A 57,671-nucleotide genomic window follows, 5' to 3' on the forward strand; every position below is an offset into this window, starting at 1 on the left:
ACACACCTTTTTCTTGAAACTCTCAGGCGTGACACTGTTCAGTTTCCAAGGTCCAATAATGTTTAAAAATTTTGTCCATTTGCTTGGGATTTTATTATATAATATGATTTACCCTGTTGTCAACTTTTTTATTATGTTTTTTAATGATTTTGGACAACAATAGCTATTTTAATTTAACATAAAAATTGATTAGTTTCAAACCAATATAAGTAGAATAAATACTAATTAAGCTATTCCATACACATTTTTTCTAATACTTAATCAGTTATATTTAATTATGCTCTGTTATTCATCTTATTGCTATATTATTTAAAGTCCAGAATAGTTTGTGGAACAGTTCCTACTATAATAGTTTCAGCTATCGGAACATTAGTATTAACTTCCACCTGAGAGCTAAAAAAAGGTTGAACCACTTTCACTTTTGCCGTTATTGAGAGTATTATTTTATGTCTTGTTTGATTTATTCCCGCTTCTTCAAAGGCTTCCGTAGTATCCACTTCTGCAGTGCCTACTGGTTGTAACATTATATTAATATTAGGTCCTATATTTGCCAGAATTTTACTTCCGGTAACCAGCCCTAAGGGTATTTTTATAGTCTCCATCGAAATTTGCTTTAATTTTTTTACTGCTTCTAACGATGTTTCCGTTTCTATCCTATTAATTTCTACTGTATTAATCTGAATTAGTGTAATCTGCCCGTTTACATCTTTATGTATTGTAATAAGGTCTTTATATTGAATGTTTTTTGCAATTTTTTCTTTTATAGCATTATTAATCGCCTCTGTGGCAATCATCCTTGCTCTTGCTTCAGCAATTGTCTGAACAGTAGGGGCTATTTGATGTTCAATAAAACTTAATACAATTAATACAGCAATAAATATAAAAAAAAGGATAATATATAAACTAAAATAACCCCTTTTCACCCTGAACAATCTGTACTTACCCCACATAAAAAACCCCTCCATAATTAAAATATGCTGGAGGGGTTCTTAAAAGTTTTAATTTTTTATTGAAATTTTGGCAAATTTCCTTTTTCCTACCTGAACTATTACAGGTTCTTTTAGATCAATATCAACAGGATTTTCTATACGTTCACCGTTTACTTTAACGGCTCCCTGCAAAATTAATCTCTGACCTTCGCTGTTAGATGAGGCAAGACCTGTTATGGATAAAAGTTTAGGCAACCATATCTTTTTTTCTGGATTCAAATTATCTTCAGGGATGAAATATTCAACCATTTCATCCGGCATATCTTTTTTCTGAAATACTTTTATAAAATTTTCTTCAGCTTTTTTTGCTTCTTCCAGGCCATGATACATTTTTACTATTTCCTTAGCCAGAGCCATTTTTACATCTCTTGGGTGCAGCAAACCATCTTTTAAACCTTTTTCTATTTTCTTTATTTCATCCTTTGGGATGGTAGTAGCTAAGTTGTAATATTCGATTAATATCTCGTCCGGAATCGACATCACCTTTCCGTACATTTCTTTGGGAGGTTCATTTATACCTATGTAATTTCCAAGGCTTTTGCTCATTTTCTTTGTGCCGTCTATACCTATTAATATTGGCATTAGCATGGCAATTTGAGGTTCTTGACCATACTCTTTTTGCAATGTCCTACCCATTAAAATATTAAATTTCTGCTCGGTAGCACCCAGTTCTACATCGGCTTTTAATGCTACTGAATCATAACCCTGCATCAATGGGTAAAAAAATTCATGAATAGAAATTGGCTTTCCTTCTTTAAAACGCTGCTGGAAATCTTCTCTTTCCAGCATTCGTGCTACGGTGTACTTGGAAGAAAGTACAATAACATCTTCAAAATTCAATTTGGCAAGCCATTCACTATTGAACCTGATGGTAGTCTTTTCAGGATCCAGGATTTTAAAAACCTGTTCTTTATAAGTTTTTGCATTTTCCATTACTTCTTCTCTTGTTAATTGTTTTCTTGTTTCGGATTTTCCAGTGGGATCCCCAATCATCCCGGTAAAATCCCCAATAATCAAAATAACTTCATGCCCTAAATCCTGAAATTCTTTCAGTTTTTTTAACACTACCGCATGTCCAAGATGAATATCCGGCGCAGTGGGATCAAGTCCCAATTTTGCTTTCAGAGGTGTTTTGCTCTCATAGGATTTTTTCAATTTACTTAATAATTCATCTGGCGAAATAATTTCAGCAGTATCTCTTTTTAGAATTTCAAATTGTTCCTCTGGTCTCATTCTATTCCCTCTCCATTTTATGTTTTTTAACGATTATAACATAGTCAAAACATTATTTCAAACCCATGTTTTTTGATTTATTTTATTTTTGACAACTGTGGTATAATAAAAATTATAGAGAGGGGGATTGTATGGGAAAAAAGAAAAGAAGAAACTTATTTAGAGGGCTTGCATTAATAATTTTATTTTTTTTCCTGGTGGCTTCCGGAGTTGCCTTAGGAGTAGCATATTCATATATAAACACAGCTCCACCCTTTGACCCTAAAAAGTTAAAGCCCAGCGAAACTTCTTTTGTACTGGACGAAAAGGGCAATGTGGTTTCGGAACTTCATGGAGAACAAAACAGGATACCCGTTTCCTTAGAAGAAATCCCGGATAATTTGAAAAACGCCTTTATTGCGATAGAAGATCAATATTTTTATTCTCATAAAGGGATAAACATTCGTTCAATAATAGGTTCTTTAATCACGGACCTTATAAAAGGAGGATATCATAGAGGTGCAAGCACCATTACCCAGCAGCTGGTTAAAAATGCTTTTCTTACGCAGGAAAAATCGTTAAAAAGAAAAATTCAAGAGGCATGGCTGGCAATACAATTAGAAAGGCATTACACAAAAAATCAAATTCTTGAATTTTACTTGAATCAGATTTATTTCGGGCATTCTGCCTATGGGGTAGAGGCAGCTTCTCAGCTATTTTTCGGAAAACATGTAAAGGATCTTACTTTAGCCGAGTGTGCCATGCTGGCCGGAGTACCCAAAGGCCCTCAGTATTTTTCACCCTATCTTAATTTTAAAAACGCCAAGGAACGTCAGGAGTTAATTCTCGATAAAATGGCAGAATTGGGTTACATTACGAAAGAAGAAGCAAAAAAAGCGAAGGAAGAGAAAATTAATTTAGCTGGTTTAAATACACCAAAGGCTAATTACAAAGCCCCATATTTTACAGATTACGTTGTGCAGGAAACTGCCGAAAAACTGCAAAAATCCTTAGGAATTTCCCAGGAGGAAGCTTATGATAGAATTTATAACGGTGGTTTAAAAATTTATACAACTATTGACGTTAATATTCAGGAAGCTGCAGAAAAAGCATTATCAAATCCTGCAAATTACCCATATACAAAAAACGATAAAAACGGAATACCCCAGCCTCAAGGCGCTATTGTGGTTCTTGACGTAAAAACCGGAGCAATTAAAGCACTGGTAGGAGGAAGAGAACATTATCAAAAATTAGGTCTTAATCGAGCTTATCAATCTTATAGACAACCCGGATCCGCTTTTAAACCCATAGTGGTTTACACAGCAGCTATAGATTCAGGATTTACAGCCGCCAGCGTCATAGACGATTCTCCCGTTTTTTATCCCAGCGGCAGTGGGACCTGGTCTCCTCAAAACTTTTCCGGTGATTACAGAGGATTGACACCTCTCTGGAAGGCAATTGCAAGGTCGGTAAACGTGGCCGCCGTAAAAGTGCTTGATTCCATCGGAGTTGATAGAGGAATTGAATATGCTAAAAAGTTAGGAATAAAAGACTTAGTTTTAAAAGGCAGCAAAAATGATAGACAACTTGCCATAGCTCTCGGCGGCCTTACAAAAGGAGTTACTCCTTTAGAACTCGCTTCCGCATATCAAACCTTAGCAAATCAGGGAGTTCACATAGAACCTATTGCCGTATTAAAAATTGTAGACAGAAACGGAAGAACATTATATGAAGAAAAACCACAAAAATGGGTTGCGGTTAGTCCTCAGACAGCTTTTATTATGACGAATTTATTAAAAGGACCTATTTATGACCCCGAGGGTACTGCAAGAAGGTTATCAAGTTTTCCTTACCCGGTCAGGGGTAAAACAGGTACAACTTCCGATAATAAAGACGTATGGTTTGTAGGATATACTCCTTATTATGTAGCTTCTGTCTGGATCGGGCATGATGAACCGGTTCCCATGAAAGGTGTATCCAGTGGAAATCAACCCGCTAATATCTGGATGCAGGTAATGAAAGAAGCTCATAAAAATCTACCTTATAAAGACTTTGATAGACCTGATAATATAGTTGGGCCAATCCCAGTATGCATGGATTCGGGAAAACTTCCTACAGAACTATGTTATAAAGATCCAAGGGGTCCAAGGGTAGTAGAACAATACTTCATTAAAGGAACAGAGCCAACGGAATTTTGTGATGTTCATGTAGAACTGGATGTGGATATTACAAACGGACTGCTCGCCACTCCCTATTGTCCCCCTGAGCTGGTTCAAAAGAGGGTATTTATTAAACGTCCGCCATTTATCCCTTCAAAAGAAGGAAAAATTCCATTAGATGTAAAATATCAAGCTCCGGAGCAGTACTGCCCCGTTCACTCGGCTCAAAACCCTGTATTCCAAACTCCTGTAGAAGGAGAGCTTGATGGAAATCCTTTACAAAACCAGCAAAATCATTTCAATAATAATGGAAACAACAATACGAATGATAATTTATAATTTACAGTAATAATCTAAATGTAAAAAAAACCCTTAAAAGTTTAGCCTTTCGTGGGGCGAATAACTTTTAAGGGGTTTTATTTTTATTTTATTATTGTTTTATTTTTTCCTTAAAAACTCTTCCGAAGAAATCACTTGAATCCCATTTTCTAAAAACAGCGCTGCGGTTACCCCCGTTCCAGCTTTGATTTTATTCTTAAAAGAACCATCGTAAATTTTCCCACAGCCGCAGGAAGGGCTTTTAGACTTTAATATTGCTTTTGTTATACCATAAATCTTTGCCAATTTTAAGGCTTCATAAGCACCTTTAATGTAATTTTCCGTAACATCTACCCCATCTTTGGTAATTACCCTTGCAATCCCCTTCAAAACATCAAATCCATCCCCTCCGCTAATCTCTGCAGGGCTTCTGGGAGTTGGTAGCCCTCCGGCCTGCTCGGGACAAAAAGGGATTATAATTTCTTCTTTTAATATGTCGAGAAAATTCTTATCGTAATTGTTCTCACCATTGTATTTACTGTTTAAACCAATTAGGCAGGAACTTATAATAATCAATTAAACTCCACCACCGTTACTCCAATTCCACCTTCATTATAATTTCCGGGTCTAAATGTCTTCACATCTTTTCTCTTCTTCAATAAATCCTGAATACCTTTTCTTAAAATGCCCGTACCCTTACCGTGAATTATCATTATACTTGGAAGTCCAGCAACTCTTGCATCGTCTAAATACTTTTCAACTTTTAAAATTGCCTCATCAAGAGTCAGTCCCCTTAAATCAATTTTACTTTCGATATTTTTTGCTTTTTCAATGCTAATAGTTGAGTAACTGATTGAATCTTTTACTCCCGTTGAAGCCTCTTCTATTTTGCTCAAAGTATTTAAAGGTAAATTTATCTTCATAATTCCAATGGAAACCAATGCTTCTTTTTCTTTTTCATTAATTTCGACTATAAAACCTTCTTGATTTAAACCTTCTACAAAAACCCTATCTCCCGGTTTAAAATTCTCATCCTTTAAAAGCTTTTTGGATTTTTTTATCAGAGGTTTCTCATCCTTTAACTCTCCCAGGTTTTCCCTTAACCTTTTCCTTGCCAGTTCTATTATACGATCTTTGTTTTGCCTCTCATCCAAATCTTCTACCTTTTTCAATTCTTCGATAATATCCTCTGCTTCCTCTTTTGCCTTTTCTAAAATTCTTTTTGCTTTTTCTCTGGCTTTTTCAATAATAATTTCTTCCTTTTCAGCAAGCTTTTTTTTGGCCTCTTCCAGATATGTTATTTTTTTATAATAATTTTCTTTTAATTCATTTAACCTTTTTATTTCTTCGTTTAATTTTTTTCTCTCTCCTTCCAGACTTTTTAAAAGCCCTTCCAATTCCAAATTTTCCTTTTTAAGAAATTCCTTAGCCTTCTCAAGAAGTTCATGTTTTAACCCTAATCGTTTTGCAATTTCAAAGGCATTACTTTTACCCGGTATTCCTATGGTCAATTTATATGTTGGACTTAAGGTTTCTACATCAAACTCAACACTTGCATTTTCCATACCATCCCTGGAAAATGCAAAGGTTTTTAATTCACTGTAATGGGTTGTGGCAATTGTCCTTATACCCCGTTCATAAAAATAGTTTAATATTGCCATGGCAAGAGCAGCACCTTCGGCGGGATCCGTACCCGCTCCCAGTTCATCAAGTAAGACAAGGCTTTTTTCGTCAGCGTTTTCAATTATTTCCACAATATTTTTCATATGAGAAGAAAAAGTGCTTAAAGATTGCTCTATGCTCTGTTCGTCTCCGATATCCGCAAAAACTTCGTTAAAAACTGCTACTTCGGTTCCTTCTTCCGCTGGAAGATGGAGTCCCGATTGAGCCATGATAGCAAAAAGTCCTACCGTTTTGAGGGTAACCGTTTTCCCACCGGTATTTGGACCGGTAATCACCAGAACATGGAATTTATCTCCAAGATACAAATCTATTGGAACCACTTCACCCTTTAAGATAAGGAGGGGATGTCTGCCCCGTTTAATATTTAGATAACCTTTTTCATTAAACATCGGTTCAATGCCGTTAATTTCTATACTGTAATTAGCTTTTGCTAAAATAAAATCCAGCTCCAATATTACTTCATAACTATTTTTTATAGAATCATAATTATCCGCTATCTTTTTGGTTAGTTCTTTTAATATCCTTTCCTCTTCTTTTTTTTCTTCAATTTCTATTCTCCGAAGTTCATTATTTAATTCTAGCACCGATAAAGGCTCTATATACAAAGTTGCACCGCTTGACGATTGATCATGAATAATACCGGGAACACTTGTCCTAAATTCCTGCTTTACCGGTATTACGTAGCGTCCCTGCCTAATGGTTACTATTGGTTCCTGCAGGAATTTTTGGAAAGAAGGTGATGAAATTATTGATTCCAGCTTTTCTCTAATACGCGAAAAGAGGACCTTTTTTTCTTTTCTTAAAGAAGCCAGTGCCGGGCTCGCATTATCGGCTATTTCTTCCTCATTGAGAATCGCTTTAAATATTTTTTCCTCTAATGAATAAAAATTATGAAGGGAAGCCACCAAATTTTGTAATATTTCATATCCTTCTATTTTCCACTCTTCCCAATTTTTTTTAATTACTCTTGAAGTCTTCATAATTTGAGCTACATCAAGGAGTTCTCTATTATTTAACACCGCACCAAATTTTGCTCTCTTTAATGAAGAGGATATATCCGGAATATACTCGAAAGGCAGTCTGAACCCCCTTTTCAACAATGCTACTCCTTCTGATGTTTCTTTTTGTAATCTTCTAATTAAGGGGAGATCTTTAAGGGGCTCTAATTTATCAATCCTTTCCCGGGTAATATCCGATACAGCGTATTCTTTTAAGATATTTTTGACCTTATCAAATTCCAGCTTTGCTAAAACCTTATTATTCAATAAAATCACCCTTTTTACTATTTTACTCCTCTAAAATAATGTCCAAAGGTATAGTATTTTGCTATATCTTCTTCAGGGATTTTTTCTTTTTCTCGAATACTTAAATAATAAGCTTTTGCTATTTTCTCGATTTCCTCGGGTTTTCTTCCAACCAAATATAATTGCCCGAACATTATATTAGCCATTGTCAAAGTTTCGATGTGATTTATCATACAGATTTCATAGCAGTTATAAATATGGCTCCTATTTTTTTCATCGACAAACACCTTGAATTCTTTTCCGAGCCTATCCTTAAGATAGGCTATATTTAAATCTTTCCCCGAATTGGATTTTATAATATTATGTTCACTCACGATCAAAGGTAAATACCCATGAACAATACTTTCTAACTCCAAATCTGATTTTAATTTTTCTATTGCTCTCAGAGAAAGTTCGGGAGAAAGGACCACTCTTTTTAAGCCCAATTCTTTTAATACTTCTATGCTTACACTATTAAAAATATTTAATGAAAAATCAGCAATACAATTTACATTCCTCTCAATAAAATAATTTAATAACCCGTTATTTCCAGCAACCACGCCGTCTATTTTTGTGAGCAAACTTTCATCTAAACGCTCAGATATCTCGCGAATATCTGCCTGTTTCGTTATTTGCGGTAAAGCCAAATAAAATTTCTTTCCTTCTTTTTTTGTAATATTTAGCGCACTTTTTAGTTGACATAAGGTTTGCTTAAGATTTTGTCCTCCAAAATAAATTTCATCTATATATGAAATACCTTTTTTTAGTCCTTCCAGATTATCAACTCTTAAAGTAATCTTCATGAGTTCCTTATTTTTTTGTTCATTGCCCTTATTTTTCTCCTGAAAATAAAATAAAAACGCCTTATAATCACCATTGACCCTTTTATTTTTATATTTTTCTATTCTTTGTTCATAAAGTTTTCTTATAGCTTCCTGTCTTAGATCGTTTAATGCACTAAAAGGTAGAAGGATATTTTCATCCATATCTACTTCAAACTCTTTTAAGCAAAAAACAGTATTTCCGAGCCTTGTCAATTTTTCTTTAATTTCCTCTAAGGAAGTTGGACGTTTTTGAGCTTTTTTTACAATATAATCCGACTCTAAATAGATATTATTTTTATCCTCATCTTCAATACAAATCTTTAATCTGTCATTAAGCTTTGCATAAAGTTTAATCTTTACCGGGATTTTTTTACTCAAAGCAGGTTCTTCATAGGACCTTTTTGCTTCTTCCAGTAATTCCACATCTGATGTTTTATAAACGGCAGTGCCTTCTTTTACCTTCCCTTTCGTTTTAATTTTCACTATTTCTCCGGGCTTAGCTTTAAATCTTTTATTATTTTTTACATAAAACTCGGTGACCACATATCCAAATCCCTCATCATCCCTTATATCTATTCCATCTCCCACCCGAAGCTCCTCTTGCAATAATATTTTTGTCATACTGTTTTCAGGCTCAAAGCCTACTACCTTCCCCAGCAGTATACCTTTGTTCCTCGGACAATCTACGCTCATTAAATCTTTCCCCGGATTCCCAAAATAATAGCCGGTAGTAAAACTCCGGTTAAAAATCTGTAAGAGCTTTTTATATTCTTCTTCGGATATAAAAAATTTCCCTGGATTTTGTAAAAATCTATCAATAGCCTTTCTGTATATAGAAGTTACTACTGCCACATATTCTGGTCGTTTTAATCTTCCTTCTATTTTAAAAGAATCTATCCCGGCTTCTATTAAAAGAGGTATCCTTTGGATAAGATTGAGGTCCCTTGTACTCATAAGATGTAATTTGGAAGAAATTATGTTTCCCCACCGGTCCAATAAGTAATACGGTAATCTACAGGGTTGAGCACACTGTCCTCTATTTCCGCTCCTTGCTCCTATAAAACTGCTCATCAGACATTGTCCCGAATAACAAAAACAGAGGGCGCCATGAACAAAAGTTTCTATTTTTAAAGAGGTATTTTCCTTTATAAACTTTATCTCTTTTAAAGATAGCTCCCGTGCAAGAACTACCCTGTCAAAATTCATTTTTTCGAGAAACTTCACTCCGTGTAAGCTGTGTACGGTCATCTGGGTACTGGCATGGACCTCCAAATCGGGAAAATATTTTTTAATAAAATAGCCAAGTCCTATATCCTGAACAATAATTCCATCGACCCCTATACTGTTTAAAAAATTTATAAAATCACCGGCTTCGTAAAACTCGTCATCGTATATTAAGATATTGACTGTAACATAAATTTTCACACCCTTAAGATGGGCATATTCGACAGCTTCTTTTAATTCTTCTCTTGAAAAATTCGATGCCGAACGGCGGGCATTAAATTCTTTTCCTCCCAAATAAACCGCATCGGCACCATTTTCTACCGCAGCTTTTAATGCATCAAAATTTCCTGCAGGGGCCAATAATTCAGGTTTTTTCATGTTTTTTTCAACTCCGTCAATAATTCTTTTAAACTTCTGGTATTCAAAACATCTTTTTTTTCAAGCCATGCCCTTCTTGCCACATAAACACCATTTATTATATCCTGTAGTGCCCCTTTTTCATGGGCATCGGTGTTTATAACCAGCTTTACTCCCTTTTCTTTTGCCCTTTTAGCGTAAACATCCACCAGGTCCAAACGGTCAGGAGTGGAGTTTATTTCCAGAGCGGTATTTGTTTCAAATGCCTTTTCAATTATTTTGTCAAGGTCTAATTCATACTTTTCTCTTTTGCCCAGCAACCTGCCTGTGGGATGTCCTATAATTTTTACATAAGGATTTTCCATAGCCATTATTATTCTTCTCGTTAACTTATCCTTATCCTGTTTAAATCCTGTATGAATAGAAGCCACAACGATATCCAGTTCCTTTAATATTTCATCTTCAAAATCAAGTATTTCATCCGACAAAATATCTACTTCTATTCCTGTAAGGATTACAAAATTTTTGTATTTAGCATTCAAATTTTTTATATGATATATCTGTCTTTTTAGCCTTTCTTCGTCCAATCCATTGGCAATTTTGAGAGATTTTGAATGATCTGTAATCGCGATGTATTCATAGCCAAGCTCCATTGCTTTTTGAGCCAATTCTTCAATGCTGTCAATTCCATCACTCCAATCGGAGTGCATATGAAGGTCACCTTTTATATCTTCAAGGTTAAGTGATTCGGGCAGCTCATTTTTTAAAGCTTTTTCCACCTCGCCTCTGCCTTCTCTAAGTTCCGGAATAATATAGGGAATTCCTAATTTCTGGTAAATATCTATTTCGGAATCCGGATAGTATTTTTCTCCATTTATTAAAATATAATTTTCCGAAATTTTTAAACCCTTTAATTTATTAAGCTCTTCCAACTGTAAGAGGTGTTTTTCATTACCAGTATATACAAAAAGGGATGTAAAAAAGGATTTTTCTTCAACAAATATAAACTCTAAGGTAATTCCTAAGTCAAGAAAAAGCTCTATCCTGTTTTCGTATATTTCTTTAATATTTTTTATACGAGGAAATTTTAAAAGGACAGAAATGACTTCCTTTTTATCTTCTTCATTGCAGGAAATAACCGCCACAATTTTTTCAATCATCTCTACCCTTCTGCGCATTTCACCGGCAAATTCAATTTTCACCTTTAAATTGGAAGATTTTATAAAATCCCGGATTTCTTCTGCAAGGTAAAGCGCCGTGGACAATAATATTTTTCCTTGATTTCCTTTAAGCATTAAAATACCTTTGATTATCGCCTGTTCGGTTTTTACTCCGAAGCCTTTCAGACTTCTTAATTTCTTTTCTTTCGCAGCTCTTTCCAGCTCTTCAAGAGTATCAATTTTAAGTTCATCGTAAATTGTTTTTATTTTTTTTGCTCCCAGCCCGGGTATCTTGAGCATTTCCAGTAAACCTTCGGGGATTTCCCGTTTAAGTTTTTCATAATATTCACAGGTACCCTTTGTTAATATTTCATTAATTTTTGCTTCAATAGCAGGACCAATCCCTTCGATTTCTTTGAGCGAATAGCCTCTCTCAACTAAATCTTTTATCTCTACGCTAAGGCTTGTTATAGATTCAGCTGCCTTTTTGTAAGCCTTTATTTTAAAAGTGTTTTCTCCTTTTATTTCCAGCATTTCGGAAATTCTCATAAAAATACCCGCAATCTCAAAATTTTTCATAATCCTACCTCTTATCTTTTTTTTCTTCATCAAATAATTTTAAGAATTCCTCATACTCTGCTTTCAAAGTAAAATACTCGTCAGCAATTTGTATTGCAGTAAGTACCGCTAAATCTACCCTCCCCAATTCTGGATGTAGCTTGGAGATTAATCGGAATTTCTCGTCGACATAAGAAGCAACTTTTTTTATATATTCCTGAGAAGCTGAGCCTTTCAAAAAATAATCTTCTCCATTTATTTTTACCTTTACCCTGTTACTGTTTTCAGGTAATTTTCGCATTATTTTCCCTCCGCTCAGCTTTCTCTTAATTTTCCGGAGAATTTTTCTTCTACAGCCTTTATTATTTTATCCTGAATTTCGTTTATCTCTTCATCTCTTAAAGTTCTTTCATAAGAACGGAACAAAAGTGAAAAGGCTACGCTCTTTTTCCCTTCCGGAATTTTTTCTCCTCTGTATATGTCGAAAATTTCAATATTCTCGAGTAAAGGACCTGCAGTCTCTTTTATCAATTCAATCACATCGGCCACTTCTATATTTTCTTCCAGGACAAAGGCTAAATCCCTGTCTGCCGGGGGAAATTTAGGAAGTGGTGTATACCTGATTACCTCATCGGATTTTTCTACTAAAAGATCAAAATCCAATTCTGCCACATAAATCCTTTTACCCTCCAGCTCATAGTTTTCAGCTACATCCGGATGTATTTCCCCTACTACGCCCAGTAAATTATCATTTAAATAAATTTCAGCACATCTCCCAGGATGCAAAGCATAATATTCAGCCCTCTTAAACTTTACTTGTTTTATCCTCAAAGCGGCCAAAAGGGTTTCTATAACTCTCTTTATTTCGTAAAAATCTATATTGCTACCAAACATGCCAAGGGTAAGCCTCGTCTTTTCCTCGGGTAGTTCTTTCAAAGGTAAGGATTCTGTATGGTATGTTTTGCCAATCTCAAAGATCCTTACCTCTTCAGCTTTTTGGTTAATGTTAAATTTTACTACATCAATAATACCCGGTAATAAAGTCGTCCTTAAAACACTCATTTCCTCCGATAAAGGATTAATAATTGAAATCATCTTTCTATGCGGATGTCCTTCCGGGACCATTATCATGTCTAACTTTCTGGGGTTAATTATAGAATAATTGTATACTTCTGAAAAACCATTATTGATAAGTAATTCTTCTACTCTTGACTTTATCCTGTGGACCTTTTTCGTTTTTCCGACTGTAGAAATTTCAGAAGGTAAACTTGAAGGAATATTATCGTATCCATAAATTCTTGCTATTTCCTCAGCTAAATCTGCAATACAGGTAATATCCCTCCTGTAAGAAGGAGGTATAACATATAGCTCTCCATTTTCTTCCCCGACTTCAAAATTCAGTTTTTTTAGTATTTCGGCCATTTTATCCAAGGAAATATTTGTTCCCAGCAACCGGTTTATCTTTTTATGGTCCAATTTAAGACGTACTTTTTCCTGAATAACCGGGTAAACATCAATATACCCTTTTGAAATCTTTCCAATACCTAATTCTTCAATCAACTGACATGCTCTTTCAGAAGCAAGCATCGCGATTTCCGGATCAAGTCCTTTTTCAAATCTCATGGAAGCTTCTGTCCTCAGTCCTAAAGCGCGCCCTGTCCGCCTTATATTGGGGCCATAAAATACAGCCGATTCCAGCAAAACCGTTTTTGTATTTTCTTTAATCTCCGAATCTTCCCCTCCCATTATTCCAGCAATAGCAACTGGTCTTTCCTTATCTGCTATTACCAGCATTTCTTCATTTAATTCTCTTTGTTTTCCATCAAGAGTGGTAATTGTTTCTCCTTTACAGGCCCTTCTTACAATTATTTCCTTACCCTTAATTTTATCGTAATCAAAGGCATGAAGGGGCTGGCCCAGCTCAAGCATTACATAATTGGTAACATCCACAATGTTATTGATCGGTCTGACACCGCAAGCTTGAAGCCTTCTTTGCATCCATAAAGGCGATGGACCTATTTTAATATCCTCTATAACTCTCGCTATGTACCTAAAACACAAATCCTTGTCTTTTATAGAAACCTGAATTTTGTTATTTATCTCTTCCCTTCCTTCTTCTTTTAATTTAATGGAAGGATATTGCAACTTATAATCGTAAAAAGCAGCTATTTCTCTGGTTAATCCCAATATACTAAAACAATCTGCCCTGTTGGGTGTTAATTCAAATTCTATTACGCTATCTTCAAGGGGAAAATAAGCTTTAAAATCATCTCCTACCGGAGCATCTGGAGGAAGAATAAGTAAACCTTCACGCATTTCCTGAGGAAGACCGTGATCGTCTAAACCTACTTCTTCAGCCGAGCAAAGCATTCCCTCCGAAATTACTCCATTAAAATCTTTTTTTACTATTTCCTTTCCATTGGCAAGCACCGCTCCTTCTACTGCTACAACCACCTTATCTTTTTCTTTTACATTCTGAGCAGCAGTTATAATTGTCAAAATCTTTTCCTTTATATCTACACTAACTACCCGCAAATTTTCCGCATTAGGATGTTTTTTTATTTCTAAAACTTGACCTATGACAATACCTTTGATTTCTCTTCCTAAGTGTTCCACCGATGCTGCGTTAAATCCAACCATTGTAAGGTTTTTTGCTATAACCTCAGCCTCATCCGATATATTTATAAAATCTTTTGCCCAATTTATTGAAAAGAGCATTATATTACCTCCTTAGAATTGTGATAAAAACCTTAAATCATTTTCAAACAACAATCTCATATCATCTATATTGTACTTTAATAAAGCAATACGCTCTAATCCCATCCCAAAAGCAAATCCCAAAACTTTTTCCGGGTCGTATCCTCCATTTTTTATAACATTAGGATGCACCATTCCGCAACCCAGGATTTCAATCCAGCCTGTATAAGAACACAAACGGCATCCTTTACCATTACAAGAAATACAGGATATGTCCATTTCTGCACTGGGCTCCGTAAAAGGGAAAAAACTCGGCCTGAATCTGGTTTTTCTTTCTTCACCGAAAATCGCTTTAGCAAAGGCTGTTAATGTACCTTTTAAGTCAGCCATGGTTACACATTCTCCTACCACCAAACCTTCCACCTGGTGAAAAACCGGCGAATGGGTAGCATCCACCGCATCGGAACGGTATACTCTTCCCGGTACTATTACCTTAATAGGGGGTTTTGATTTTTCCATCGTCCTTATTTGTACAGGAGATGTATGGGTTCTTAAAAGAATATCTTCAGTTATGTAAAAAGTGTCCTGCAGATCCCTTGCAGGGTGATCCTTTGGAATATTTAATGCTTCAAAGTTGTAGTAATCCCATTCTACTTCGGGTCCTTCCACTACCTCATAGCCAAGACCGTAGAAAAAGTTAATTACTTCATTCAAAACGATTGAAAGGGGGTGTCGATGACCTAAAATTACCCTTGTAGGTACGGTTACATCAATTTTTTCCTTTTCAATCTTTTCCTTTTTTATATTTTCCTTGATTGTTTTAATTTTTTCTTCTATAGCAAATTCCATTTCCTCTTTAATCTTATTGACCAGTTGTCCTATTACCGGTCTTTCTCCCGGAGGTAGTTCACCCATTTTTTTCATCAGAGCGGTCAATTTACCTTTTTTCCCTAAAAATTTAACCCTTATGTTATTAATCTCTACAAGATCATCAATACTTCCTAAAAGCTCATCCAATTCAGTTTTTAATGCAATTAATTCTTCCTTCACCCTAAAAACCTCCTTTTAGTAAAAAAGCTTTCGCCCCGTAAGGGACGAAAGCAACTTACGCCTCCGTATTTCGTCATCCCGGGGAAACTTTATTTCAGCTTCCCATACTGTCCCAAGGCTAATTCTTTATATATTAGATAAGCTTTAATTGAACCCGTTATCTCAAATAACTTCCAAAAAAATTCAGCGGCGAGCATATTCCACGCCCTTTCCTGTCATTTGCAACTATTATAGCACAGAAAACGTTTATTTACAAGGAGATGAGATTTTTCTTTGTCTCACCGCTTCAAAAATTATTATGCTTGCCGCTACAGCCACATTTAATGAATCTGTGCGTGTACAGATGGGAATTTTTATAAGCTCATCGGAAATTTCTACGACCTTTTCAGAAACACCCCTCGATTCATTGCCCAAAACCAGCACAAAGGGAACCGTTAAGTCTAAATCAAAGTAATTCCTTTTAGCTTTAATATCTGCAGTAAATAATTTAATGCCCTTTTTTTTAAACTCCCAGAGGGTTTTTGTAAAATCCTCCACTTCGGAAATTTCCATGTGGAATATCGAGCCCATCGTAGAACGCACCGTTTTAGGATTATATACATCTGCACATCCATTGCTTAAAATTACAGCTTTTACTTCTGCCGCATCAGCTGTTCTCACTATGGTTCCCACATTGCCGGGATCCCTGACATCCTCTAAGGCAATAAACATAGGAGAAGGATTTAAAACATCTTCCTTTATTAAATTTAAAGGTTCAATATCTTTTTTCCTTATTAGCGCAATTACTCCCTGAGGAGACTCGGTAGAAGAAATATTTTTAAAATCTTCATCCGACAATTGATATACTTTTATCCCTTTTTTATTCATTTCCTTTAAAAAATCATTTTTTGTTCGAACAAAACTTTCCGAAACCGCAATAAACTCTATTCTATAATCGGAATGAACTGCTTCCTTTACGCATTTAACACCCTCTGCTACAAATATACCGTGCCTTTCTCTGTAACTTTTCATATTAGAAGCAGAAATTATTTTATTTTTTAAACCTTTACTTAAATTCTCGTACATAGATTTCTCCCGGAATCTTTTATATTGATTTTTCTATTTTTTCTATATCCTTATTTTTACCCACAACCACCAGAATATCCTTTTCCAGGATTGTATCATCGGCTCCAGGAGCTACAATTATATCATCACTTCTTTTTATTGCCATTACATTCAGTCCATATCTTACCCTCATATCAAGGTTCCTCAAGGTTTTGTTGTACCATTCGGGTAATGCCTCAATTTCTACAATAGAAAAATCAGGGGAAAGCTCAATGTAGTCCAAAATATTGGAAGAGACTAAATTGTGGGCCACCCGAATTCCCATATCCCTTTCGGGAAACACCACTCGGTCGGCGCCTATTTTATATAGTACTTTACCGTGAAGTTCATTATTTGCTTTGGCTACCACATATTTTAGGCCCAATTCTTTGAGTATCAATGTCACGAGTATGCTTGATTGAATATCGTTGCCTATGCTTACAATACCCACATCAAAATTCCTTATCCCCAGTGCTTTCATCGTATTTTCATCAGTAGCATCAGCTTGAACTGCATGGGTAATAGAATCGGCCATTGATTGAACAATTTCTTCGCTGCTATCAATTCCTAAAACATCGTACCCTAATTTGTATAAAGTTTTTGCTACGCTGGATCCAAAACGTCCCAGCCCTATTACTACAAATTGTTTCATAAAAATCCTCCCTACGGGATTACATTGTATTATCCTACCAGTATCCTGTCTTCAGGAAATTTATACAATGCAGGTTTTTTTGAACTTGCCAGAGCCATAGCTATGGTAAGCGGTCCAACCCTTCCAGAAAACATAAGGATTATTATCAATAATTTGCCAGCATTTGAAAGTTTAGGAGTTAAACCGAGAGAAAGTCCTACCGTTCCAAACGCCGAAGTAGCTTCATACACTATTGTGAGCAAATCTTCTCCTTTTTCAGTAATTGTCAGCAAAAATGTAATACTAAAAATCAATAAAAAGGAAATTACGACAATAACTATTGCCCTGTAAACATTTTCTATGGAGATTCTCCTATTATATATTTCTACCTCTTCTTTGTTTACAACAACGGTATAAATTAGAAGAATCACAATAAAAAAGGTTGAAGTTTTTACACCGCCACCCGTGGAACCGGGTGATGCTCCGATAAACATTAAAAAAATCGTGAAAAGCTTAGCCGGTAAAGTCATGTCCGATAAACTTATAGTGTTAAAACCTGCGGTTCTCGGTGTTACTGATTGAAAAGCTGCGGCTAAAATTTTCCCTCCTAAAGGCAGCTGTCCTAAGGTTTTCGGATTAGAATACTCCAGAAGGAAAAATATAAAAAAACCCGTTAACAAAAGGATAGCAGTCATCGTAATTACTATTTTTGAGTGAAGGCTCATCTTGTAAAAATCCCTTACAGAAAATACCTCATGGATTACGCTAAATCCCAAGCCTCCTATTACTATCAGGCTCATAACTACAATATTAATTAAGGGATCCAGCACGAAAGGTGTAAAACTCCTGAAATCTCCTATTAAATCAAAGCCAGCATTATTAAATGCCGAAACCGCATGGAAAATTCCATAGTAAATTCCTTTTAATAGACCGTATATTTTTATAAACCTGATGGATAATAAAGCCGCACCGCATAATTCAAAAAATACCGCTGTTGTTATAACGTATTTTGCCAGTTTGACAACCCCTGAAATATGCATTTGATTAAGGGCTTCCTGTATAACAAGTCTTTCCCTTAATGTAATCCTTTTACCCAGAATAAAAAATATTAAAGTAGCCATTGTCATGAAGCCGAGCCCACCGGTCTGAATTAGAATGAGAATGACTAACTGCCCAAAAAGACTATAAGTGGTATAAGTATCAACTACTACAAGACCCGTCACACATACGGCAGAAGTTGCCGTAAAAAAGGCGTTTAAAATACCCACGCTTTTCCCGCTCTTTGCCGCAAAAGGCAGAGAAAGCAAAATAGTGCCTATTAGTATAACTGCTGCAAATCCCAGTACTAAAATCTGGGCAGGTTTTAATCTTATTTTTTGTGAAAGTACTAAAATTTTCAATCGCCTCCCAAAAAGGAGAAAAAGCGACTCTAAAAGCCGCTTTTATTTAAGATTTGCTTTTGCTATTTCTACAAGCTGAGTAAATCCTTTATGATCATTTACGGCCATTTCGGCCAGCATCTTTCTATTTATTTGAATTCCAGCCTTTTTTAATCCATTTATGAATTTGCTGTAGGATAATCCATTTGTCCTGGCAGCCGCATTAATCCTGGTAATCCACAGCTTTCTGAAGTCCCTTTTTTTCAGTTTCCTACCTATATAAGAGTACATGAGGGACTTCATTACAGCCTGGTTCGCAATTCTAAATCTCTTGCTTTTAGCTCCAAAATATCCCTTAGCCAGTTTTAGTATCTTTTTATGTCTCCTTCTTGCCGTTACACCTTTTTTAACCCTTGGCATTTTAATCACCTCAATGAATTATATTTTATTTATAGGGTATTAATTTCTTTACGCGTTTATAATCGGCGCTGCTAACAAAAGCAGGCTTTCTGAGATTTCTCTTCCTTTTTTTGGACTTATGAGTAAGCAGATGGCTTTTGTAAGCTTTTGCCCTTTTAATTTTCCCCGTTTTTGTCAAGCTAAACCTCTTTGCAGCACCCCTATGAGTCTTAATTTTTGGCATCGGTTTTCACTCCTTACCCAATGTATTTTGCTTTGGTGCAAGCATCATAATCATATTCCTACCTTCAATAGTAGGAGGCTTTTCTACCTCACCTTTTTCTTTTACGCTTTCGGCAAATCTCTTTAATACCTCTTCCCCGATTTGCGAATGTGCTATTTCCCTTCCTCTAAACTTTATCGTAACCTTTACTTTATTACCATCTTCTAAAAACCTGAGGGCACTTTTTACCCTTACCATAAAGTCGTGGGTTTCTATACTGGGACTCATACGTATCTCTTTTATATTAATTACCTTTTGATTTTTCCTCGCTTCCTTTTCCTTTTTGCTCATTTCATATTTGTATTTACCGTAATCCATTATCTTGCATACAGGCGGTTTTGCATTTGCAGCTACTTTTACTAAATCTAACTGTCTTTCTTGAGCGAGGCGAAGGGCTTCTTTAATAGGCATTATCCCCAATTGTTTTCCATCTACATCTATTACCCTTACTTCTTTTGCTTTTATTTCATGGTTTACTTCTAATTCTTTTTCTTTTGTAATATCGTTCACCTCCAAAAAATTTTTTCTAAAAATTTAAGGGACAGGATAAATCCACCTGTCCCATGAAGCCTAAAGATAGAAATAAGCTTATAAAAGCATTACCCTTAGGCGTAAACCTTATCGGCAATTGCCGTAAGGTGAGAAGGTGGAATCCTTCTACTTAAAAGCCTATAATTACTCACGTAAACTAATATATCATTTGCCAATTTTAATGTCAATGATTATTGTTTATTTTTTACTTTTTCTTTTACTTCGTTAATAAAGTTTTCTATTGTGTAATTTCCAAGATCTCCTTTTTCCCTGCTCCTTACCGAAATTGTGTTGCTCATTTCTTCTTTTTCACCAACTATTATCATGTAAGGAATCTTTTGAAGCTGGGCTTCACGAATCTTGTAACCAATTTTTTCATTCCTTTCATCCAATTCCACGCGAATATCCTGTTCTTCTAAAATTTCCTTTACCTTTCTTGCGTATTCAAGATATTTTTCGCTAATAGGTAAAACCCTTACCTGCACAGGAGAAAGCCATACAGGAAATGCTCCTGCATAATGTTCGATTAAAATACCTATAAATCTCTCTATGCTGCCAAAAACTACCCGGTGAATCATTACGGGCCTGTGTTTTTCACCATCAGGACCTATATAAGTTAGGTCAAAGCGCTCCGGCATCATAAAATCAAGCTGTATTGTGCCGCATTGCCATGTTCTTCCAATGCTATCTTTTAAGTGAAAATCTATTTTAGGCCCGTAAAAAGCACCATCTCCTTCATTTATTTTGTAATTTAATCCCTTCTTTTCTAAAGCGCCTTTCAGTGCATTCGTAGCCTTCTCCCATAGTTCATCAGAACCCATTGAATTTTCTGGCCTTGTAGACAGTTCCACATGATATTCAAAGCCGAATACCTTATAAAAATAATCCACCAAGTCAATTACTCCCAAAATCTCATCTTCAATCTGCGATGGCATCATGAAAATATGAGCATCATCTTGAGTAAAACATCTTACTCTTAAAAGGCCATGAAGAACTCCGGACAATTCATGCCGGTGAACAATTCCAAGTTCAGCAAGTTTTAAAGGAAGTTCCTTATAACTGTGGACATCCGTTTTATAAAGAAGCATTCCTCCCGGACAGTTCATGGGTTTTATAGCAAAACCCTGTTCATCAATTGTAGTAAAATACATATTCTTCTTATAATGATCCCAGTGCCCAGATCTCTTCCATAATTCTTCATTTAGAATTATCGGTGTTTTTATTTCCTGATACCCACGCTTTTTATGCTCCCTTCTCCAAAAATCTATCAACAGGTTCCACAATACCATTCCTTTTGGGTGAAAGAAAGGAAAACCCGGACCTTCTTCGTGCAAGCTAAATATACCGAGTTCTTTCCCCAATTTTCTATGATCCCTTTTCTTAGCTTCTTCTATTCTGAAAATATACTCTTCCAGCTGTTTTTTATCAGGGAAGGAGGTCCCGTAAATTCTCTGCAACATTTTGTTTTTTTCATCACCCTTCCAGTAGGCACCGGCTAAGCTTGTAAGTTTAAATGCCTTAATATAGCCCGTAGAAGGGACGTGGGGTCCTGCACAAAGGTCAATGAACTCTCCCTGTCTGTAAAAACTAATTGTCGCGTCTTCAGGCAAATTTTCCAGCAATTCAATTTTATAAGGCTCATCCATTTTTTTAAGAAGCTCGATGGCATCTTCCTTGGTAACTTCAATTCTCTCAATAGGAAGGTTCTCTTCAATGATTTTTTTCATTTCTTTCTCTATTTTTTCAAAGTCTTCCGTAGAAAAACTTTCATCCCTGTCAAAATCGTAGTAAAACCCCTCATCAATGGCCGGTCCAATGGCAAGTTTGGTTTCCGGAAACAATCTTTTAACCGCCTGCGCAAGTACATGAGAAGTAGAATGCCTGTAAGCCCTTTTTCCTTCTTCGTCTTCAAAGGTTAAAATTTTTATTTCCCCATCCTGATTCAATTTAGTCCTTAGATCAACCACGACACCGTTTACTTCTGCCACTAAAGCTGTCTTTTTTTTGTCGGGAAAATACATTTTAATTAAATCAAAAACAGTAATTCCCTTTTCTATTTCTCTTTCAATCCCATCAACCTTTACCTTAATTAATTCCATCTCAGACCCTCTCCTTTGAATTTATACTAAAAAAACCTCTCATCCCCCGAATCAAGGGACGAGAGGTTATCTCCCGTGGTTCCACCCTACTTAATTACTTTTTCGCTATAAAGGGCATACCCCAATGGCTCGGAGGTGGTCTTCAGCTTGCTATTCTCAGGGCTTTCCCACCTTTTTCGCCCCTCTCTGGGAGAAATCACAAGCTTACTCGTCTCCTCATTGCCTAATTTTTAAGTTTTTAATTATATGATAATAAAAAGCAAAAAAATGTCAAGAAAAATTTACATCTTTAAAAATACCGAAACCAGCGCTTGAAGAAGGCCTATAAAAAAGCCTATTAATCCTCCTAAAATTTCTATCTGCCTTAACTCCCTCTTTGAAAGTTTAATTATCAATTCTTCTAACTTTATGATATCAAAAGAATTTATTTTTTCTTCTACAAGCTTGCCTATTTTTATTTCTTCTCTCGCTTTGTTCATTATGTCTCTTTTTAAATCTTCTATTACGGGCAGACCATAATAATCAATAGCTTCATTAAAAAAATTCGAAACCATTTTTTTTGGTATAAATAAAGGTAGTTTGTCTATAATTCGGTCATTAAGTATATTTTTTATCTTATCTAAAATTTCATATTTTAAGGAGCTACTTGTTAACAGGGCAGCAAATTCTTCAAAGGATAAAATTTCACTCTCCAAAGCAATCCCTATATTTTTAGCTATTTCAAATCGTCTTTTAGGAATAATTCCTTGAAATTTAATCCCAAAAAAATTTATTGGTTCAACAGGCCAAAAAATTAACTTTATGGCAAGTAAATTGGTAATCCAGCCTATAAACCCCCCGATAACCGGCATAGCAATTAAAAAGAAATAAAATTTCAATGCAATCACCATACCCTATTTTTTTGGTTTAACCTTACTGCAGAGAATGCAATCTTCGCAAATAGTAACCCTTTCTTCAAAAATATTTAAAACTGCATCGTAAACATCCCTTTTCGAATCCAGTATCTCTCCGTGAATCACTATCTTTTTGGGAGCCAGATTTATAAGCAAGCTTATCAAAATATCGTCCTTACTCAATGATCCATTTTTCTTTAATAAATCTTCTATCTCATTATCTTTAATATCTTTTAATTCCCCATCAAGAAGTAAAACTTCCTTTCCCTTAAAAAATAAATTAACCACTTCTTTTTTGGGTTCCAAATTTTTTACAAAAAATTTTAACAGTGCCATGAAATCTTTGTATTCCTTTTCTATTAAAAGCTCATCGACAGCTTTATCAACAGCTTCTTCAATTATATCTATATAACTTTTTAACCTGAAGTTAATAAACCCTTCTATAATAAAAATTTCATTTTCTTCAATAAATTCTTTAACCTTTTGTTTAATTTTTTCTTTTCTTTCATGATAATCCGGAATTACCAGAGCCGGTTCTTTACTTTCGGACAATATTTTTAAGGCTATGTCATAAGTTCTTGCCCTGTCTTCCGGTTTTAAATAAAAATGTATTTTATCCAGTATCTCGCAAATTACCCTGGGTTCCCAAAAATTTATTATTATTTTACTAATTGTTTCGGATAACTTATTTTTTAATAATATTTTACCTTCATCACCGTATAACTCGTAATATAATTTATAAAAACTAAGTGGTTCCTTCTCTTCTTTAATTAGGAAAATATTTATGTTATTTTTTTTCAATTCATCAATAAGGTTTCTAATTTCTTTTTCAAAAAAATATATATCATGAAATGTTCCTATGGAGAAACATTTCACGTTAACCACTCCCTTCCCTTTTTACTATTATATTTCATGGGAACAAAGCATATACGACAAAAGAAAGGGAGGGCTTCCTGAAATTAACAAATTAAAAATAAAAAAAATGGTGGGCGCTGTAAGGATTGAACTTACGACCCCTTCCGCGTCAAGGAAGTGCTCTCCCACTGAGCTAAGCGCCCACAATTTCTTATATTTGTTTGCGTTTTTTATTTTATCATATAATTGATAAATAAGTCAAGTTTTTAGGATAATCATGCCAAAAGAAACTAAGGGTTGATATTTACCAACCCTTAGTTTCTTATGATTTATTATTTAAATTCATTTTACTGGTATTCTCAGGACTTGACCCGGATATATGGTTTCCTCAGGTCCCCTGAGGTTATTAGCCTGCACAATTGCCTCTACAGTAGTATCGAATAATGCTGCAATGCGGCTCAAGGTATCACCCGGTTGAACTTCATAATAAGCTTCATGCCTTATAACAGGATTCATCATTGTAAATGGATGATGCTCGTCATAATTATCATGGCCATTTCGCGGAATAAAGAGAAATTGACCGGGATAAATTGTCAGGTCATCGCGTATCCAATTATGTCTTAAAATTTCTTTTACTGATACTCCAAACCGAGATGCTATTAAATTTAGCGAATCTCCAGGTTGCACAATATATATTATCATACGTATCCCTCCTTCGATATCATAATATTCAATAAAAGCCAAATGTTTACACGATACAATAGAAACTAAATTACTATAATAATAATTTTTAGGTCTAAAATGGGTATTTGAATATAAATTGTTATAGTAAAAAAATATTTTAAAAATAAAAAAGCACTTTACTCAGATGCCTGCAATGCTAAACATCTGATAAAGTGCCTGTAATAATTTGTAACTTTTGATTTAGAACCAAAAAAATAAAAAAGATGACTGCTCATCTTTTTTTTATCGTCGATTATTTATTTTCATTATTATTTCTTTATTAATTTTACAAGTGGTGCCGGGGACCGGAATCGAACCGGTATGGGTATTTCTACCCGCAGGATTTTAAGTCCTGTGCGTCTGCCTGTTCCGCCACCCCGGCAGATTAGATTATGGAGGCGGCACCCAGATTCGAACTGGGGAATAAAGGTTTTGCAGACCTCTGCCTTACCACTTGGCTATGCCGCCGTAAATAAAAAAATGGAGCGGAAGACGGGATTTGAACCCGCGACCCTCGCCTTGGCAAGGCGATGCTCTACCGCTGAGCCACTTCCGCATTTTGATGGTGCCTTGGGGCGGAATCGAACCACCGACACGAGGATTTTCAGTCCTCTGCTCTACCGACTGAGCTACCAAGGCTCAAAAAATATGGCGACCCAGAAGGGGCTCGAACCCTCGACCTCCAGCGTGACAGGCTGGCGTTCTAAACCTACTGAACTACTGGGCCGCGCATGGTGGGCGAAACAGGGCTCGAACCTGTGACCCCATGCTTGTAAGGCATGTGCTCTCCCAGCTGAGCTATCCGCCCGCGAGACAATTCTTAGTATACCCGATAATTTATAGAGTGTCAAAGCCAAATTTGCTTAATTTGCCGGGAAATTTGTTACTTTTTTTATATATACGCATGTTTTTTCCTTCTTTCTTGTTATTGCATTTTGTTGCTCTTATAATTTACTCCTTTTCTTCCTTCTTTAAATCTATTTTTCCGTCCTTTCTATCCATTTCTTCTTCGGCAAGATTTATCATCTTTTTAACCATATGTCCTCCAATTTTCCCCACCTCTCTTGTAGTCATATTTTCATATCCTCTCTTTTTTATATCATCATCCAAATGAAGCTCTTTTGCAACTTCCTCCTTCAAACTTTCCAGTTCATCCTTAGATTTTGGGTTAACCGGTTTTTTTCTTCCCATATAAATACCTCCAAAAAGACTTTTTTCTTATATTTTCCAAAAAAAATTATCTTTATGCATTGGCTTCTTCTAATATCTCCTTGAGAGCTTCAATAAATTTATTATTTTCTTCTCTTTTCCCCACCGAAACCCTTAAAGAAAATTTTAATGCTTCGCTGTTATAAATCCTCACCAATATTCCTCTTTTTACAAGTTCCTCAAAAACTTTTTTCGCTTCAATATTTGATTCTAACAAAATAAAATTTGTAGAAGTAGTAAATATCCTGATATTTTTTATGTTCATCAATTCCTCTATCATTCTGTCCCTTTCTTTTATTATTTCACCAATATTATTTAAAAATCTTTCCCTGTTTTTTAATATCAGTGAAGCAGCAGTCTGAGAAAAAAGGTTTACATTGAACGGAAGTTTGACCCTAAAAAGTTCTCTAATTATTTCTTTGTTTCCCAGCGCATAGCCTATTCTTAAGCCGGCTATGGAAAAAATTTTTGACATCGTTCTTATGATAATCAAATTTTCATGTTCAAAGATCATATCCCGGTAAGTTTTACCGCCAAATTCAAAATACGCCTCATCAATGCATATTATCCCATCAAAGCTTTCAATTATTTCTTTTACTGCCTCTTCATTAAAATAATCACCCGTAGGGTTGTTCGGAGAACAAATAAACATTACTTTGTTTTTGGTTCCCATCGAATCTTTTTTTAATCTATCATAATATTCATTTAAATCAATATCGAATCTATAAAATTCTTTGTCTTTTATTTTTACTAATGGAATATTAATAACCTCTGCCCCCGAAATTTTTGCAAAAACCTCATAGCTGGGAAAGGTAGGTGAAAAAATATAAACTTTACTTTCCGGTCCGGCAAAGGCAAAATTGATATCGGCTATTATTTCATCAGCCCCATTTCCTATAAATATTTGCTCTTTTTCTAAGCCGCAGTATTCAGATAATAACTTTCTTAACTCATCAGAATTCGGATCATTGTATAAATTAAAGGGTTTATTTTTTACTTCTTTAAAGATTTCATCCTTTAAATCATCCGGCACATCAAAATAAGATTCGTTGGCATTTAGTTTAATCATAAAATCAGGTCTTTCTTCAAAAAAGGGTTCTATCTCGTATATTTCTTTTCTCAGGTATCTGGTAGTCAAACTATTTCCTCCTTTTCTTGTATATTTATGCATATACTTTTGCGGTACTATATCATATTAAATTATTTTGAGTCAATACTAAAAATAAAGTTGACATTAATCTTTATAATAATAAACTTGTTTGATATAATTAACTGGAAAACTTTTAAAGAAGGGATGGGATTAATTTGAAAGAAAAAGTTCAAGAAGTATTAAATAAAATTCGTCCATCTCTGCAAGCTGACGGCGGAGATGTAGAACTTGTGGATGTGGATGAAAAAGAAGGAATAGTAAAGGTAAGATTAACGGGTAGCTGTTTTGGTTGTCCTTTTTCAACAATGACTTTAAAAAATGGAATCGAACAAATTTTGAAGGAAGAAATTCCACAGGTAAAGGAAGTGAAAGCGGTATAATTAAAGGGAGTACGGTACATTCACCGTACTCCCTATTTTAAATGACATGTATCATTTATTTTCACAATAAAAGCATTCTTTTTAATATCTCCATCATCTTCCACCACAATCTCCGTAATAGAAGCATTTCCTATTTTTATTTTAAAAAAGGCTTCGGTATTTATCCCCAGTATAGCGGATATCACAGCTTTAATTGGACCTCCGTGGGTCACCACGAGGATATTTTTATTTCCCTTGTGGGATCTTGCCATTTCCGAAAGTATATAATCCACCCTATTTATTAACTCTGAAAGGCTTTCTCCTCCAAGTGGTTGTAAACAAAACGGATTATTAAGCCATTCAGTATATTCGTCTTTTTCTTCCTTCATAAGCTCTTCATAGGTTTTACCTTCCCATTTTCCAAAACACAACTCCCTTAAAAGAGGGGTTATCACTACTTTTTTATTGTGAAAATTATTTATTATTTTTGCTGTATTTAAAGCTCTCATAAGATCACTGGAGTAAATTGCTTCAATATTTTCCTCCCGAAACACATTAGCTAATCTCCAGGCCTGTTGCTCCCCTTCTTTACTAAGAGGAATATCCAGCTGCCCCTGATAGCGGGTTTCTTTGTTCCATAAGGTCTCTCCATGTCTTATAAGAAAAATTCTCGGCATATTATTTCACCCATTCCACAATTTTATTTATATAACAGCATTAAAATCAATAAAGAAAATATTTCTCCAAACTCGTTCAAAGCTCCATAAGTATCCCCGGTCATTCCTTTTAATTCCTTCATTATGTAAAAACTAAAAATAAGACCCGAAAAAATTAATGCCGTTAAGAAGTAAAATACTTTTAATTTCAAAATTATGCCGCAAATAATAACGCATATGAATGAAGATATAAAAAATCTTATCCTACCTTTTCCGCAATTAAAAGCTTTGCCCAGGCCTTTTTCCCTTAAATACGGAAAGAAAACGATACCAAAACTAATAAGCCATCTTCCGGCAACCGGTACAATTATTAATAATAGGGGATTTTCTTTTAATATAGATAAAATCCCTGAAAATTTTAAAAGAAAATCAAGAACTATTGCAATTACTCCAAAAGCACCGACCCGGCTATCTTTCATTATTTCCAGCTTTTTTTCCCTTTCTTTTCCACTGAAAATACCGTCAGAAGTATCCGCAAGCCCATCCAAGTGGATACCACCCGTAATAACGGTTTCTGCAGTTAAAATTAATGCACAAAGGAAAGATTCTTCCAGTAATCCTTTTAATGCAAAAAAAATTGCATATAAAATGCCCCCAATAAATGCACCGATTAAAGGAAAAAAACACACCGAGCGCTGTAAATCTTTTTCGGTGATTGGCGTTTTTAAAAATTGAGGAAATCGGGTTAAAAACAAAAGAGCGGTATAAACAGGCAAAGATACCACCTCTATTTAATCTTTAAAGGAATACCCGAAACCATAAAATAGACTTCTTCTGAAGCTTCAGCAATTCTTTGATTGGCTTCACCCAGCAAGTCTCTGTAAAATCTTGCTAATGGGTATTCGGGAACAATCCCTAAACCCACTTCATTTGAGACTATTATAAACTTTGCATTTAACTTTCTCGCGTTTTTAAGCATTTCTTCTAATTCTTGTAAAAATTCTCCCCGGATTCTTTCCTGTAAAAATATATCTTCAGAAAAATCTTTTAAAATCCAGTTTGAAGTATAAAGAGCTATACAGTCTAATAATACGAATTTTAAGTCGTTAATATAATTTTCTTTTGTTATTTTTTCCAACACCTTAGAAACGTAAAGGGGTTCTTCAATGGTTATCCAGTTATAGGGTCTTCTTTTTTTATGATTCTCTATTCTTTTCTCCATTTCTTCATCTTTTGCTTCAGCGGTAGCAATATATATTACCCTGCCGTCAGTATCTCTTGCCAATTTTTCCGCAAAAGAGCTTTTCCCGCTTCTTGCCCCTCCGGTGATAAAAATTATCATCTTTTAATCCTCCCGAAGCTTATGAAAAATCTATTTTTTTATTTTTTATCAATAGATACAGAAAGAAAGGCCCACCCACCAAAGCTGTAATTATACCTACAGGCATTTCAGATGGAGCTATAATCACCCTTGAAAGAGTATCCATCACCATGAGGTAAAGTCCGCCAAATAAAGCAGAAAAAACGTATAGATTTCTATGGTCCGGGCCTATTATCAATCTTGAAATATGGGGTATAATGAGACCCACAAACCCAATTATACCACAAAAAGCAACTGCGGAAGCGGTAAGTAGAGAAGCTGAAATCAAACATAGTTTTTTTAATAATTCCACATCCACTCCGGTGAAAAAAGCGGTTTCTTCACCCAACTGCAAGACGTTCAGTCCTCTTAAAATAAAAAAACCCGCTAAAAATCCTGTTATTCCATAAGGAAGGTTAATAATCACTTCCTTCCATCCCTGATAAGAAAAGCTGCCCAGATGCCAGAAATAAATGTTTTTTAATTTTTCTCCTGAAGCATACATAAGAAACGACACGATAGCGGAAAGAAAACTGCTAACAGCAATTCCCGAAAGCAAAATCGAAAATGAAAGGGTTTTTCCACCAATTCGTGCTATAGACCATACGAGAAATACTGCAAAAAGAGCACCAAGAAAAGAAAAAAAAGGGGTCGCGTTCATTCCCAGAAAATTCATACCTTGAAAATACAAAATAGCCAACGAAGCCCCTAAGGACGCTCCCGATGACGCCCCAATCACGTAAGGATCGGTTAAAGGGTTCCTGAACATTCCCTGATAAATTACTCCTGCACAGGAAAGTTCAGCCCCCACAAGAAAAGAAAGTATTATCCTGGGAAGCCTGAAATTAAGTATTATAACTTTTTCCGCAAAAGTAAAGTTATATTCTCTTTTAGTAAATAAAGATAACAGGATAAGGGGTATCTTTTTTTCCGGTATATAAAAGGCACCCATGCTTATGGAAATTACGCTTCCCAGGAAAATTAATAATAATAGTAGAAAATATATATACTTTTTCGATATTTTACGGAACATCTTCCCCTCCGGTACTTATTTAAAAATCTCTGGATGTATTATTTTTGCAAATTGTTCCAACCCATCCACTAATCTCGGTGTTGGTCTTTGTATAATATTTTCATCCACGTAAAATACCTTGTCATTTTTAACTGCATTGATATTGCTCCAACCGGGTCTTTTAACAATATCTTCTTTTGTCTGTTCATTTGTACCGTTAGTACCGTGATGAGAAAATATTATAATATCAGGGTTCTTGGCTATTATTACTTCCTGTCCATAAACAGGATAAGGCTTATCCGAATCGCTTGCAATATTTTTCCCACCTGCTTTGGTTATAAGGTCATCCACAAAAGTCCCCGGCCCGACAGTGGTAATGGGTGAAGGCCATAATTCGTAAAATACTGTAGGTTTTTTATCTTCAGGTAAAGATGAAACTTTTTCTTTTACGGCATCTATTCTCTTTTTCAGAGAATCTACAAGTTCAATAGCATTCTTTTCTCTTCCGGTGGCTTTCCCTACGAGAATCAAGCTATCAAGCATGTCTTCGAGATTTTTCGGTTCCAGCACTATTACCGGTATTTTCAATTCTTCTAATCTTTTCACAGGCTTTTCATGCATGGTTGTGGCAAGTACAAGATCCGGATTTAGTGATATTATTTTTTCAATATTAGGATTTGAAAAATCTCCTATTTTCTCTTTACTTTTCGCTTCTTCGGGATAATCACAATAGTTTGTAACACCTACAACCTTATCGCCTAAACCCAAGGCAAATAATATTTCCGTATTGCTGGGCGATAAAGAAATTATCCTTAAGGGTTCCTTTTCGATCTTAACCTCCCTGCCAAGGCTGTCTTTTAACGTTACGGGAAAAGGCCCATTATTAGAATTTAAATTTTGTGAATTATTATTGCTGTTTTTGCTACAACCGGACAAAGCAACTACAATAATTGCTGCAACCAACAAAATTGTTAAGAGATTTTTGGTAATTATTTTGTTTTTCACGTTCTTCCTCCTATCTTATTGACATATTATTCAATTTATTATTGATTCAACCTTGAAAAATTACTTTTTTCTGTAACTAAAAAAAACCCAACCTTTCGGGAAGGAAAAGTTGGGTTTTTCTCCACTCATAAATGTACTCCCCCTTTCTTCCGAAGGTTCAGTACAAAACTTCAGGCAGGTCTCCTGGCTCCCGGTTCATCTTTCCTGCGCCTTCCCGGGGCATAACTCCCCAGTGGCAAACTGCAGTACATCACCGGTTACAGTGGCGGGACCGCTCAGGATTTTCACCTGATTCCCTTTTAAGCAATCTGCACCTGAAGCTGTATTCCTATTTATTTTATTCTAAAAACTATTATAAGTTAATTCCCTTTTTATTACAAGTTTCTTTTATTAGTAACCTGATTTCCTCAGGATTATCCATTAAAAGTACTTTTTCCGCCAGTTCTTTTGCTTCATCGTATTTAAAGGATCTTATTATCTTTTTGGCAAAAGGTATTGAAGTAGCGCTCATAGAAAATTCGTCAAGCCCCAAACCCAAAAGAAGCGGTACTGCCAGGGGTTCTCCTGCCATTTCCCCGCACATTCCCGTCCACTTTCCTTCCCTGTGCGAGGCATCAATGACATTCTTTATAAGCCTTATTATAGCAGGATTAAAGGGTTCATAAAGATAGGCAATTTTTTCGTTCATTCGGTCTACTGCCAATGTATACTGAATAAGGTCATTGGTCCCAATACTGAAAAAGTCCACTTCCTTTGCAAGAATATCCGCACACACTGCAGCAGAAGGAATTTCTACCATTATGCCTACTTCTATATTTTCATCGAAGGCTACTTTTTCCTTTTTCAGTTCTTCCATCGCTTCTTTTAATACCCGGTTAGCTTTTCTTATCTCGTCTATACCGGAAATCATTGGATACATAATCCTGATCTTGCCATGGGCGCTTGCTCGCAAAATCGCCCTTAATTGCACTTTAAATAAATCTTTTCTATCCAAACACAGCCTGATAGCTCTGAACCCTAAAAAAGGATTTAATTCTTCGGGCATTTCAAGATAGGGTAGTTTTTTATCTCCCCCTATGTCGAGGGTCCTTATTATTACCGGCTTACCCTGCATTGCCTCAGCTACTTCTTTATAAGCTTTATATTGTTCCTCTTCCGAGGGCATGTCCTCCCTATCCATATACAAAAACTCGGTTCTATACAGGCCAATACCCTCCGCTCCATTTTCCAAAGCACCTTTAACATCTTTGGGAGTACCTATATTTGCTGATAACTCTACCCTTCTTTTTTTATCTACAGTTTCGGCACTTAAAAAGAGAATTGCCTTCATTTCCTCTTTCATTTTTAAATACTCATCTTTTTTGTCCATGTAGTTTTTTAATGTGTCGCTATCGGGATTAACTATTAAGATTCCGTTTATACCATCTACAATAACCAGTTCTCCGTCCTTTACTTTTTCACTGACTTCCTGCAACCCAACTACAGCAGGAATTTCCAGCGATCTTGCCATAATGGCGGTATGAGAGGTTCTGCCACCCATGTCGGTAGCAAAGGCTAACACTTTATTTTTATCCAGCTGAGCGGTATCGGAAGGGGTTAAGTCCTTAGCCAGAACAATCACCGTATCATTTAACTCCGATAAGCTTTTTATTGGGATGCCTAAAATATTCTTAATTATCCTTTCCCCTACGTCTCTAATATCCGCTGCCCTCTCTCTCATGTATTCATCTTCCATAGAAGAAAAAATATCTATATATCCTTCAATTACCGTTTTAACTGCAAATTCAGCGCATAATTTTTCGTTTTTTATTTTCTCTTCAATCTCTGAAAATAGAACCGGGTCCTCTAAAACCATTAAATGGGCCTCGAAGATTCTGGCCTTGTCTTCTCCTAATTTTTCCAGAGCATTTTCTTTTATCCGTTGCAGTTGTTCTTTGGATAAATTTATGGATTTATTTAATTTTAGAAGTTCTGCCTCCACTTCATCCTCATTAACCCATCTCTGTTCAACTTTTACTTCAATGTTTTTATAAATAAAAGCTTTCCCAATAGCTATACCCGGTGAAGCTGCAATACCTTTATACATATTCTCCCCCCAACTATTCTTCTTTTTTTAAAATATCTTCTACCTCTTTTACAATTCGATAAGGTTTAGTAACTATTCTAATAGGCAGGGAAAGGATGAATTTTTTTAAATCCCCTTCCAGTTCTTTTGTCATCCTGTAAGGTTTCGTCAAAATCCTCTCAATAAAGTCAAAGGCGTAGTTTTCAAGAAGTTTTTCCCTTCTTATCTCAATTTCGCTGCCGCATTCCTCGCATTTTATCCTCTTCAAAATATTTCCTGCGTAATAAACTGTATGCGGGGTTTCTTTATTGCAATGTAGGCAAAAAAGTTCAGCCTCCATTTTCGAGGTCTTTCCATCCATACCCCGGACCTCCTGATGATTATTATAAATATACTATAACTTTTAATTTAAAAAGTTGCAACAATTTCCTAATTGATTTTATGTATTGGAATACCCAGTAAATCAAAAGCACTTTCCATCGTCACTTCGCTTAGGGTCGGGTGAGCATGAACAGTATTTACCAATTCTTCCGCGGTACACTCTAATTTTATAGCAAGTACAGCCTCCGATATAAGTTCGGTTACGTTTGGGCCAATCATATGAATACCCAGTATCTCATTGTATTTTGGTTCAGAAATAATCTTTACAAAACCGGAATTTTCTCCCAAAGTCAAAGCACGTCCATTTGCAATGAAAGGAAATTTGCCTACTTTTATCTCTCCGTAAATTCTTTTAGCTTCATCTTCACTCATGCCTACACTTGCAATTTCCGGATGAGAATATACACAAAAGGGAATGGCTTTATAATCCATTTTTTCGTTTTCTCCAAGAATGTTTTTTGACGCAACAATCCCCTCATGGGAAGCCACATGAGCCAGCTGGTATTTTCCAACAATATCTCCAATGGCATATACATTTTTTATGTTTGTTTGCATTCTTTCATTCACCAATATCCCTTTTTCGCTTTTCTCAATGTGGAGTTTAACTACCGAACTAAAATCCGGCTTTCTCCCGACCGAAACAAGTATTTTTTCGACCGCATATTCCCTTATTTCTTTTTCCGACTCTACCATAACCTTTAGGCCACTACTATTTTCCTCTATTTTTGTAACTTTCGAATTTACATATATGTTAATACCGGCTCTTTGCATATGTTTTTTTATTTCTTCAGAAATCTCCCTATCAAAATTAGGAATTAACCGGTCCTGCATTTCAATTACTGTAGTTTTCACTCCAAAGGAATTAAAGATAAAAGCCATTTCCAACCCTATTACTCCTCCGCCGATTATTGCAATCGAAGAGGGTAATTCTCTTAAATTTAATATTTCTTCACTTGTCAAAACTCCTTGCGAATCGATGCCCGGAATGGGAGGTTTCAATGGCTTTGAGCCACAGGCTAAAATTATACTATCCGCAGTTATTATTTGCTCCCTATCACTAAATAAAATTTTCACTTCCTTTTCGCTTTCAAGAACCGCTTCTCCCCTATAAACATTTACACCATTAGCTTTTAAAAGATTTTCTACTCCTTTTTGCAGTGTTTTTATTACCTTTTCTTTGTATTTCATTAACATTTCCCAGTTAAGGGAAGCACTTTCAACTTCAATTCCAAAATTCCTGGCTTTTCGTATTGAAGAATAAAATTCAGCGCTATGACTGAGTACTTTGGTTGGAATACAACCTTTGTTTAAACAGGTTCCTCCCAATTCTCCCTTTTCTATCAAAGCCACTTTTTTATTTTTTTTCCTTAAATAAATGGCGGCGACGTATCCACCCGGACCGCCGCCTATAATAGCTACATCGTAATGCATTGCCATTTCTCCTCCTCATTATAAAAGCATTTCCATCGGATTCTCCAGCAATTCTTTTATCCTGTTTAAAAATTTCGCACCCAGGGCTCCATCAATTATTCTGTGGTCGCAGGAAAGGGTTAATTTCATAATAGGTTTTACCTTTAGCTCATCATTTTCATCAACTACGGCAGTTTTTACAATTTTCCCTACAGCGAGAATTGCACTTTCCGGTAGATTAATTACAGCTTTAAATTCCTCAATCCCGAACATGCCCAGGTTTGAAATGGTAAATGTTCCTCCTTGATAATCATCGGGTAAAAGTTTTCCGCTCCTCGCTTTTAAAATAAGTTCCGAGCTTTCCTTTGAAATTTCACTTAAACCTTTTTTATCGGCATTTCTTATTACAGGAACCACAAGGCCTTCTTCCAATGCAACAGCCAGTCCGATATTAATATCCTCCTTAATTATAATAAATTCATCTTCGATACTGCTGTTTAACATCGGGTATTCCTTTAATGCCCTTCCAGCAGATTTTATAAGTATATCATTTAAGGAAAGTTTCACTCCCGTTAATTTTTCAATTTTAACCGAGAGTTCTTCTCTCAATTTTATGGCATTTGTCATATCAACGGATAATGTCAAATAAAAATGAGGTGCTTCTATTTTGCTCTTTTTCATCTTATCTGCAATTATTTTTCTCGGACCTGAAAGAGGGATTCTTTTTACATTTTCCATTAAAGAAAGGTCTTCTTTTATTTTTTTCAATACATCTTCTTTTGTAATCCTCTCGCCTTCCTGCTTTTTTATATCCGATAAATCTATACCCTTTTCTTCTGCAATTTTTTTCGCTACGGGAGTTGTTTTTATTTTTTCTAAATAGCTTATTACATCCCTTTCAACGATTCTTCCTTCAGGTCCTGATGGTGTAACCTCTTTGAGGTCCACTCCATTTTCTCTTGCCACCCTCTTTGCCGCCGGAGATGCCTTTATTTTTTGAATTGCATTATCGGATTCCTTCGGTGCCTCCAGTATTTCATGCGTTTCTAAGGGAATTTCCTCTGTTTTACCGGATAATGCTTCGTTTCCCTCTTGTAAAGGATTATATTCTTCTTTTTCTTTTACTATTACCGCAATGTTTTCCCCTACTGGAACTACCTGCCCCTCTGAATAAAAAACTTTTATAAGTATCCCGCTTTCAGGAGCTTCCTCTTCTAAATTGACTTTGTCGGTTTGTATTTCAAGTAGCGGTTCTCCTTTTTCTACTCTTTCTCCTTCTTTTTTTAACCAACGGACAATGGTACCTTCGGTCATGGTTGTGCCGAGCTTGGGCATTTTAACTTCAAAGGCCATTTTTTCTTCCTCCTACCTTAAAATTTGCTTTACTCCGTTTAATATATCTTCTACCTGAGGTACAGCATGTCTTTCTAAATTAGGGTTGTACGGTATGGGTATATCTTTTCCTGCAAGCCTTTTTACAGGAGCATCCAAATAATCGAAAGCTTCGCTTTCTATAATACCAGCTGCTACCTCAGCACCCCAACCGAAGCTTTTGGGATCATCTTCAACAATTAATACCCTTCCCGTCTTTTTTACGGATTTTATAATGGTTTCCATGTCTAATGGCTTAATTGTAACGGGGTCTATGATTTCAACATCAATTCCTTCCTTTTCAAGTTCTTTAGCTGCCTCCAGAGCTTTTATTACCATTATTGATCCCGCAATAATGGTAACATCCTTGCCTTTTCTTTTTATATCTGCTTTTCCTAATGGAAGCACATAATCTCCTTCAGGTACCTCGCCTTTTATTCTATAAAGTAATTTATGTTCAAAAAATACTACCGGGTTATCATCGCGAATTGCAGCTTTTATCAAACCTTTAACATCATAGGGTGTGGAAGGCATTACCACCTTTAATCCCGGAAAATGGGCAAAAACAGCTGGAAAGCTCTGAGAATGCTGTGCAGCAGCTCCCGTACCCGAACCCATAGGTGTTCTTAATACCATAGGTACCTTTGCCTTTCCTCCAAACATGTACCTAATCTTGGCACCCTGATTTACCAGCTGCTCCATCGCAAGGGTAGTAAAATCCGAAAACATAATCTCCACTACCGGCCGCATACCGCATAGAGCAGCTCCCACACCTATTCCGGTAATTGCCGTTTCAGATATAGGAGTATCTATAACCCTTTTTTCACCAAATTCCTGAATAAGTCCTTTTGTTACCCCAAAGGCTCCCCCGTATACTCCGATATCTTCTCCAATTAAAAATACCGAATCATCCCTTAGCATTTCTTCCCTTAAACCTTCTCTAAGTGCTTCGATATAAAGTTTTTCCGCCATCTTTTACACCTCTTTACCAAAAAGTTTTACGCATATACATCCAATTCTATATCGGTAACCGATGGTTCCGGGCTTTCCATTGCAAACTTTAATGCTTCTTCTATTTCTTTTTTAACTTGGTATTCTATATTTTCTATTTCTTCGGCTGAGGCTATGTTTTCGGAAATTAATTTTTCCCTGTATCTTTTTATAGGACACTTTAACTTCCAGGATTCTATTTCTTCTTTTGTTCTGTAAAGGTTTGCATCACTTTTAGAGTGTCCCATCCATCTATAGGTTTTTGCTTCAATTAGAGTAGGCCCTTCTCCCCTTCTTGCCCTTTCTACCGCTTCCTTTACAACTTCATAAACCGCTTCCACATCATTGCCGTCAACTACTACGCCGGGTATACTATAAGCAGATGCCCTATCAGCAATATTTTCGACCGCTGTTGATTTCGCTACATGGAGAGACATACCGTAAACGTTATTTTCGCAAATATATACTACGGGAAGTTTCCACAAAGATGCCATATTTAAGGATTCATGAAATACTCCCTGGTTATTAGCGCCATCCCCAAAGAAACAAAGAGTAACTTTATTATCTCCCTTTAGCTTTGAAGCAAGTGCCGCACCCGTTGCAATTGGGATTCCTCCACCCACTATACCGTTAGCACCTAAATTTCCCGACTCGATATCGGCAATATGCATTGAACCACCCCTGCCTTTACAATAACCCGTCTCTTTTCCTAACAATTCTGCAAACATAAGAGGAAGTTTTCCGCCTTTTGCAATACAATGCCCGTGACCTCTATGTGTACTTGTAATCATATCATCTTCTCTTAGAGCAGCTATAGCTCCCACCGCCGTTGCTTCTTCACCTATCGACAGATGACATGTACCCCAAATCATATTGGCCTTGAATAGCCTATCAACTTCTTGCTCAAATAACCTAACCTCATACATTTTTCTATACATCCAAAGGCGTTTTTCTTTTGTAAGCTCCATTTTATATATCACCCCAATCATTTTTTACAACTAATTTAACAACGTTAAGATATATGCAATAAACATGCCATTAAATTAATCCTTTAATTTACTTTAAATATCGGATAACTTTTCAACAATTTATTCCACATTTTATGCCTTTTATAATTTTACATATTTAAAAATAAAAGTGGCATTAGCCACCTATTTTTATATATTTTTAAGTAAAATACCCTCTCTTATTAAAACATCAGCAAGCCACATAGCTGCAAGCCCCACAACGTGTGTACATTTATCTTTATGCGCTCCCGCTTCCTCAAATTTTTCTTTTTCATCAGGCTTGCTAAAATTATAGTACCTTCCAAAAACTTTTGTCTGAACTAACGGGCACGTTTCACCACCGAATTCCTCTTCAAAACGTTCCCTAATTTGTTTTATTAAACTTCTGTATTTAAATTTTGAACCACTAATACCGTATTCCTCAAAACTGCGACCAAAAAAATATGAAATAACCATAACGCACCCGCTAAAAGCTCCGCAGGTACCTTTAGCCTCATCGGCGATACCTCCTGAAAACCCGCTGGCGCATTTAAAAACCAGATCATCAATTTCAAAAAAATCTCTTATTGCCGCAATTACCGCTTGAGCGCATCCTCTATATTTTCCTTCGTAAAAATAACCTCTTTTATAGATCTCATCTAAAATCTTTTGTTTATTAAACTCTAAACAATCCATTTTTGTGCTCCTTTTCTGATAACATTATTATTATCATAATTATTCAGGTTTTTGACCTGCATATAACACTATTTTTACTTCTTCACCATTTAAAGAACTTTCAAAAGCATTCTCCCATTCTTCTAAAGGTAAAATTTTTGTTACTAATTTTCTTGTATTGACCTTTTTTTCTGATATTAATTTTAACGCTTTTGGCCATGAGGAAGGCTTTTGACTTCTGCTTCCTATTATCTCAAGCTCTCGGTGAACTATATAATCTGTATTGAATACCGCAAAAGGATCTTCCAATAGCCCCATTTGTACAAATTGACCTTTTTTGCGCAGTATTTCTAATCCTTGGCTAATTGCTTTTTGCGCTCCAGCGCATTCAAATACTACATCTGCACCGTAACCCTTTGATAGATCCATAACAAGAGATTCCAAATCCGTTTCCTGGGAATTAACTGCAAAATCAACCCCAAGTTTTTCTGCAAGCTCCAGCCTTCTTTTATCTTTTGAAATTCCAACAACAATTACTTTAGCACCTGCAGCTTTTGCCACCTGCGCGGTTAAAAGGCCAATTGCTCCCGGTCCAAAAACTACTACTAAATCATTTTCTTTTACTCTCGACTTTTCCATTACAGCATGAACTCCGCATGCTAAAGGTTCGGTTAATGCAGCGGAAATATAATCTACATTTTCGGGAAGAATATGAATACTTTCCTGACGTGTAATTACGTATTCAGCAAAACCTCCATTTACCTGCGTTCCAATTCCTTTTCTATTAGAACACAAATTATACTCTTTATTTAAGCAATAATTGCAGGTTTCACAGGTAGCAAGGGTCGTTTCAGTCGTTACTCTATCCCCTACTTTTACCTTATCCACCCCTTCCCCTACTTCGGCCACAATCCCTGAAACTTCATGCCCTAATACTAATGGCAAATTGGTTTTATGTATACCTTTCCAAATTAACAGATCAGTTCCACATACCCCCGCAGCCATAACCTTTATCTTTACCTGCCCTTTCCCGGGAAAAGGTTCAGGTATATCCATAAGTTTAATACTTCCAGCGTTTTGTTCGCATTTTACTATTGCTTTCATCCATTAAACCTCCAGCTAAAAATTATTTCTGCCCGTATTTATATAAGAATAATTCTTTTGCTTTTATCACTTCCGATTCCGGAAGCTCAATTGGTTTTCCAATGCATCTTGCTGCAAAGTAAACCTTTGCCGCATCTTCAAGCATTACCGCTGCCACAAGAGCATGTCTTACATCAGGTCCAACAGCCACTACGCCGTGATTTGCAAGTAAGCAAGCTCTCTTATCTCCTATTACTTCTAAAATAGCAGGACCCATCTCGTCCGTCCCAACAGGAGTATACCTTGCTACAGGCACGCTACCACCAACCTCGTTGGCAAGAGTCGTTACAACGCAGGGTATCTCTTCATTTAACGCTGCAAAGCAGCTTGCAAAGGTCGAATGAGTATGAATAACACTGTTTATGTCACTTCTGTTTTTATATATATAAAGATGAAATTTAGTATCTACTGAAGGTTTCCATTTGCCTTCCACTATATTCCCGTTAAGGTCTAATACTACAATATCTTCAGGAGTCAGCCCTTCGTATTCCATTCCACTTGGGGTAATCGCTACTAAGCCTGTCTCGGGATCCCTCCCGCTTACATTACCTCCAGTTAAAGTTACCAATCGGTATTTTATTAAATTTAGTGCGGCATCCAGCACCTGTTTTCTTAAATTTTCCAATAATAGCATATAATTTATCCTCCTTTTAATTAACTAAATACCTGCCTTTGCCCCCAAAATTTTCTTAATTCAACCTGCAACATTTTATATAAATTATACACTTCTTGGTATTTTAGATGGTTTTTATAGTCCGGATAAAATACCTTAAAATCCTTGTTTTTATCTAAGTTTTTTTCAGTAATCCCTAAGGACTTCTTGACAAGCTTGACAACTCCTAATATACCGTTTTCTTCGTTGTAATTTTTTTTAACGGGTAGATTTATCATATCGGAAAACATTTGGCAAAGTATAATACTATTTGAACCTCCGCCTGCTGCAAATATTTCTTTTATTTCATAGGGCATATGACTGTAACAATCATAAAAAGCTGATGCAAGGCTTTCATAAGCTGCTCTAAATATATTAGCTTTGGTATGTTTCGCACTCAGTCCTAATATTGCCCCGCAGGCTGATGGATCTTTAAAGGGAGCTCTTTCACCGTAAAGGTACGGATGAATCACAACACCTTCACTTCCTATAGGAATACTTGCAATGATTTTTTCAATTTCATCAAAATTTATATTTGATCCTACTAAATTTTTAATCCAATCTAAAAGTGTTGTGCCGCTTTGAGATGCAATTATCCTCAAATATTTATCGGGCATAACGTAACATAAAGTACTTCCTATCTCGTTACAAAGATCCACATCTTCCTCTTCAATTAAAACCTCATTACATAACGTGGTGCCTATTATTGTACAAGCTTGTCCCTTTTCTTCAACACCTATCCCAAAAGCCACAGCAGCAACATCAATGGCTCCTGCAATAACCGGAACACCTACAGCAATACCCGTTTGTTCGCTTGCTATTTTATTAACAAACCCTATTATTTTTTGAGACAGGCCTGGCTTAGGAAAACATTTATAAAAATCTTCTATGCCTAAAATTTGAAAATATTCTTCGCAGTATTCTCTTTTCTTTATGTCAAAAGCGGCCGTAGAAGCATCCGTATAGTCAGTGGAAATCTCACCGGTTAAATTATAATTTATCCAATCCTTGCAGTGAATAATGTATTGGACTTTATCAATATTTTCCGATGAGTTTTCTAAAAACCACTTTAAGATAACGGTAGGAGCCCCTGCAAAAAGAGGAACGATATTGTTTTTAGAACAAATTTCTTTTACTTCCTCTCCCTGTTTTAAAACTATATCTTTTGCCCGGGTATCGTTCCACAGTACCGCATTGTATACGGGTTTTTTATCTTTTCCCAAAGGCCAAAAGCCATCCCCCTGTCCCGTTACCCCGATACCTATTATTTTATTTTTTACACCCTCATTTCTTTCTAATAAAGCTTTTATTACTTTAACTACCACATTCCATGTTTCATCCATGTTCATTTCAACTTCTCCGTTTTTCCCTAATAATACATTACAATTGGTAGACTCTACATCTATCATTCTTTCATAAATATCAAATAATCCTGCTTTTATCTTAGTCGTCCCAGCATCTATTCCTAATATATAATTTTTTGTCATAATTCCACCCATTTATTTAAATAGATTTTATTTGTAAGCTTTCTCTAAAGCCTGTTCGAAATCCTCAATAATATCCTCTATTTCCTCAACTCCTACTGAAACCCTTATCATGTTGTCGGGTATTCCCATTTTTAACCTTTCTTCTTTGGCAATTTTCCCGTGAGTCATAGTAGCCGGATGCTGTACGAGAGTATCTAAATCCCCCAAGCTCACAGCATAATGAGCCATTTTCAAATTGTTTATCACCCTTTGAGCATCCTTCAATCCGCCTTTTACAGTAAAGCTAACCATCCCACCAAAACCGTTTTTAAAAAGCTTTTTTGCAAGTTCATGCTGGGGATGTTCTTCCAATCCGGGATATATAACATTCTCCACATAAGGATTTCCTTTTAGCCACCTTGCAAACTTATCTGCATTTTCACAGTGCTGCCGCATCCTCAAATGAAGTGTTTTCACTCCCCTTAGTCCGAGCCAGCAGGCAAATGGGCTGGGTACAGGACCAAATTCCTGATAAATCCCACTTCTAATGTTTTCAATGTAATCTTTGTCTCCGAGGATAATTCCTCCGAGATGATCTCCATGGCCGTTTATATACTTTGTCGTGCTGTGAACAATTATATCCACACCAATTTCATATGGTTTAAAAAGGTAAGGAGTTGTAAAGGTATTGTCTACAATTACCCTTAATCCATTTCTTTTTGCAAAATCCACTGCTGTTGGTATATCAGGCACTTCGAGAGTGGGATTTAATATGCTTTCGATATAAATAAGCTTTGTATTAGGTTTTTTTGCCTTAAAAAGTTCTTCTTCACTTAAAGAATCTACAAAAGTGATTTCTATTTTTAACTCTTTAAAAATTTTTGTAAAAAGGGCATGCGTCCCACCATAAATGGTTTTTACCGAAATGATATGGTCCCCGGGGTGGACAAAGCTCAAAATAGCGAGGGTAATTGCTGCCATCCCCGAACTGGTTGCAAGTGCAGCAGGGGTATTTTCAAGAGCAGCAATTTTTTCTTGAAAACTATTTTGAGTGGGATTCCTGGATCTTCCGTAAGTAAATATTCCTTCTTTGTTACCGGATAAGTACCTTTCCATCTTTTCAGGTGTAAACACAAAGGTACTTGTCAAAAACATAGGAGAATTCAAAGCACCTGTATCTTTATCCGGTTGCTGACCTGCATGAACAGCCTTTGTACCAAACCTCGCTCTTTTTATTTCCATTTAAAATATTCCTCCTTATATATGTTTAAATATGGAATTTAGGATATTTTTACAATTATCTTTATGTGATTGCTACTATTTGTTACTATTTCTTCAAAACCTTTTTCAACAATTTCTTCCAAAACTATTTCGGAGGTAATAATGTCTTCGCAGGGAACAAAACCTTGCTTTATATATTCCAAAGCCTCTTTCATTTCATCTACATAAGCCTGAGAAGTCATTATAATTTTTTCGCCTTCTTGAAGGAGATTAATATCTATAACGGGTTTTTTCTCAAAAACCCCCATGACCATTATAATTCCCGTATTTTTTGCCGCTTTTATAGACAAATCCAAAGTGGTTTCCGTTCCAACACATTCAAAAACCACATCAGCCATTTTGTTTTTTGACCATTCCTTTACAAATGGTAAAACATCTATTTCTCCTGTACTTACAAATTCAGCCCCCATTTTTTTAATTAAATTTTCCTTTTTGCTGCTTCTTCCTATAACCAATATTTTTTCTGCCCCTTTAGCTTTTGCGGCTATCAAGCAGCTTATAGCGATCATACCCGTGCCAATTATAGCAATTCTTTTTCCCTTCAAATCTCCTATTAGCTTTGCAGCATGAATACCGCAAGCCAAAGGCTCTGCCAAAACCGCATCCTTTAGAGAAACTTCATCGGGTATTCTTATAAGCTGGTATGAAGGAACAACAATGTACTCGGCAAAAGCACCATCATCGCTTACTCCATTAAATCCCAATTTTTCGCAAATATTGTATTTCCCCATTTTACAGTAATCGCACTGGCCACATATCAAGCTTCCAGATGCTGAAACCCTTTCGCCAACCTTCCAACCTTCAACTCCTGATCCTATTTCGACAATCTCCCCGGTAAACTCATGACCCATTATTAAGGGAGCCATTCTTCCCGTCAGTCGATGAGGTTTTTGAGCAGGAATAAAATTGGGCCCTAAATATTCATGTTTATCCGTTCCGCATATTCCAGCATATGCCACTTTAATTTTTACCATACCATCTTTAATATTCGGTTCAGGAACATCCATTACCCTTATATCTTTATGCCCATACCAAACTGCTGCTTTCATTTTTACACCACCCTTAGCTGAATATATTTTTTAGCAGTGTTTTAATTATCTGACTCGGAGGTTTATTTTCGTTAAAATCAAAAATATTCTCTTTATAAAGTTTTTCTGCAATCCTTATGGTTTTATCTATAAAATCTACGGAAACCTCACATGCCGAATAAGGGTCATCGCGGTAGGGATATAAATCCAAAGAATACCATCCTTTATACCCCATCTTTTCAAGCCAGTAAAAAAATTCTATATACTGGGGGATATGTACCGTACCTAAAGGCATATCATCATCTGTAACAGAATAGTTATCATTAAGATGTATATGAAATAATTTGCCATACTCCATAAGTATGGAAGCTATTTCTGCAGGATTTTCTCCGCAATTAAAAGCATGTCCCACATCAAGAGTAACTCCTACATTTTCGCAGCCCGTCAATAAAGATAGAGCTAATGCTTTTCCGCCCGAATTAACAAGGCAATTCATTTTGGGTTCACTTTTTTTATACTCAAGGGATAATTTAATATTTTTATTGTGTTGAGCGCATTCTTTGAGCCCATATACCAGATATGAAAATGCCGTATTATATTTGCATTGAAAAACATAATCAAAACCATCCTGACCGAGCCAAAGATTCACCACTTCTACCCCAATTTTTTCTGCCAAATCCATAGCACGCTTTGTAAGTTGAATAGATTTTTGCCTTCTATCATAATTTTGTGAGGAAAAGGATCCATTTTTCCATTCTTTATCACAGACAAGTTCAACACCAAGCGCACTTATTGCAAGTTTTTTTTTGTTCAAATAATCCAATACTTCCCTTGCATTTTCTTCATTTATATCCTGCGGAAAGGTCAACTCTACCGCGCTTATTTCTGATAAATTAGAAATAATCTCGATTCTTTCATAGAAATTTAAATACTGTTTATACCCTTCAGAAACGTAACGGTCAGTACCCTTCCCAAAAGACCATATACCTACACTAAGCTTTCGTTTTTGCATGCTTTCCCCTCGCTTTTCATTCTCCTAAATAGGCTTTCAATAAATTCTCATCGGATAAAAGCTCTTTACTTGTACCAGATTTTTCAATTACACCAGTTGACATAATATAGCCCCTGTCGGCTATAGAAAGAGCTTTATATGCATTCTGTTCTACGATAAGTATTGAAGTGCCTTTCTTTCTTATTTCTTTTAAAATCTCAAATATTTGATTTACTATTATGGGTGCAAGTCCCAAGGAAGGTTCATCCAGAAGTAAAAGTTTTGGATGTCCCATTAATCCCCTACTTATCGCAAGCATCTGCTGCTCTCCACCACTTAAAAGCCCTCCGTATTGATTTTCCCTTTCCTTTAGCCTTGGAAAAAGAGTATAAACCCATTCTAAATCTTCTTTTACTCTTTTTTTGTCATTATTCAAAAAAGCACCTACCATCAAATTTTCATATACAGTAAGTTTAGGAAAAATTTGTCTGCCTTCTGGTACATGTATTATACCTATTTTTACTGATTGATATGGGACAGATGGTATTTTCTTATTATAAAAAAGTACTTCTCCAGAAACAGGTTTCATTACTGAGGAAATTATTTTTAAAAGAGTCGTTTTGCCTGCGCCATTGGCACCCAATACAGCAACTACTTCACCTTCATTTACTTCTAAACTAACACCTCGTAATGCTTTAATTCCCCCGTAAGCAGCATTTACATTTTTTACTTTTAGCACGATTTATTTTCACCTCCGAGGTAAGCTTCAATTACCTGCTTGTCTTTTTGTATTTCTTTTGGCGCACCTTTTGCAATGGTCTTTCCAAAATTTAATACAGTAATTTCATCGCATATAGACATTACCACATCCATGTGATGTTCAATCATTAAAATTGTTAAATCAAATTCTTTATAAACATGTTTAATAAACCCAACCAATTCTTTTGACTCTTCTTTATTCATTCCTGCGGCAGGTTCATCTAATAAAAGTAGCTGTGGCTTTAATGCTAGAGCTCTTGCTATTTCAAGTTTTCTTTGGTGACCGTAAGGTAAATTCCCGGCTTTTTCCATCAATCTATCGCCAAGCCCAACTATTTTTAGCAGTTCAAGGCAAGTATCTTTCGCATGTTTTTCTTTTATTTTGTAATTCCCCATATGAGTAATTGCAGTAACCAAATTGTAATTTGCTTCCTTATGAGCTGCTATTAATACATTTTCTAAAACGCTCAATTGTGAAAAAAGCCTTATATTTTGGAAAGTTCTTCCTATGCCTAAATTTGCAATTTCATAGGGTTTTTTCCCCGTAATATCTTCATTATTAAAAATAATACTACCAGAATCAGGTTTATAAATACCGGTAATAAGATTGAAAACTGTTGTTTTACCAGCTCCGTTAGGACCTATAAGGCCGTGTATTGAGCCTTTTTTAATATCTATATTAAAATTATCGATGGCACAAACTCCGCCAAATCTTTTTACAAGGGAATTAATTTTTAATATATGGCTCATTGTGCCATCACTTCCTTTCGTTTACGCATTATGAAGTTTTTTATTCTCTTAATAGATTCAATAGATAATTCTTTATACCCCATTAAACCATTAGGCCTTAAAATTATAATCAGTACTACAGAGATCCCATATAAAAGCATTCTGTAATTCGATACAGCGCGTAAAAGCTCCGGAAGTAAAGTTAATACCGTAGTTGCAATAATTGAGCCGGTAATACTACCTAAACCTCCAATAACAACCGTAATAGTAAGCTCTGCAGATTTATCAAGGTTGAACATCCCAGGCGTTATAAACATGTAGTAGTGTGCAAACAACGCACCAGCAAGTCCTGCAAAAACTGCGCTTACCGTAAATGAAAGTAGTTTAAAATAAGTAATATTAATACCTACAGCTTCAGCAGCTAATTCTTGTTCACGTATCGCCATAATATTTCTACCGTACCTCGAAGTAAGCAAGTTTCTTGTAATAATAATACATATTATGACAGCAATAACAACAACAGTTAAGTTCGTTTTTTGTGGGATCCCTGCATACCCCCTTGCACCACCCGTAATCGGATCTAAAAATTCTATAATAACCCTCATGCATTCTCCAAATCCTAAAGTCGTAATTAAAAAGTAATCTCCTTTTAAACCTAAGGTAAGTCTTCCCAAAGCAATACTTATCAAAGCTGCAACTAACATACCACCAAATATCGAAATAATAAATGGCGTATGGTATTTTGTTGTTAGGATTGCAGATGTATAAGCTCCTACTGCCATAAATCCTGCGTTTCCAAAAGAAAAAAGTCTAGTAAATCCAGTTAAAACAGAGACGCCCAATACAGCGATTATATTTATGCAAACCAAAATAATTATTCCTTCTAAATAGCTTGACATTTAAACACCTACCTTTTTAAGCTTTATCCTGTACTTCTATGCCAAAAAGCCCTGTTGGTTTAAATAAAAGTATTGCAATTAAAAGTCCAAATGTAAATAAATCTCTCAGTCCAGAAATAACAAAACCCGATATAAAAACTTCCATAATACCAATAATTAATGCACCAATGATAGCTCCTCTAACACTCCCAAGTCCTCCAAAAACCGAAGCTATAAAGGCTTTTAAAGAGACATTTCCCATTTGCGGATATACGGTATACTTTAGCCCTAAAAGAACACCCGCTGCACCGGCTAAGGAGCCGGATAAAAAGAACACGAGAGCTATATAGTAATCTATGTTTATACCCATTAAAGATGCCGTGTTTAAATTTGTAGATGCAGCCCTGACAGCGAGTCCGAATTTGGTTTTATTTATCAAAAACTCCAACAAAATTACAGCAAAAAGTACAATGCATAAAGAAATTAAATCCAATACTCCTAGTTTTACATGGCCTATAGCTATAGATTTTACTGGTATTACAGGAGGAAAAGTTCTAAATTTAGGACCTATAAAAACTATTACCATGTTTTGAAAAGTAACCGAAAGCCCCATCGCAGCAATCATTAAAAACATGGTCGGAGCTTTGTTCTTGCGAATTTGTCTATAAGCTAACCGCTCATTCAATATACTAATAAGACCAGCCCCTAATATAGCTGCAATGCTTGATAAGTAAAAAGGTAGTTTTGCAGAGGCAACACATAAAAAACCAATATATGCACCGAGCATTGCCACATCGCCATGGGCCCAGTTAGAAAAACCAAGCAAGCTGTAAATTAATGCGTAGCCCGTTGCCATTAAAGCGTATATACCGCCAATAGAAATTCCATTTACCAATTGCTGTAAAAACATTTTACATCACCTTTTTCTGCATAATGGCTTTTTTATTCGCGAGGGAAAGCCTATTGCTTCCCCTCGCTTTTTTTCTTTTGAGTTATGGAGCAAAATCTCCCACATATTCAAATTGACCATTGGAAACCTTATAAATACTACATGCTTTTTCAGGATTGTGAGTTTTTGGATCAACATTTATTTTGCCCATTAAACCTTCGAAATTAGTTGTATTTTCAAGAGCATCTCTTAGAGCTACCGGGTCCACTTTCCCTGCTCTTTCCAGTGCATCTTTTATCCAATAAAGCCCATCTCTCCCGAATAAAGCTTCAGTTTCTGGATTAATGTTGTATTCCTTTATGTAGCTTTCAGCAAAAGGCTTTGTTACAGGATTTGCGAAAGAGGGCTGCGATGTATAATAGCATCCTTCCAATGCAGGTCCAGCCATTGTTAATAGTTCTTTTGAGTCCCATCCATCTCCGCCAAGGAAAATTGATTTTATTCCGAGTTCCCTTGCTTGGTTTGCTATTAATGCTACATCTTTATATATCCACGGTATTAATATTACATCTGGATTTAATGGGGCAATTTTGCTTAATTGAGCCCTAAAATCGTTATCACCCGAATGAGCATCAACTTTTATAAGTACTTTACCTCCATCCTGTTCAAATTGTTTTATGAAGAACTCAGTCAAACCTGTAGAGTAGTCGGAACCAATATCCGTTATTACTGCAGCAGTATTTGCTTTTAGTTCATTTAGCGCAAAACTTGCAAGTACTTTCCCTTGAAATGGATCTATAAAGCCTATTCTAAAAGAGTAAGGACGAAGATTTCCATTTTCATCTACAGTTACCTTAGGATTTGAAGCAGCAGTAGCTATAAGTGGAATCTTTTTTGCGTCTGCAATTGGAGCCATTGCAATATTGCAGCTGGAAAAGTTTGTGCCTACAACAGCGATTACTTTTTCTTCATCAATAAGTCTCTTTAAGGCATTAACAGAATCTACAGGATTGCCCTTCCCATCCATTCCTACAATCTCAACTTTTTTACCTAATATTCCACCTTTTTCATTTATTTCTTTTGCTGCCAATTTCATACCATTTAAACCTGCTTGTCCCCATACAGCCGTATCGCCTGATAATGCACCTACATAACCTATTTTTATAACTTCTTCTTTTGCTTGTTTTGAACCACATCCTGAAAAAATCCCCATTAAAAAAATCAAAACTGTTGCAAACGCAAGAACTTTAATCCATTTTAAATTTTTAATCATTGTTATTTTTGTCCTCCTTTTTTGATAATTTTAGATATTAAAAAATTATTGTACACCTCCTTTTGCTTCTATCTCTAAAATTTTCTCGGCAGTAATTTTATCAGTAATAAGAACCTTTGGAATTTTGGCCTTTAATGCCCCTAAAATAGCTTTAGATTTGTTTATTCCCCCTGCGATACAAATAACTGTCCTTATTTTTTTAAGGTCTTCAAGTTCTATACCTACGATTAAATCGTCAAGATCTTCATTGCAAGGGGTCCCATCCAGTTTAAAAAAGCGCATACATACATCTCCTACCGCATTTCTTTTTAATAGTTCCGAATGCCAGTTGCTTGAAAGGTGTCCTTTTTTAAATAGCAAAGATTCTTTATCCATGGTACCAATACCTACCAAGGCAATGGTAGCTTTTTTACTCAATTCCAAAACATCTTTTATATTTTTATCTAATAATAATCCTTTTTTTACTTCAGGATTTGCTACAACTGCAGGGCAATAAAATAATATAGGAGAACTGTTAAAAACCTGACTTAACCTTTTTGCAAGTTCCACCGCTTCAATATTTTCTTGCCCATTATTTATTCCTCCGACTAATTGCACTATTTTTGTCCCTTCTACTCCAAAGGGTTGTAATTGTTTTACCATTTCATAAAGAGTTTGCCCCCACGAAATCCCGATTATATCCGCAGGAGTAACTATTCTCTTTAAATAATCACATGCTGCTTGTCCAAGTAAAGATAACAAATTATCCTGATCTTCTTGTCCTACATTAACTATAATTGCCTCTTTTAATCCAAATTTTCTTTCAAATTCAAGCTCAAGACTGTTACAGGATACTATTGGTTGTTTAATACTAATCTGTACTATCCCCATGTTTTTTGCTTCATTTAAAATCCTAAATACCTTTGAAGGAGACATATTAAGTTGTTCTGCAATTTCTTTTTGTGTTTTTCCTTCTATGTAGTATAAAGTTGCAATTTTTGATAATAAACGTTCCATATCATTCCATATCATGATGACCGCCTCTTTTTAAAAAAATTGTTATTATAAATCTAATATGAAAAAATTTTCATTGATGAAATTTTTTACATAATATTTTATTCTATATATTTTTTTATTTTCCTTCTTTTCACAAAAAAATTTTTTATAAAAAAATACCCCATTGAGGGGTATATAAATTAAAAAATATATAAACTACTATTTAAAAATTTTTTCCTGCAGTCTTCTCAAATTAAGTATTGTCGAGCTCTCATCAAGCTCCACATCATCATATGTTATAACACTTCCCTTTTTTACATCTTTTTTTAATACCGTGTTTTTATTTACAAGACCTATGGGCAGAGCCTTTTCCTTTTTCGCATTTTCATAGGTGTCAATAAGGCCGTAAATAGTATAGCCTCCTATCCCATCCAATCTTTCACCTTTTTTCAAATCTTTTTTAGCAACCGTTATCGTTTCGGAAAGTGGTTTTCCCCTTGGGGCTATGGTAGGTTCTTTATAAAAATAAGCCCTGGCTATGGAAATAGGAGTTTCCAAACTGGTAAGGTGATAAGGCCTGTAAAAAACGTAATTTGGCCCTTTACCCATAGAAAGATATTCCAATTCTTCCTTAATTATCTTGGACCCGGTAGAAACTACTACAAATACGCCGGGGGCTATGCCTTTTACAAATTCTACTACACCGGTTTTTTCAAGAATACCCCCCTGTTCCTTCAATGAAAATATATCGGGTAAGTCTTCCACTTTGCCTTCCGGCCCAATTAACCCTCTTTTTGTAGGCAGAAGACCGGTGGCATTAGAAACCGCGGTTAATTCCACCATTGTCTTTGTACCATCCACAAATGAAGTGAGCATTTTAGGATTCATGTTAAATTTTTCAGCTTTTTTGATTATATCCATATCCCCGGGAGTCGCATCGCGATTTAAAGGATTATTTTTTCCTTTTCCTGCAGCTATTATTTCAAAACCCATTGCATCGGCAAAATCAAAAAGCTCTTTTATGGCGCCCGGCTCATCTCCCGCAGATACCGTATATACCACATCAGCTCTATCCGCCATTTTTTTTAAAATTGCTCCTACCGTTGCATCCGTTTCCACATTCAACATAACCACATGTTTCCCGTTATTTATTGAGTTAAAGGCGATATTGGCACCTGCTTCCGTTACCCCCGTCGCATCAACTACCACATCTATGGAATTAGAACCTGTTATATGGGTGTAATCATCGGTGATGGCAAAATAACCGCGATTTACTATAGCATCCAATTCCTTTTCATTAGAAGCAACTCTTATATCTTCTTCTTTCACACCGGCTAAAGTATAAGCTAACCTTGCTTCGTTTAAATCGTGATCACATACACAGGAAGCCACCATGCCTTTTAAAAAACAAAGCTGGGAGACAAGTCCTCTCCCCATTTGCCCTGCTCCCACTATACCTACTCTAATCTTTTTCCCCTCTTCCTCCAATTTCAAAAGCTTCTGCTTTAAATTCAGCATTGAACTCTCCTTCCTTTATTCGCCTTCTACACGTATTTTATCTCCCAGAAAAATGTTCGGTAAAAATTTATCCTCTAAGTGGATGTATCCCGGAAGTTCCGGTGTACTGCTGCCATCAAACTTGAAAACGCAGTGACCGATTTTTCTGATATTATTGTTTGCCTGTTCGCCCACCGCGGTTACTTTATAGGGTACTTCTTTGAAATATATTGTATCACCTGCGGAAATATCTTTCTTCAGTTCAGATTTCGTATGGGTAATTGAAATTTCTTTTAGTTCTAAAGGACAATCTTCATCAAAAATTATTAATACCTTCTGTTTAAGATATTCCACTACCAGTTCACCTATCCTGTTGACCATTACTTCATACTTGACCATATAAAACCTCCTCATTTATATAGTTTTTTACCCTTTCCACTTCCTTTTGTTAATTTTATTATAAAAAGCCATTTTTATACAGTCAATTTTACAAAATTTATTACTTTCATTAAAACAAAAAGCCCTCTTAAAGGGCAAAAAAAGTTTATTTGATAATTAACATTTTTTAAGATTTTACTATACTTTCATTATAAATGACACCTTTTTCCCTTAAGCCCTTCAGTATTTCTTCAAAAACCCGGTCATTCATTCCTAAATACTCGGGAGGACATACACCTTTTTTATCGTATAATCCCTTTGCAAGTATTCTTACAACAACAGAGCAAGTATAACCAGTAGTTCTTGCCATAGAAGTGACCTTCATCTCATCATCAAAGTAATCCACCAGGTCATATATGTAAGATATCATTTCCCCATTTTTCTTACCTTTCACGGTAACCCTCATAATTGTAAAATCTTTTTCTCCATCCTTCAACTTCCACATCGGAAACAGCAATTTAGCCGTCAATTCTATTGGTTTTACTTTTACTCCATTTACTTCAACTGGCTCATTCCCAAAAAAGCCTGTTTCTCTTAACATTTTCATTTTTTCTGCATGGCCGGGGTACCTCAAAGTTTTTTCTTTCATGTTGGGAATATTCAAGGTGTATAAAAGTGAACGCAGACCGTCAGTATTAAAAGCTTCTAAGGTTCCAATCGGAGGAAAATCTACAAGCTCTATTTCCGAAAGAGCAGGCTTTTCGACTATTTCTCCATTAACTTTCATTCTTGCCGGCCTCATATATTCATCTATGGTATCCAAAGGAGAAAAAACCAGTTTGTATTCATAGGGCCAGTACCTTGACTGGGGTAATCCGCCCACCAGTATTTCGCAATATTGAGTTTCATCCAGCATTTTTGCCGCATGGCCAATTAATATATTGCTCATACCCGGGGCTACACCGCAATCAATGACAGCGGTGACATTATTCTCCTTTGCAAGATCATCCAGGACAATGCAATCTTCAGGGGCAAAGGAAATATCCACTATATTCTTTTTAGCTTCTATAACCTGTTTTAACATTTTAAAACCTAAAAAACCCGGTACCGCACCAACCACCAGATCAAAATCTTTTACCGCTTCTTTAATTGCATTTTCTTTTGAAAAGTCAATTTGAAGCGTTCCTACCTCAGCCAATTCTTTAATTCTTTTAAGAGCTTCTTCATTTTTATCCGCTACAGTTACGTCAAAATCCACAGATAGATCTCTTGCTATTAAACTTCCTACAAGTCCGGCTCCCAGCACTATTATTTTCATTAAAATTCCTCCTTTTTTGATAATTCCTCTTAATTATTATTATAAAAATATTTGGTTTATTAACAACAATATTTTATCAAATTTTCATGATGAAGTTATAAAAAGTAAAAAATGATACATATTAAAAAAAGAAAAATTTTTTCATAGGAGGCAGAAATAATGGATAAGAACAAAAACAAAAAGGAAGCCCAGCGAGAGAAAGTAAAGGAAGAAATTGGTGAAGAATTTGCTGTAAGAAAAGAAGATTTAAACCGTGTAAGAGGAGCGCAAAATTTCGTAGATCCAGAGCGCGGGCCAGAAAACAAAAAGAAAAAGAAATAATTAAAGCAGGGTAATACCCTGCTTTTATTTTTTCGGTACTTTTTCCCAGTCCTCTAAAAATTTTTTTATCCCCAGATCGGTCATGGGATGTTTTACCATTTGTTCTAATACCTTGTAAGGTATAGTAGCGATGTCAGCTCCTGCTTTTGCAGCATTTACCACATCCATTGGTGTCCTTATACTCGCCGCTATTATTTCCGTTTTTATATCGTGGAGGCTAAAAATATCCGCTATATCAGTAATAAGGGCAATACCGTCCTGGGAAATATCGGTAAATCTTCCTACGAAGGGACTTACATAAGTTGCACCTGCTCTTGCAGCAAGAAGCGCTTGATTTGGGGAGAATATCAATGTAACATTAGTTTTTACGTTTTTTTTGCTTAATTCTTTCACCGCTTTTAAGCCTTCCCAGGTCATGGGAATTTTAATAACAATATTCGGATGCCACGAGGATATTTCTAAGGCTTCTTTTACCATTCCTTCGGCATCAAGGCTAATTACTTCCGCGCTTATCGGACCATCAATTAGGCTTGTTATTTCCAAAATCGTTTCTTTGAAATCCCTTCCTTCTTTTGCGATAAGGGTAGGATTTGTAGTAACTCCGCAAATAACACCCAGCGAAACCGCTTCTTTTATTTCATTAATATTAGCCGTATCCAGGAAAAATTTCATTATACCACCTCTTTTTATAATTTATTAATCTAAAAAATCATTTTAAAAAAGAACTATCCTTTTATTCCCAATAACTTCTTTGCTTCGCACACAATCCTTTCAGCCGTTAATCCGTATTTTTTAAGCAACTCTTCGGGTTTTCCCGATTCCCCAAAGGTATCCTCAATTCCGATCCTCTTTACTAATACAGGTTTTTCTTCCGAAAGTACTTCCGTTACTGCACTGCCCAATCCACCGTAGATAGTATGCTCTTCTACGGTAATTACAGCTTTGCAGTCAGCAGCTTTAAGTAGTAAATCCTTATCAATAGGTTTAATTGTGGAAATATTTACAACCATAGCATGAATATTTTCCTTTTTAAGTTCATCATAGGCTTTTAGGGCTTCCGCTACCATTACTCCCGTTGCAATTATTGCCACATCCTTGCCTTCCCTTAGCACTACTCCTTTTCCCAGCTGAAATTCATAGCTTTCATCAAATATCACATCGATGGGATGCCTTCCAAGCCTGATATAAACTGGACCATTGTGCATAGCTGCAGCATAAATGGCTTTTTTTGTTTCAACCGCATCGGCAGGATTAATTACAACCATATTAGGTAAAGTTCTCATTAACGCAATATCTTCGATGGACTGGTGAGTTGCGCCATCCTCTCCTACCGTAAGCCCCGCATGGGAAGCGGCAATTTTTACGTTCAATTTGGGATAACAAATAGAGTTTCTTATCTGTTCAAAAGCCCTTCCCGTAGCAAAAACTGCAAAAGTACTGGCAAAGGGAATCTTACCACAGGTAGCAAGTCCTGCCGCTACTCCCATTAAATTTTGCTCTGCAATACCAATATTAAAAAACCTTTCGGGGAATTTTTTTGCAAATACGCTGGTTTTAGTAGATTTGGACAAATCCGCATCCAAAACTACAATTTCCTTTATTTTTTCCCCAATTTCGGCTAAGGCTTCTCCATAGGCTTCCCTTGTAGCAATTTTTGGCATTTTTTATACCTCCAACAAAATATTTTAGCACGAAAATAATATAAAAAAAGAAAAACAAGTCAGCAACTTAAAGGTACGGTAAAAGAAATTAGCCTGAGATTATTAAATAAGATTGTTTAAAGCTTCTTTTGCCTGCTCCTTGGATGGAGCCTTACCGTGCCAATCCACCTGATTTTCCATAAAAGATACACCTTTACCCTTTATAGTTTCCGCAATGATAGCCGTGGGTTTTTCTTTAAAATTTTTTGCTTTTTCCACCGCATCGATTATTTGATAAAAGTCATGACCATTTATATTAATTACATTCCAGTTAAAAGCTTTAAACTTTTCGCTGACGTCTTCGGGACTCATAACCTCTTTTACCGGGCCATCGATTTGTAGATGATTATGGTCCAAAAAAATCGTTAAATTGTCTAATTTATAATGAGCGGCAGCCATAGCAGCTTCCCATACCTGGCCTTCCTGCAGTTCTCCATCGCCGAGTATCGCATAGACCCTGTAATCTTTTTTATCCAGTTTTCCAGCAAGAGCCATACCTACCGCTGCGGAAATACCCTGCCCTAAGGATCCCGTTGTCATATCAATCCCGGGAGTCTTCTTCATATCCGGGTGCCCCTGGAGCTTGGAATCTATTTTTCTTAAAGTTTTTAGCTCATCTACCGGGAAAAACCCCTTTTCTGCAAGAACCGCATAAATCGCAGGCGCAGCATGTCCCTTTGATAGGACAAATCTATCCCTGTCTTCCCATCCCGGGTTTTGGGGATCTACTTTCATAACGTGAAAATATAAAGCTACTAATATATCCGCACATGAAAGAGAACCGCCCGGATGTCCTGAACCAGCTTCGGCAATCATTTCAATGATATTTTTTCTGACCCTTTTTGAGATATTGCATAACTCTTCTATTTTTTCGTTGTTAAGCATTTAATTCACTCCTAACCATTGGTCTTAGAATTTTAAACTTTCAATTACTTACACTAATATACTATATTTTTCTTTTATATGCAATTTATTCAAAGAAAAAAGGGCAACGCAAGGTTGCCCCTAAGTATTAACCGAATATCTTCATAATCTGCAGTAATATCCAAGTAAGCGGGTTGGCTCCGTCACAGATGCTGGAAATCATCGAAGCTCCTTCCGGGAATTTGAAGGAAGCATCTATTGCAGCCTGGGTATGCAATGGTGATACATTGGTTGCAATCAATAAGCCTACTGCTATAACAATAGCGCCAATTATTACTGATCTGAAAACATTACCTCTGCAAATAGGAGCCACCATGGCTACCATGAAGGGTATTGTAGCAAGATCGCCAAAGGGTAATACCCTGTTGCCGGGAATAATTACTGCAAGTAAAATAGTAATTGGTACAAGAATTAAAGCTGTTGCAATCGCGGCAGGGTGACCTATGGATA

56 protein-coding genes, 7 tRNA genes and 1 riboswitch (1 of these 64 running past the window's edge) are annotated in these 57,671 nt (G+C 35.9%); of the genes, 3 read left to right on the forward strand and 60 right to left on the reverse strand.

Features of this window, described 5'->3' with window-relative positions; genetic code table 11:
• Nucleotides 1–305: 305 nt before the first annotated feature.
• Together yunB and tyrS are read right to left on the reverse strand one after the other, a co-directional pair.
• Nucleotides 306–950, reverse strand: a complete 645-nt coding sequence (yunB, locus tag ACPLOV_RS06435) for a sporulation protein YunB (protein ID WP_068748783.1) — start codon at nt 948–950, stop codon at nt 306–308.
• 48 nt (nt 951–998) lie between these two features.
• Nucleotides 999–2,222 carry a tyrosine--tRNA ligase gene (tyrS, locus tag ACPLOV_RS06440; protein ID WP_424910843.1) on the reverse strand — a complete coding sequence of 408 codons (1,224 nt, stop codon included), beginning with the start codon at nt 2,220–2,222 and terminating at the stop codon, nt 999–1,001.
• A gap of 131 nt (nt 2,223–2,353) precedes the next feature.
• Here tyrS and ACPLOV_RS06445 point away from each other — a divergent pair, with 131 nt between their 5' ends.
• On the forward strand, nt 2,354–4,699 hold the full coding sequence (locus ACPLOV_RS06445; protein ID WP_424910844.1) for a transglycosylase domain-containing protein: 2,346 nt from the start codon (nt 2,354–2,356) through the stop codon (nt 4,697–4,699).
• Between the two features lie 99 nt (nt 4,700–4,798).
• Here the strand turns inward: ACPLOV_RS06445 and ACPLOV_RS06450 are convergent, their stop codons facing one another.
• The 27 genes from ACPLOV_RS06450 to hisC all read right to left on the reverse strand — a co-directional run bounded on the left by ACPLOV_RS06450 (nt 4,799) and on the right by hisC (nt 26,737).
• Complete coding sequence (locus ACPLOV_RS06450) at nt 4,799–5,254, reverse strand: DUF523 domain-containing protein (RefSeq protein ID WP_424910845.1); 456 nt, start codon at nt 5,252–5,254, stop codon at nt 4,799–4,801.
• Nucleotides 5,251–7,626 carry an endonuclease MutS2 gene (locus ACPLOV_RS06455; RefSeq protein ID WP_424910846.1) on the reverse strand — a complete coding sequence of 792 codons (2,376 nt, stop codon included), beginning with the start codon at nt 7,624–7,626 and terminating at the stop codon, nt 5,251–5,253. The genes ACPLOV_RS06450 and ACPLOV_RS06455 overlap by 4 nt, the downstream gene beginning before the upstream one ends.
• Before the next feature lie 17 nt (nt 7,627–7,643).
• Complete coding sequence (locus ACPLOV_RS06460; RefSeq protein ID WP_424910847.1) at nt 7,644–10,070, reverse strand: DUF3656 domain-containing U32 family peptidase; 2,427 nt, start codon at nt 10,068–10,070, stop codon at nt 7,644–7,646.
• Nucleotides 10,067–11,788 carry a DNA polymerase/3'-5' exonuclease PolX gene (gene polX / locus ACPLOV_RS06465; protein ID WP_424910848.1) on the reverse strand — a complete coding sequence of 574 codons (1,722 nt, stop codon included), beginning with the start codon at nt 11,786–11,788 and terminating at the stop codon, nt 10,067–10,069. The genes ACPLOV_RS06460 and polX overlap by 4 nt, the downstream gene beginning before the upstream one ends.
• Before the next feature lie 4 nt (nt 11,789–11,792).
• Nucleotides 11,793–12,068, reverse strand: a complete 276-nt coding sequence (locus ACPLOV_RS06470; protein ID WP_068748790.1) for a cell division protein ZapA — start codon at nt 12,066–12,068, stop codon at nt 11,793–11,795.
• Between the two features lie 14 nt (nt 12,069–12,082).
• A complete protein-coding gene (gene pheT, locus ACPLOV_RS06475; RefSeq protein WP_424910849.1) occupies nt 12,083–14,485 on the reverse strand; it encodes a phenylalanine--tRNA ligase subunit beta in 2,403 nt (800 codons plus the stop codon).
• A 12-nt stretch (nt 14,486–14,497) separates the two neighbouring features.
• Nucleotides 14,498–15,514: a phenylalanine--tRNA ligase subunit alpha gene (gene pheS, locus ACPLOV_RS06480; RefSeq protein ID WP_424910850.1), complete on the reverse strand. Its 1,017-nt coding sequence runs from the start codon at nt 15,512–15,514 to the stop codon at nt 14,498–14,500.
• A gap of 89 nt (nt 15,515–15,603) precedes the next feature.
• Nucleotides 15,604–15,711, reverse strand: coding sequence for a YqzL family protein (locus tag ACPLOV_RS06485; protein WP_424908811.1), 108 nt, complete (start codon nt 15,709–15,711; stop codon nt 15,604–15,606).
• A gap of 49 nt (nt 15,712–15,760) precedes the next feature.
• Nucleotides 15,761–16,579: a 23S rRNA (guanosine(2251)-2'-O)-methyltransferase RlmB gene (rlmB, locus tag ACPLOV_RS06490; protein WP_424908810.1), complete on the reverse strand. Its 819-nt coding sequence runs from the start codon at nt 16,577–16,579 to the stop codon at nt 15,761–15,763.
• 19 nt (nt 16,580–16,598) lie between these two features.
• Entirely contained in the window at nt 16,599–17,249 is a 651-nt protein-coding gene (locus ACPLOV_RS06495; protein WP_424908809.1) for a potassium channel family protein, read from the reverse strand.
• Nucleotides 17,250–17,278: 29 nt separating this feature from the next.
• Nucleotides 17,279–18,628: a TrkH family potassium uptake protein gene (locus tag ACPLOV_RS06500; protein ID WP_424910851.1), complete on the reverse strand. Its 1,350-nt coding sequence runs from the start codon at nt 18,626–18,628 to the stop codon at nt 17,279–17,281.
• 42 nt (nt 18,629–18,670) lie between these two features.
• Nucleotides 18,671–19,027, reverse strand: coding sequence for a 50S ribosomal protein L20 (rplT, locus tag ACPLOV_RS06505; protein WP_424908807.1), 357 nt, complete (start codon nt 19,025–19,027; stop codon nt 18,671–18,673).
• A gap of 25 nt (nt 19,028–19,052) precedes the next feature.
• Nucleotides 19,053–19,250, reverse strand: a complete 198-nt coding sequence (gene rpmI / locus ACPLOV_RS06510; RefSeq protein WP_424908806.1) for a 50S ribosomal protein L35 — start codon at nt 19,248–19,250, stop codon at nt 19,053–19,055.
• A gap of 6 nt (nt 19,251–19,256) precedes the next feature.
• Nucleotides 19,257–19,799, reverse strand: coding sequence for a translation initiation factor IF-3 (gene infC / locus ACPLOV_RS06515; protein ID WP_083947430.1), 543 nt, complete (start codon nt 19,797–19,799; stop codon nt 19,257–19,259).
• Nucleotides 19,800–20,011: 212 nt separating this feature from the next.
• Nucleotides 20,012–21,919 carry a threonine--tRNA ligase gene (gene thrS / locus ACPLOV_RS06520; RefSeq protein WP_424910852.1) on the reverse strand — a complete coding sequence of 636 codons (1,908 nt, stop codon included), beginning with the start codon at nt 21,917–21,919 and terminating at the stop codon, nt 20,012–20,014.
• Nucleotides 21,920–22,200: 281 nt separating this feature from the next.
• Nucleotides 22,201–22,797, reverse strand: a complete 597-nt coding sequence (locus tag ACPLOV_RS06525) for a DUF445 domain-containing protein (protein WP_424908804.1) — start codon at nt 22,795–22,797, stop codon at nt 22,201–22,203.
• 15 nt (nt 22,798–22,812) lie between these two features.
• Nucleotides 22,813–23,697: a sporulation protein YtxC gene (gene ytxC, locus ACPLOV_RS06530; RefSeq protein WP_424908803.1), complete on the reverse strand. Its 885-nt coding sequence runs from the start codon at nt 23,695–23,697 to the stop codon at nt 22,813–22,815.
• Between the two features lie 98 nt (nt 23,698–23,795).
• Nucleotides 23,796–23,870: transfer RNA gene (locus tag ACPLOV_RS06535), tRNA-Val, on the reverse strand.
• Between the two features lie 139 nt (nt 23,871–24,009).
• On the reverse strand, nt 24,010–24,369 hold the full coding sequence (locus ACPLOV_RS06540; RefSeq protein ID WP_424910853.1) for a LysM peptidoglycan-binding domain-containing protein: 360 nt from the start codon (nt 24,367–24,369) through the stop codon (nt 24,010–24,012).
• A gap of 314 nt (nt 24,370–24,683) precedes the next feature.
• Nucleotides 24,684–24,772 (reverse strand) — tRNA-Leu (locus ACPLOV_RS06545).
• Nucleotides 24,773–24,783: 11 nt separating this feature from the next.
• Nucleotides 24,784–24,858: transfer RNA gene (locus ACPLOV_RS06550), tRNA-Cys, on the reverse strand.
• A gap of 13 nt (nt 24,859–24,871) precedes the next feature.
• Nucleotides 24,872–24,946: transfer RNA gene (locus ACPLOV_RS06555), tRNA-Gly, on the reverse strand.
• Nucleotides 24,947–24,953: 7 nt separating this feature from the next.
• Nucleotides 24,954–25,029 (reverse strand) — tRNA-Phe (locus tag ACPLOV_RS06560).
• Nucleotides 25,030–25,039: 10 nt separating this feature from the next.
• Nucleotides 25,040–25,117, reverse strand: a tRNA-Asp gene (locus tag ACPLOV_RS06565).
• A 5-nt stretch (nt 25,118–25,122) separates the two neighbouring features.
• Nucleotides 25,123–25,198, reverse strand: a tRNA-Val gene (locus tag ACPLOV_RS06570).
• A gap of 143 nt (nt 25,199–25,341) precedes the next feature.
• A complete protein-coding gene (locus ACPLOV_RS06575) occupies nt 25,342–25,581 on the reverse strand; it encodes an alpha/beta-type small acid-soluble spore protein (protein WP_068748801.1) in 240 nt (79 codons plus the stop codon).
• A 52-nt stretch (nt 25,582–25,633) separates the two neighbouring features.
• Nucleotides 25,634–26,737 carry a histidinol-phosphate transaminase gene (hisC, locus tag ACPLOV_RS06580; protein ID WP_424908506.1) on the reverse strand — a complete coding sequence of 368 codons (1,104 nt, stop codon included), beginning with the start codon at nt 26,735–26,737 and terminating at the stop codon, nt 25,634–25,636.
• 167 nt (nt 26,738–26,904) lie between these two features.
• Between hisC and ACPLOV_RS06585 the strand changes: the two genes are divergently transcribed.
• A complete protein-coding gene (locus ACPLOV_RS06585) occupies nt 26,905–27,129 on the forward strand; it encodes a NifU family protein (RefSeq protein ID WP_068748803.1) in 225 nt (74 codons plus the stop codon).
• Between the two features lie 32 nt (nt 27,130–27,161).
• On the opposite strand, the gene cobC is transcribed toward ACPLOV_RS06585, so the two are convergent.
• From cobC to ACPLOV_RS06720, 27 genes are all read right to left on the reverse strand, one after another.
• A complete protein-coding gene (gene cobC / locus ACPLOV_RS06590; RefSeq protein WP_424908507.1) occupies nt 27,162–27,785 on the reverse strand; it encodes an alpha-ribazole phosphatase in 624 nt (207 codons plus the stop codon).
• A 23-nt stretch (nt 27,786–27,808) separates the two neighbouring features.
• Nucleotides 27,809–28,540 (reverse strand): adenosylcobinamide-GDP ribazoletransferase, encoded by a 732-nt coding sequence (cobS, locus tag ACPLOV_RS06595; RefSeq protein WP_424910854.1) that lies wholly within the window; start codon nt 28,538–28,540, stop codon nt 27,809–27,811.
• An 11-nt stretch (nt 28,541–28,551) separates the two neighbouring features.
• Complete coding sequence (gene cobU, locus ACPLOV_RS06600; protein WP_424908509.1) at nt 28,552–29,106, reverse strand: bifunctional adenosylcobinamide kinase/adenosylcobinamide-phosphate guanylyltransferase; 555 nt, start codon at nt 29,104–29,106, stop codon at nt 28,552–28,554.
• Nucleotides 29,107–29,125: 19 nt separating this feature from the next.
• Complete coding sequence (locus tag ACPLOV_RS06605) at nt 29,126–30,157, reverse strand: FecCD family ABC transporter permease (protein ID WP_424908510.1); 1,032 nt, start codon at nt 30,155–30,157, stop codon at nt 29,126–29,128.
• Nucleotides 30,158–30,172: 15 nt separating this feature from the next.
• Nucleotides 30,173–31,141: an ABC transporter substrate-binding protein gene (locus ACPLOV_RS06610; protein ID WP_424908511.1), complete on the reverse strand. Its 969-nt coding sequence runs from the start codon at nt 31,139–31,141 to the stop codon at nt 30,173–30,175.
• A 156-nt stretch (nt 31,142–31,297) separates the two neighbouring features.
• A riboswitch (cobalamin riboswitch) is annotated at nt 31,298–31,474 on the reverse strand.
• Nucleotides 31,475–31,493: 19 nt separating this feature from the next.
• Nucleotides 31,494–33,227 carry a phosphoenolpyruvate--protein phosphotransferase gene (gene ptsP, locus ACPLOV_RS06615; protein ID WP_424910855.1) on the reverse strand — a complete coding sequence of 578 codons (1,734 nt, stop codon included), beginning with the start codon at nt 33,225–33,227 and terminating at the stop codon, nt 31,494–31,496.
• 13 nt (nt 33,228–33,240) lie between these two features.
• Complete coding sequence (locus ACPLOV_RS06620) at nt 33,241–33,567, reverse strand: bh protein (RefSeq protein ID WP_424908513.1); 327 nt, start codon at nt 33,565–33,567, stop codon at nt 33,241–33,243.
• A 68-nt stretch (nt 33,568–33,635) separates the two neighbouring features.
• Entirely contained in the window at nt 33,636–35,024 is a 1,389-nt protein-coding gene (lpdA, locus tag ACPLOV_RS06625; RefSeq protein WP_424910856.1) for a dihydrolipoyl dehydrogenase, read from the reverse strand.
• Between the two features lie 12 nt (nt 35,025–35,036).
• On the reverse strand, nt 35,037–36,350 hold the full coding sequence (locus ACPLOV_RS06630; protein ID WP_424910857.1) for a dihydrolipoamide acetyltransferase family protein: 1,314 nt from the start codon (nt 36,348–36,350) through the stop codon (nt 35,037–35,039).
• Nucleotides 36,351–36,362: 12 nt separating this feature from the next.
• Nucleotides 36,363–37,340: an alpha-ketoacid dehydrogenase subunit beta gene (locus tag ACPLOV_RS06635; protein ID WP_424910858.1), complete on the reverse strand. Its 978-nt coding sequence runs from the start codon at nt 37,338–37,340 to the stop codon at nt 36,363–36,365.
• A gap of 26 nt (nt 37,341–37,366) precedes the next feature.
• Nucleotides 37,367–38,326: a pyruvate dehydrogenase (acetyl-transferring) E1 component subunit alpha gene (gene pdhA / locus ACPLOV_RS06640; RefSeq protein WP_424908517.1), complete on the reverse strand. Its 960-nt coding sequence runs from the start codon at nt 38,324–38,326 to the stop codon at nt 37,367–37,369.
• Between the two features lie 189 nt (nt 38,327–38,515).
• Nucleotides 38,516–39,040, reverse strand: coding sequence for a C-GCAxxG-C-C family (seleno)protein (locus ACPLOV_RS06645; protein ID WP_424908518.1), 525 nt, complete (start codon nt 39,038–39,040; stop codon nt 38,516–38,518).
• Nucleotides 39,041–39,079: 39 nt separating this feature from the next.
• Nucleotides 39,080–40,123 carry a zinc-binding dehydrogenase gene (locus ACPLOV_RS06650; protein ID WP_424908519.1) on the reverse strand — a complete coding sequence of 348 codons (1,044 nt, stop codon included), beginning with the start codon at nt 40,121–40,123 and terminating at the stop codon, nt 39,080–39,082.
• Between the two features lie 22 nt (nt 40,124–40,145).
• Complete coding sequence (locus ACPLOV_RS06655; RefSeq protein ID WP_424908520.1) at nt 40,146–40,796, reverse strand: L-ribulose-5-phosphate 4-epimerase; 651 nt, start codon at nt 40,794–40,796, stop codon at nt 40,146–40,148.
• A gap of 20 nt (nt 40,797–40,816) precedes the next feature.
• On the reverse strand, nt 40,817–42,301 hold the full coding sequence (locus ACPLOV_RS06660; RefSeq protein WP_424910859.1) for an FGGY-family carbohydrate kinase: 1,485 nt from the start codon (nt 42,299–42,301) through the stop codon (nt 40,817–40,819).
• A 27-nt stretch (nt 42,302–42,328) separates the two neighbouring features.
• The gene (locus ACPLOV_RS06665; RefSeq protein WP_424908522.1) at nt 42,329–43,522 is read right to left on the reverse strand and encodes a trans-sulfuration enzyme family protein; all 1,194 of its coding nucleotides are present in this window, start codon (nt 43,520–43,522) and stop codon (nt 42,329–42,331) included.
• 38 nt (nt 43,523–43,560) lie between these two features.
• Nucleotides 43,561–44,610 (reverse strand): alcohol dehydrogenase catalytic domain-containing protein, encoded by a 1,050-nt coding sequence (locus ACPLOV_RS06670; protein ID WP_424910860.1) that lies wholly within the window; start codon nt 44,608–44,610, stop codon nt 43,561–43,563.
• 13 nt (nt 44,611–44,623) lie between these two features.
• Nucleotides 44,624–45,601: a sugar phosphate isomerase/epimerase family protein gene (locus ACPLOV_RS06675; RefSeq protein ID WP_424908524.1), complete on the reverse strand. Its 978-nt coding sequence runs from the start codon at nt 45,599–45,601 to the stop codon at nt 44,624–44,626.
• A 16-nt stretch (nt 45,602–45,617) separates the two neighbouring features.
• Entirely contained in the window at nt 45,618–46,319 is a 702-nt protein-coding gene (locus tag ACPLOV_RS06680; protein ID WP_424910861.1) for an ABC transporter ATP-binding protein, read from the reverse strand.
• Complete coding sequence (locus ACPLOV_RS06685; RefSeq protein ID WP_424908526.1) at nt 46,313–47,089, reverse strand: ABC transporter ATP-binding protein; 777 nt, start codon at nt 47,087–47,089, stop codon at nt 46,313–46,315. Before ACPLOV_RS06685 ends, ACPLOV_RS06680 begins: the two co-directional genes overlap by 7 nt.
• Nucleotides 47,086–47,967: a branched-chain amino acid ABC transporter permease gene (locus ACPLOV_RS06690; RefSeq protein ID WP_424908527.1), complete on the reverse strand. Its 882-nt coding sequence runs from the start codon at nt 47,965–47,967 to the stop codon at nt 47,086–47,088. Before ACPLOV_RS06690 ends, ACPLOV_RS06685 begins: the two co-directional genes overlap by 4 nt.
• A 16-nt stretch (nt 47,968–47,983) precedes the next feature.
• Nucleotides 47,984–48,856, reverse strand: a complete 873-nt coding sequence (locus tag ACPLOV_RS06695) for a branched-chain amino acid ABC transporter permease (RefSeq protein WP_424910862.1) — start codon at nt 48,854–48,856, stop codon at nt 47,984–47,986.
• Between the two features lie 82 nt (nt 48,857–48,938).
• Complete coding sequence (locus tag ACPLOV_RS06700) at nt 48,939–50,108, reverse strand: ABC transporter substrate-binding protein (RefSeq protein ID WP_424910863.1); 1,170 nt, start codon at nt 50,106–50,108, stop codon at nt 48,939–48,941.
• Between the two features lie 45 nt (nt 50,109–50,153).
• Complete coding sequence (locus ACPLOV_RS06705; protein WP_424910864.1) at nt 50,154–51,119, reverse strand: sugar-binding transcriptional regulator; 966 nt, start codon at nt 51,117–51,119, stop codon at nt 50,154–50,156.
• A gap of 183 nt (nt 51,120–51,302) precedes the next feature.
• On the reverse strand, nt 51,303–52,601 hold the full coding sequence (locus ACPLOV_RS06710) for an NAD(P)H-dependent oxidoreductase (protein WP_424910865.1): 1,299 nt from the start codon (nt 52,599–52,601) through the stop codon (nt 51,303–51,305).
• A gap of 15 nt (nt 52,602–52,616) precedes the next feature.
• Nucleotides 52,617–52,979, reverse strand: a complete 363-nt coding sequence (locus tag ACPLOV_RS06715) for a PTS glucitol/sorbitol transporter subunit IIA (protein ID WP_068748829.1) — start codon at nt 52,977–52,979, stop codon at nt 52,617–52,619.
• 166 nt (nt 52,980–53,145) lie between these two features.
• Nucleotides 53,146–54,276, reverse strand: a complete 1,131-nt coding sequence (locus tag ACPLOV_RS06720) for a saccharopine dehydrogenase family protein (RefSeq protein WP_424910866.1) — start codon at nt 54,274–54,276, stop codon at nt 53,146–53,148.
• A gap of 159 nt (nt 54,277–54,435) precedes the next feature.
• Here ACPLOV_RS06720 and ACPLOV_RS06725 point away from each other — a divergent pair, with 159 nt between their 5' ends.
• Nucleotides 54,436–54,597, forward strand: a complete 162-nt coding sequence (locus ACPLOV_RS06725) for a hypothetical protein (protein WP_157074740.1) — start codon at nt 54,436–54,438, stop codon at nt 54,595–54,597.
• A 24-nt stretch (nt 54,598–54,621) separates the two neighbouring features.
• Here ACPLOV_RS06725 and fsa read toward each other — a convergent pair whose 3' ends face one another.
• The 4 genes from fsa to ACPLOV_RS06745 all read right to left on the reverse strand — a co-directional run.
• Entirely contained in the window at nt 54,622–55,269 is a 648-nt protein-coding gene (gene fsa, locus ACPLOV_RS06730; protein ID WP_424910867.1) for a fructose-6-phosphate aldolase, read from the reverse strand.
• Nucleotides 55,270–55,322: 53 nt separating this feature from the next.
• Nucleotides 55,323–56,258: a transketolase family protein gene (locus tag ACPLOV_RS06735; protein ID WP_424909474.1), complete on the reverse strand. Its 936-nt coding sequence runs from the start codon at nt 56,256–56,258 to the stop codon at nt 55,323–55,325.
• 102 nt (nt 56,259–56,360) lie between these two features.
• Nucleotides 56,361–57,182, reverse strand: a complete 822-nt coding sequence (locus tag ACPLOV_RS06740) for a transketolase (protein ID WP_424910868.1) — start codon at nt 57,180–57,182, stop codon at nt 56,361–56,363.
• A gap of 127 nt (nt 57,183–57,309) precedes the next feature.
• Nucleotides 57,310–57,671: the final stretch of a PTS galactitol transporter subunit IIC gene (locus tag ACPLOV_RS06745; protein WP_424909472.1), read on the reverse strand. The gene runs 889 nt beyond the window's last position; only the last 362 of its 1,251 coding nucleotides appear in the window; its start codon lies beyond the right edge, outside the window — the gene reads right to left on this strand; the stop codon is at nt 57,310–57,312.

The organism is Thermovenabulum sp. (genome assembly GCF_049723235.1).
Taxonomy (GTDB): domain Bacteria; phylum Bacillota; class Thermosediminibacteria; order Thermosediminibacterales; family Thermosediminibacteraceae; genus Thermovenabulum.

Excerpts from the sequence above, each read along its gene's own strand:
- yunB (WP_068748783.1), bottom strand. The coding sequence starts at position 950 with ATGTGGGGTAAGTACAGATTGTTCAGGGTGAAAAGGGGTTATTTTAGT.
- tyrS (WP_424910843.1), bottom strand. The coding sequence starts at position 2,222 with ATGAGACCAGAGGAACAATTTGAAATTCTAAAAAGAGATACTGCTGAA.
- ACPLOV_RS06445 (WP_424910844.1), top strand. The coding sequence starts at position 2,354 with ATGGGAAAAAAGAAAAGAAGAAACTTATTTAGAGGGCTTGCATTAATA.
- ACPLOV_RS06460 (WP_424910847.1), bottom strand. The coding sequence starts at position 10,070 with ATGAAAAAACCTGAATTATTGGCCCCTGCAGGAAATTTTGATGCATTA.
- polX (WP_424910848.1), bottom strand. The coding sequence starts at position 11,788 with ATGAAAAATTTTGAGATTGCGGGTATTTTTATGAGAATTTCCGAAATG.
- ACPLOV_RS06470 (WP_068748790.1), bottom strand. The coding sequence starts at position 12,068 with ATGCGAAAATTACCTGAAAACAGTAACAGGGTAAAGGTAAAAATAAAT.
- pheT (WP_424910849.1), bottom strand. The coding sequence starts at position 14,485 with ATGCTCTTTTCAATAAATTGGGCAAAAGATTTTATAAATATATCGGAT.
- ACPLOV_RS06485 (WP_424908811.1), bottom strand. The coding sequence starts at position 15,711 with ATGCTCGCCGCTGAATTTTTTTGGAAGTTATTTGAGATAACGGGTTCA.
- rlmB (WP_424908810.1), bottom strand. The coding sequence starts at position 16,579 with ATGTACGAGAATTTAAGTAAAGGTTTAAAAAATAAAATAATTTCTGCT.
- ACPLOV_RS06495 (WP_424908809.1), bottom strand. The coding sequence starts at position 17,249 with ATGAAACAATTTGTAGTAATAGGGCTGGGACGTTTTGGATCCAGCGTA.
- rplT (WP_424908807.1), bottom strand. The coding sequence starts at position 19,027 with ATGCCAAGGGTTAAAAAAGGTGTAACGGCAAGAAGGAGACATAAAAAG.
- rpmI (WP_424908806.1), bottom strand. The coding sequence starts at position 19,250 with ATGCCAAAAATTAAGACTCATAGGGGTGCTGCAAAGAGGTTTAGCTTG.
- thrS (WP_424910852.1), bottom strand. The coding sequence starts at position 21,919 with ATGGAATTAATTAAGGTAAAGGTTGATGGGATTGAAAGAGAAATAGAA.
- ACPLOV_RS06540 (WP_424910853.1), bottom strand. The coding sequence starts at position 24,369 with ATGATAATATATATTGTGCAACCTGGAGATTCGCTAAATTTAATAGCA.
- ACPLOV_RS06575 (WP_068748801.1), bottom strand. The coding sequence starts at position 25,581 with ATGGGAAGAAAAAAACCGGTTAACCCAAAATCTAAGGATGAACTGGAA.
- cobC (WP_424908507.1), bottom strand. The coding sequence starts at position 27,785 with ATGCCGAGAATTTTTCTTATAAGACATGGAGAGACCTTATGGAACAAA.
- cobU (WP_424908509.1), bottom strand. The coding sequence starts at position 29,106 with ATGATAATTTTTATCACCGGAGGGGCAAGAAGCGGGAAAAGCTCTTTT.
- ACPLOV_RS06605 (WP_424908510.1), bottom strand. The coding sequence starts at position 30,157 with ATGTTCCGTAAAATATCGAAAAAGTATATATATTTTCTACTATTATTA.
- ptsP (WP_424910855.1), bottom strand. The coding sequence starts at position 33,227 with ATGTATAAAGGTATTGCAGCTTCACCGGGTATAGCTATTGGGAAAGCT.
- ACPLOV_RS06620 (WP_424908513.1), bottom strand. The coding sequence starts at position 33,567 with ATGGATGGAAAGACCTCGAAAATGGAGGCTGAACTTTTTTGCCTACAT.
- lpdA (WP_424910856.1), bottom strand. The coding sequence starts at position 35,024 with ATGGCAATGCATTACGATGTAGCTATTATAGGCGGCGGTCCGGGTGGA.
- ACPLOV_RS06630 (WP_424910857.1), bottom strand. The coding sequence starts at position 36,350 with ATGGCCTTTGAAGTTAAAATGCCCAAGCTCGGCACAACCATGACCGAA.
- ACPLOV_RS06635 (WP_424910858.1), bottom strand. The coding sequence starts at position 37,340 with ATGGCGGAAAAACTTTATATCGAAGCACTTAGAGAAGGTTTAAGGGAA.
- pdhA (WP_424908517.1), bottom strand. The coding sequence starts at position 38,326 with ATGGAGCTTACAAAAGAAAAACGCCTTTGGATGTATAGAAAAATGTAT.
- ACPLOV_RS06645 (WP_424908518.1), bottom strand. The coding sequence starts at position 39,040 with ATGGATTGTTTAGAGTTTAATAAACAAAAGATTTTAGATGAGATCTAT.
- ACPLOV_RS06650 (WP_424908519.1), bottom strand. The coding sequence starts at position 40,123 with ATGAAAGCAATAGTAAAATGCGAACAAAACGCTGGAAGTATTAAACTT.
- ACPLOV_RS06655 (WP_424908520.1), bottom strand. The coding sequence starts at position 40,796 with ATGCTATTATTGGAAAATTTAAGAAAACAGGTGCTGGATGCCGCACTA.
- ACPLOV_RS06660 (WP_424910859.1), bottom strand. The coding sequence starts at position 42,301 with ATGACAAAAAATTATATATTAGGAATAGATGCTGGGACGACTAAGATA.
- ACPLOV_RS06665 (WP_424908522.1), bottom strand. The coding sequence starts at position 43,522 with ATGGAAATAAAAAGAGCGAGGTTTGGTACAAAGGCTGTTCATGCAGGT.
- ACPLOV_RS06670 (WP_424910860.1), bottom strand. The coding sequence starts at position 44,610 with ATGAAAGCAGCAGTTTGGTATGGGCATAAAGATATAAGGGTAATGGAT.
- ACPLOV_RS06675 (WP_424908524.1), bottom strand. The coding sequence starts at position 45,601 with ATGCAAAAACGAAAGCTTAGTGTAGGTATATGGTCTTTTGGGAAGGGT.
- ACPLOV_RS06685 (WP_424908526.1), bottom strand. The coding sequence starts at position 47,089 with ATGAGCCATATATTAAAAATTAATTCCCTTGTAAAAAGATTTGGCGGA.
- ACPLOV_RS06690 (WP_424908527.1), bottom strand. The coding sequence starts at position 47,967 with ATGTCAAGCTATTTAGAAGGAATAATTATTTTGGTTTGCATAAATATA.
- ACPLOV_RS06695 (WP_424910862.1), bottom strand. The coding sequence starts at position 48,856 with ATGTTTTTACAGCAATTGGTAAATGGAATTTCTATTGGCGGTATATAC.
- ACPLOV_RS06700 (WP_424910863.1), bottom strand. The coding sequence starts at position 50,108 with ATGATTAAAAATTTAAAATGGATTAAAGTTCTTGCGTTTGCAACAGTT.
- ACPLOV_RS06705 (WP_424910864.1), bottom strand. The coding sequence starts at position 51,119 with ATGATATGGAATGATATGGAACGTTTATTATCAAAAATTGCAACTTTA.
- ACPLOV_RS06710 (WP_424910865.1), bottom strand. The coding sequence starts at position 52,601 with ATGCTGAATTTAAAGCAGAAGCTTTTGAAATTGGAGGAAGAGGGGAAA.
- ACPLOV_RS06715 (WP_068748829.1), bottom strand. The coding sequence starts at position 52,979 with ATGGTCAAGTATGAAGTAATGGTCAACAGGATAGGTGAACTGGTAGTG.
- ACPLOV_RS06720 (WP_424910866.1), bottom strand. The coding sequence starts at position 54,276 with ATGAAAATAATAGTGCTGGGAGCCGGACTTGTAGGAAGTTTAATAGCA.
- ACPLOV_RS06725 (WP_157074740.1), top strand. The coding sequence starts at position 54,436 with ATGGATAAGAACAAAAACAAAAAGGAAGCCCAGCGAGAGAAAGTAAAG.
- fsa (WP_424910867.1), bottom strand. The coding sequence starts at position 55,269 with ATGAAATTTTTCCTGGATACGGCTAATATTAATGAAATAAAAGAAGCG.
- ACPLOV_RS06735 (WP_424909474.1), bottom strand. The coding sequence starts at position 56,258 with ATGCCAAAAATTGCTACAAGGGAAGCCTATGGAGAAGCCTTAGCCGAA.
- ACPLOV_RS06740 (WP_424910868.1), bottom strand. The coding sequence starts at position 57,182 with ATGCTTAACAACGAAAAAATAGAAGAGTTATGCAATATCTCAAAAAGG.